Genomic DNA, 57,671 nt, shown 5'->3' on the forward strand with positions numbered 1-57,671 from the left:
GTTGGCGCAGCAGATTTTCTTTGCCAAGTGGAATTTCGGGACAAGCGCAAGCCCGATCTACAGCATGGATTCGTGGGACGGCTACCCGGCTCAGCGCGAACGGGTTATCAATTTCATTAAAAGCAAAAATCTGAATAATGTTGTCGTATTGACAGGTGATGTACACGCAAGCTGGGCATCGAATTTGCATGTCGATTTCGAGAAGACAAGTTCAAAAATATTTGGAGCCGAATTTGTCGGAACCTCGATCACATCCGGAGGAAACGGCGCAGATAAGCGGGCGGATACAGACCAAATTCTAAAAGAAAATCCGCACATCAAGTTCTTTAACGACTATCGCGGATATGTCCGCTGTACAGTGACGCCTCACCAGTGGAAAGCCGACTATCGGGTGATGCCGTTTGTGACCGAGCCGGGCGCAGCCATTTCCACGCGGGCTTCATTCGTTTACCAGAAAGATCAAACCGGGCTGAGAAAGGTATCATCTACAACAATCCAAGGCGGGGTGAAGCAATCCGATGAGGTCGAAGAGGATCGTTTCTTTGCGCACAACAAAGCCCACGAGAAACAAATGATTAAGAAGCGTGCAAAAATCACGAATTAAGGAGTGAAAATTATGTTTTCAAACATTGGAATACCGGGCTTGATTCTGATCTTCGTCATCGCCCTCATTATTTTTGGCCCTTCCAAGCTGCCGGAAATCGGACGAGCCGCCGGACGGACACTGCTGGAATTTAAAAGCGCCACAAAATCACTTGTGTCTGGTGATGAAAAAGAAGAGAAATCAGCTGAGCTGACAGCGGTAAAGCAGGACAAAAACGCGGGCTGAATGCTGAGTAGGCAGACACCGGGTCTGCCTCTTTTTTTATGAAAGGGAGGGCTTTTTTGAATGGATAAAAAAGAAACCCATCTGATCGGGCATTTAGAAGAGCTTCGCCGCCGGATGATCATAACCCTCGCGGCATTTCTTCTATTTCTCATCACGGCTTTTTTATTTGTACAGGATATTTATGACTGGCTGATCAGGGATTTGGACGGAAAGCTGGCTGTGCTTGGTCCGAGTGAAATTCTTTGGGTGTATATGATGCTTGCCGGCATTTGTGCCATTGCGGCCTCTATCCCTGTTGCCGCGTACCAGCTGTGGCGTTTCGTTGCCCCGGCGCTGACGAAAACGGAGCGCAAGGTGACGCTCATGTACATACCAGGTTTATTTGCGTTGTTTTTGGCGGGCATCTCCTTCGGATACTTTGTCTTGTTTCCAATCGTGCTCAGCTTTTTGACTCATTTATCCTCGGGCCATTTTGAAACGATGTTTACGGCTGACCGCTACTTCAGGTTTATGGTGAATTTGAGCCTGCCGTTCGGCTTCTTGTTTGAGATGCCCTTGGTGGTGATGTTTTTAACAAGGCTGGGCATCTTAAATCCCTACAGACTGGCCAAAGCGAGAAAGCTGTCCTATTTTCTGCTGATCGTTGTGTCTATATTGATTACACCGCCGGATTTCATTTCTGATTTTCTTGTGATGATTCCGCTTCTTGTCCTGTTTGAAGTAAGTGTCACCTTATCAGCGTTTGTCTACAAAAAGAGGCTGAGGGACGAAACGGCGGCGGCCGCTTAGTGCAGCGCACCGCCTGGTGACTTCACATCCTCATCATATTGTGCGGCCGTAACAGCGGCGATTCTCAATGCCCGGACAATCGTGTCGAGGCTGAGGCTCGGCGCTGTTTTGTCTGTTGTTTGCTCCGGAATGTAAGGAATATGAATAAACCCTCCGCGAATGTGCGGAGCTGTCCGGCTAATGTGATCCATTAATCCGTAGAACAAATAGTTGCATACAAAGGTTCCCGCTGTATAGAAGACCGCGGCCGGAATGCCGTTTTCCTTCATTTTTTCAGTCATTCGTTTCACGGGAAGCCCCGTCCAGTAAGCAGCGGGCCCTCCTGGAGAAATCTCTTCATCAATCGGCTGATGTCCTTCATTATCGGGGATTCGCGCATCTGCAAGGTTGATCGCCACTCGTTCCGGTGTGACCTGCATCCGCCCTCCGGCTTGGCCGACACAAATCACGATATCTGGCTGATGCTTTCGAATGGCTTGGCGCAGAATGTCGAGAGCGGATCTAAAGACGGTTGGAATTTGTTCCGCTGTAATGATGGCTTCATCCGTCTCGAAACCATTAAGACGTTTCGCCGCTTCCCATGATGGATTGACGGTTTCTTTGTCAAAAGGGTCAAAGCCTGTGATCAGCACTTTTTTTCTCATCTACTCATCTCCTTTTTCTTTTATTCTATTGTTTATTTATGGGTTTTTCATCAAAATAATGTAAAGGAGTGAATCATAATGGAACATTTGCCGGAGCAGTATCGCCAGTTATTCCCAATCCTGCAGACACATACAATGCTTGCCAGCTGTTCTCAGAGCGCGTTGGCAGAGCCTGTATCAAGGGCGATCCAGGATTATCATGACAGCCTGCTGCATAGGGGGACGAACTGGAAAGAAGCGATCGAAAAAACAGAGAGTGCGAGAAACGAGTTTGCTAAGCTGATCGGAGCTGAACCGGATGAAGTGGCGATTGTGCCGTCAGTTTCTGATGCGCTGGTTTCCGTAGCATCGGCCCTATCTGTTTTTAGAAAGAAACATGTTGTGTATACGGAGATGGATTTTCCGGCAGTGTCTCATGTCTGGCAGGCACAATGCGACTATCACGTATCCGTCATTCCATCAATAGACGGCGTGATACCGCTCGAACAGTATGAAACGCATATTTCAGAAGAAACAGTGCTGACGTGTGTTCCTCACGTTCATTATCGTGACGGCTATGTTCAGGATATAAAAGCGATCGCCGAGATTTCTCAGAGAAAAGGCTCTCTATTATTTGTGGATGCTTATCAATCAGCGGGACACATTCCCATTGATGTGAAGGAGTGGGGCGTAGATATACTGGCGGCAGGCTCCCGGAAGTATTTGCTCGGCATACCGGGTGTGGCGTTTCTTTATGTAAGAAAGGAGCTGGCAGACGCACTGAAGCCGAAAGCATCAGCCTGGTTTGGCCGTGAGAACGGATTTGATGCGGCTTATGCGAAAGGCGCGCGTCGTTTTCAAACAGGCACCCCAGCTTTTATTAGCGTATACGCAGCTGCAGCGGCTTTGTCGCTGTTGAATCATATCGGGGTTTCTCATATTCGGAATCATGTAAAAATGATCTGTGCCGATGCTTGTCAATATGCTGCTGCAAAAGGCCTGCAGCTGGCGGCAGCACAAGGCGGGGTTCAGCCAGGCATGGTTGCGATACGCGATGAGCGAGCATCGGAAACGGCGGAATTGCTGAAGAAGAAAAAAGTGATTTGCGCGCCGCGGGACGAAGTCATCCGTCTCGCTCCCCACTTTTATAATACGAAGGAGGAAATGCAGCACGCGATTGATGAAATCGCGGCGAAAATGATTGATAAGTAAACATAGCAAAGCCCCTGAACACTAGGTCAGGGGCTTTTCATATTAATGGTCTACTTTAACGTGCTTCATAAAGAATGCGCCAACTAAACCGATAATGGCAACAATCATCGCAAACACAAACGCGTGCTGCACACCCGCTGTCAAAGCTTGCGGGATGACTGCCGGATCGGCAGGGTTTTTAACGGTGCTCATATAATCATGTTGGCCCGCAGCCATAATGCTGACCGCAACCGCTGTTCCGATAGCGCCCGCCATTTGCTGCAGCGTGTTCATAATGGCGGTGCCGTCTGGATAAAATTCGCGCGGCAGTTGGTTTAAACCGTTTGTCTGCGCAGGCATCATGATCATAGAAATCCCGATCATCAAGCAGGTGTGCAGGATGATAATCAGCACAGCCGTTGAAGTGGTCGTGACATTTGAGAAGAACCATAATACAACGGTGACAATCACAAATCCCGGAATGACAAGCCATTTCGGCCCGTATTTATCGAACAAGCGGCCTGTAACAGGGGACATAAATCCATTTAAAATACCGCCTGGCAAGAGAACAAGACCAGATGCAAATGCCGTCAGGACTAAGCCGCCTTGCAGGTACATCGGCAAAAGCAGCATAGATGACAGAATGACCATCATGCAAATGAACACCATGATCACACCCAAAATAAACATCGGGTATTTGAACGCACGGAGGTTCATCATCGGCTGCTTCATTGTCAGCTGGCGGATTGAAAATAGGATAAGGCCGACAACGCCGACAATCAGCGACACGATAACAGTCGGGCTTGACCATCCCCCGGAGCCTTCACCCGCGTTGCTGAATCCAAACACAATGCCGCCGAAGCCAATCGTCGACAGGATGATAGACAATACATCGATTTTCGGCTTTGTCGTTTCAGATACATTCTGCATATATGCGATACCGAAAACAAGCGCCAGCACAAGGAACGGAAGAGAGATCCAGAAAATCCAGTGCCAGTTGAGATGCTCCAGAACCAATCCTGAAAAAGTTGGGCCGATGGCGGGCGCGAACATAATGACAAGCCCGATCGTTCCCATTGCGGCGCCCCGTTTATGAGGCGGGAAAATCACCAAGATTGTGTTAAACATCAGCGGCAGTAAAAGACCGGTTCCAAGTGCCTGAACGATCCTTGCCGCCAATAAAAACGGGAAGCTCGGCGCAAGCGCCGCAATGAATGTGCCTAAAATTGAAAAGATAAGTGATACGGTAAAAAGCTGTCTTGTTGTGAACCACTGCAACAGCAGTCCAGAAACAGGAACCAGGATACCGAGTACAAGCAGATAACCCGTCGTTAACCATTGAACGGTTGCCGCTGTAATGTTCAATTCCTTCATAAGGTCGGTTAACGCAATATTCAGCGCTGTTTCACTGAACATGCCGATAAAACCGGCCAACAGCAAGGAAATCATAATCGGCATCACTTTGTATTGCTGAGATGCTTTAGCTGTTGTTTCCAAAATCATTTCCCCTCTCTATCAACTGCATGTAGGATGTCGTTTTTTATCTCTTCAGCAGGTCAGGAATGCAGCTGGAGATATGAAGGAGCGGCGTACTGTTTTTTGCCGTCAAAGATAAAAGAATGCCGCCTTCAATCATCGCGTTAACTACAGTGCTGGCTTCTTTTGCATGGCTCTCGCTGCAGCCAGCCTGCCGCAGTTTTTCCTCATATACAGAGGCCCATTCTTTGTAGGCTTCATGGCAGGCTTCACGCAATGGTTCGCTTTTCAATGACGTCTCAGCCGCTAGCAAGCCCACAGGCAAGCCTTCAATGTCTTCCGTACATGAAAACTGGCAGGAGAGCTCCTTCAAAAAGGCTTGAATGCCTTCCGCCGGATCGGTGTAGGCTTCCATGCTACCCGCGATTTTCTGACGGATATACTCCTTCATCTCATTCACGGCTTCGATCGCAAGCTGTTCTTTACCGCCGGGAAAGTGGTAATAAAGAGAGCCTTTAGGCGCGCCGCTTTCCTTTATAATCTGGTTCAGCCCCGTGCCGTAATACCCCTGCAGCTGAAAAAGCCGGGTAGCTGCCGAAAGGATTTTCTCACGGGAATCTCCATAACTCATAACATTCCCACCTTACTGAATTCAATCAAAAATATAGTGACTGGTCTATTATCTTGATTCGTTCATCAATTGTCAAGAGAAATTCATTGTATGAAAAGACAAAAAAAGAAGTATATTACAACAAAAAAGTGAGAGAAAAGCTGACTGGACTTTTGACTGAATAGATAAAATATTCAATGATTAATCATCATAAGGATGTAAGGAGAGAAAGAGATGAAAAAACAACGACTGCTTGTACTTTTTACCGCACTACTGTTTGTTTTTGCCGGATGTTCACATTCTCCTGAAACAAAAGAATCCCCGAAAGAAAAAACGCAGACACAAAAAGTCTCTTCGGCGTCCGCCTCTGACAAAAAGGACCTGCCAAACGTTACAATTTTAGCGACAGGAGGCACGATTGCAGGAGCCGATCAATCGAAAACCTCAACAACTGAATATAAAGCAGGTGTTGTCGGCGTTGAATCATTGATCGAGGCAGTCCCGGAAATGAAGGACATCGCGAACGTCAGCGGCGAGCAGATTGTCAACGTCGGCAGCACAAACATTGATAATAAAATATTGCTGAAGCTGGCGAAACGCATCAACAACTTGCTTGCTTCAGATGATGTAGACGGAATCGTCGTGACTCATGGAACTGACACGCTGGAAGAAACAGCTTATTTTTTGAACCTCACTGTGAAAAGCGATAAACCGGTTGTTGTCGTCGGTTCGATGAGACCATCCACAGCGATTAGCGCCGACGGGCCGTCTAATCTGTACAATGCAGTGAAAGTGGCAGGCGCACCTGAGGCAAAAGGAAAAGGTGCGCTCGTCGTTCTTAACGACCGGATTGCATCAGCACGGTATGTCACCAAAACAAACACAACCACAACAGATACATTTAAATCAGATGAAATGGGCTTTGTCGGAACAATTGCCGATGATATTTATTTTAATAATGAAATAACCCGCAAGCATACGAAGGATACGGACTTTTCGGTTTCTAATCTTGATGAGCTGCCGCAAGTAGACATTATCTATGGATACCAAAATGATGGAAGCTACCTGTTTGACGCAGCTGTAAAAGCCGGAGCAAAAGGGATTGTGTTTGCTGGTTCTGGGAACGGGTCTTTATCTGACGCAGCCGAAAAAGGAGCGGGCAGTGCAGTCAAAAAAGGCGTAACTGTGGTGCGTTCAAGCCGTACGGGAAATGGTGTCGTAACGCCAAATAAAGACTATGAGGAAAAGAACCTCCTGGCATCGAACTCTTTAAACCCCCAAAAAGCGCGGATATTGCTGATGCTTGCGCTTACCAAAACCAACGATCCTAAAAAGATCCAAGCTTATTTCAATAAGTATTGAAGAAAAGAAGGCGAATAAGCCTTCTTTTTTTGTTTTTTAGGACCAATAATGACCTCTGAATCTTAAAATTTCTTTAAAAATAAGCCAAAATTACCCTTTACTTAATTAATTTGGTAACGTAATATATTTGGAGAATTTGTTACAAAAAAAGGAGGATATTATGAAATTTGTAAAAAGTAAGTTCATTGCAGTTGTAACAATTTTGATGTTGGCTGTTACATCGCTGTTTGCGTTGCAGCCGTCAGCAAAAGCCGCTGAACATAACCCAGTTGTTATGGTTCACGGTATTGGAGGAGCATCATTCAATTTTGCTGGAATTAAGAGCTATCTCGTATCTCAAGGCTGGTCACGGGACAAGCTGTATGCGGTTGATTTTTGGGACAAGACAGGCACGAATTATAACAATGGCCCGGTATTATCACGATTTGTGCAAAAGGTGTTAGATGAAACAGGTGCGAAAAAAGTGGATATTGTCGCTCACAGCATGGGGGGCGCGAACACACTTTACTACATAAAAAATCTGGACGGCGGAAATAAAGTTGCAAACGTCGTGACGCTTGGCGGCGCGAACCGTTTGACGACAGGCAAGGCGCTTCCGGGAACAGATCCAAATCAAAAGATTTTATACACATCTATTTACAGCAGTGCCGATATGATTGTCATGAATTACTTATCAAGATTAGATGGTGCCAAAAACGTTCAAATTCATGGCGTGGGACACATCGGTTTATTGATGAACAGCCAAGTCAACAGCCTGATCAAAGAAGGGCTGAACGGCGGAGGCCAGAATACGAACTAATGAAAAACAAAACCTTGAAGAATGCTATTCTTCAAGGTTATTCTGCTTTCAGCACAATGGTTTTTGCAGCCATATCATGAACGGTTTGTTTTTTCTTCGTAAATGCGGCAGTCAAATAGATCAGGCGGGAGAACACGTGCACCCACGCTATGATGTAGCGGACAATTGCCTGTAGGAGAGAAATTTTCTCGTGTGTTTCATCTCTTACGATTTGCAGTCCGATGATTTTTTTGCCCAGTGTCCCTTTCCACTTTGTCAGCGGCATCAGCAACGGGTACACAATCAGCATCAATATAGCGACTATAATGACACCGGCGGACCCGTCGCCAAACGTAAATCCGGCTGCCAAAATCACTGCTGCGGCAATGACCACATCAAGTACAAGAGCGCAGGCACGCAGCATAAAACCAGCTAGTTCCAATAGAAACACTCCTTAAAATGTTAAATAAATACCTAATGATTGTAAAAAAGAAGGGTCTAAAGTGGGAATAGGTGATAAGTCTTAAATCACAAAATTTGATGAAATTGTCATAGGTAAATTGGCATGATCAACCAGCTTATCCTATTACCAAATTCTTTTTTAGCCCGAAACCAAGCCCTCAGAAGTTATTTTTGTTAAAATAGAAAAGTTACAACAGAATTCGGAGGGTTTATTGTGGGAAAAGTGAAACGAAATGCCCCTTGCCCGTGCGGCAGCGGCAAGAAATATAAAAAATGCTGCGGAAGTAAAGTAGTCGACTTCCCGGCAGAGTTAGCGGCAAAAGAAGCAAAACAAATTCAGGAAGACTTAGTGGAGTATGCCTTCACAGTACATAGAGAAAGCATTTCAGGCTTTATCAACCAGCATGATTTTCTTTCTGCTATGGACAGACAGACGAAAGACATCAGCGTATTTAACTTGGGTATCTGGGGAATCTTCTTCCATCCGCTTGCCGGTGAGAAGACAATCTTCGAAGAGTACCTGCAGAAAAAAGGCGATTCGATCACTCGTCCGAAAACGCGTGAGATCGTTGAATCATGGAACAGCATGACGCCAGCTTTATTGTTGCTGAAGGATCTGAAAGAAGGCATCATTCACTTTGAAGATGTCATTACGGCAAAACAATTCGAAGTGGAAATGGACGCCAGCAATCAAGACCTTCCTCCAGTGGGAAGCCTGATTCTTGGATATCCAATCCATGAAGCCGAAAAAGCAGAATTCTTCATGCAGTTCACGATCTTCCCGGTGAAGAGAACAGAAGCGCTGATCAGCAAGGTGAAGAAATATGCGGATGCCGCTGTGAAGAACGGCAAAACGCCGGAGGACTTCATGAAGCAGGAATTCAACAGCGTTCTGTTCGCGCTGTTAGCTGAAAAGGATGAAGAGCCGCAAGCAGAAAAAGCGGAGGAAAGCTCTGTTGAGTGGGCAAACGACTTAGAGAAAGAAACCGCTGCGGCTATCGAAGAAGGCATGAGCGGGGATGAGTATCCGACTGAGTTGATTCCGGCTGTTATTGACATTTGGAAAACATTCTGTGAGAAAAAATCACCTGTCATCAGAAAGCCGGAAGCTTTTGCGGCGGCAGTTGAATATTATGTGAACGCGATTTCTCTTAACGGCGCGTCCGTTTCCCAGGCTAAACTGGCGAAAAAATACGGCGTCAGCGCATCAACCATTTCCAGCCGTTACAAAGAAATTGAAAGCACGCTGCAGGACGAAGCGGATCGCTTTGCCCAAGCGTTATCCTCATAATGAAAAAAACCTTGAAAAGCCAGGCTTTTCAAGGTTTTTTTATTTCTGAAACGGAATTTTGATTTCTAACCGGAAGACGGGGTGGCGGTAGGTAAAATCCAGCCTGCCAAAAGCGCTCTTCACCAGTTTTTGAATGATATATGTGCCCATGCCTTCATGAGCACCGCCTTTTGTTGAGCGGCCAAACGATTGATACAGAGTATCGAGCACCGTAGGGTCCATGCCGGGGGTGCTGTTTTCACAAATCAGCACATAAAGCCCGCTTCGCAGCGAAGTTTCCAGCTTAATCTCCGCTTTTTCTCGGGCCTCCGCCGCGCTGTCGAGCGCATTTTCCAATATGTTGCCGACCAAGCTGACCTGATCAGCAGCTGAAAATGGAAGTGAAGAAAGCGGTGTATGCATATGAAGTGAAACACTCACATTTGAGGCGGTGGCTTTTTCTAGAAAATCATAAAGCACCCCTGCAACGTACGCGTTCTCTCCTTTCAAAAAACGGTCATATTGACTGTATTGATCCGTCCAGTTTTGAATATATGCTTGTGTATCTGCCTTGGGCTGAGCTGATTTGATTGCTGTGATATGTTTCATTGTGTCATGATTCCGGCTTCTGACATCGATCAGCATTTGATTGGCGTGCTGTTCAGCTTGTGTCAGCTTATCAATTTGATCAGAAAGCCTTGCTTGCAGGGCAGACTGTCCGATACGGAGCCCTTCACACCCTGCAAATATCACGATCGCAAATAATGCCGGCATTATGTCAGAGCCGAACGGCACTACCGCCGCTGCCATCGCTTGAATCACCGCAATCCACGCACAAAGCTGGAAGGAACAGCGGTCCCACACCAGCTTCGTTTTCCATAGGTACAATCCTGCTGCCGCCGCACCTAAAGCAGTGGCGAGCCAAGAGCCGGCTGTACTGTGCCAAAGAGCAGCAGCCCCCTGATAACATATGAAACTAAATAAAATCAGATAAAGACCTTTAAAAAGGGTAACCACGTACTAAACTCCTCAAAAATAGTAGTTTTGAAAATAATCAAGCTGCTGCTTGGTGATCATCGCTTTTTTAGACGTTCCCTCAAAGGAAACCGTGAATGAATGCTTGGTATAAGCGGAAAAGTGCTTTATGTAATGAATGTTGATAATAAAGGAACGATGCGAACGGAGAAAATCCTTTTCGGGCAGGTCGCCTTTAATATCATTTAATGTTTGATACGTTTGCACCTCTTCAGCGGTTGTCACAATCGTCGTGGAACGTCCCGTCCGTTCTGCGAAAATAATATCCTTCTTTTGCAGGACGTGCATTTCAGATTTTTGCTTGATCAATATACGCCCATTCAAACTCGTTTCCGTTTTCTTTTTCAAATAACGGTCGAAGGAAGCGGCCAGACGGTCAGCATAGTAAGGCTTCATAATATAATCGTGGACGTTCAGGTCAAAGGCGTGAACCGCATAACCGCTGTGGCCGGTAACAAAAATCACATCCACATCAAGTGAATGGGATCTGATCAAATCCGCAAGCTCGTAGCCAGACATATGAGGCATCTCGATATCGGCAAGCAGCAGATCAATGTCTTCATTCTTTACCCGGCTGTAGGCTTCCTCCGCTGAATCGGTGGAAAAGACAATTTCGACATTTTGCATTCTGGATACGATCGCTTCCAGCTTCTCTAAATCTACTCGATAATCATCGACAAGTCCGACTTTTACCATTATCATTCTCCTAGTTACATAGAATCATCTTTATTCTATCCCATTTCGCGACATAAAAAGAACTCTTCGCGACAACTTTATCCAACAAATCCAGCATTTCGTATATAGTCATTATTAGAAAAAAGAAAAGGGAGATTATGACATGATTACACTGACCGATTGCAGCCGCAGGTTTCAGGATAAGAAAAAAGTAGTCAAAGCGGTGCGAGATGTAAGCTTAACAATTCAAAAAGGAGAAGTCGTCGGCATTCTCGGAGAAAATGGTGCGGGCAAAACGACGATGCTGAGAATGATTGCTGCCCTGCTTGAACCGTCACAAGGGGCAATCACGGTAGACGGCTTTGACACGGTCAAGCAGCCGGCTGAGGTCAAAAAAAGAATCGGTGTCTTATTCGGAGGAGAAACCGGGCTTTACGACAGGATGACCGCTAAAGAAAATCTCCAATACTTCGGCAGGCTGTATGGGCTGAACCGCCACGAGATCAAAGCAAGAATTGAAGATTTATCGAAACGATTTGGCATGCGCGATTATATGAACCGCAGAGTGGGCGGGTTTTCGAAAGGGATGAGGCAGAAGGTCGCCATTGCCAGAGCGCTGATTCACGATCCGGACATCATTTTATTTGATGAACCGACTACAGGGCTTGATATTACATCCAGCAATATCTTTCGCGAATTCATCCAGCAGCTGAAAAGAGAACAGAAAACCATTCTTTTTTCCAGCCACATTATGGAGGAAGTGCAGGCGCTCTGTGACAGTGTCATCATGATTCACAGCGGAGAGGTGATTTACCGGGGGGCGCTTGAATCACTATACGAGAGCGAGCGCAGTGAGGATTTGAATTACATCTTTATGTCTAAGCTTGTCAGGGGGATTTCTTAAATGCTGAGCCATATTTATAAAAAAGAAATGATCGACGCTTTGCGCGACAGAAAAACGATATTACTCACAATCTTAGTGCCGATGATTATGATGCTTGGGCTTGTATTCTTTTATGAAAGCATGCTGTCCGAAAAAGAGGAGCAATACACGCTGGCTGTCGGCCATTCTCTGCCGCCCGCACTGGAAAGTAAGCTTCATGCGATTGACGAGATCAGCGTAAAAACGTTTGCTGAGCCTAAAGAAGCGGTTGACGAAGGAAAAGCAGATGCCTATCTGAACGTCCCGAAAGAGTTCGACTCATATGTCAACAGCATGACGCCATTTAAGATTGATGTTTACGGCAATTCAGTCGATCAAGGGTCGTCAAATGCGATGCAGCTTGTGCAATCTGCCTTAGATCAGTATAAAAATGAAATTGTGCAGGAACGTTTAACAAATAAGCGCATTGATCAATCGGTCATACAGCCATTTACGATTCAGCAAAAGGAAGCGGATGAGGAGAAAGGGGTTTCCGCTATTATGCTTTCCGCCATCCTGCCCATGCTGATTCTGACTTCCATTGTTTCCGGCGCAATGCCGATCGCTCTTGATATCATGGCCGGGGAAAAGGACCGGAAATCAATTGAGGCGCTGTTATTGACGCCAGTCAGCAGAAACAAAATGCTGGTCGGCAAGTGGCTTGCGGTTTCTACTTTTGGCGTTGCTTCAGGTGTATTTGCTTTGGTGTTTTTGATTTTGTCCACCGTCTTATTTACTGAGAATTTAAAAACGGCCCTCCAGCTGGGAGATCATATGTGGAGTGTAATCGGCGCTTCAGCCTTAATCATCGTGCTTTCTGCATTGCTGATCTCTGCGATGGAGCTTTTCATCAGCATCATTTCCAGCTCGGTAAAGGAAGCGCAAAGCTATATGTCTCTCGTCGTCTTTCTGCCTGTGTTCCCGATGTTTTTCATCTTCAGCAAGGCACCGAATCAATTTGATTTATCGTACTTTCTTATCCCGTTTCTGAACCTGCATGCGTTATTCAAACAGCTTTTATTCGGGATGGTTGACCCGGCTGCCATTTGGTGCACGTCAGGAACCATCGCCGTGCTCATCGCCATTTTCTTTTTACTGGCCAGAGCCTGCTTCCTGAAAGACAAATGGGTTCTTCCGAAATAAACTTTGCAAAAGGAGAAATACACTTTCTCCTTTTTGTATATCCTGAAAAAAGAAGGAAAATAGAAAAAGGATATCTAATACAAAAAGTGAACCTGCACTATTTTTCATCAAAATTGGTTTCGAAGGAGAAGGAACAATGGATCATACACGTACACTCGGCAAAACGAAGCTGAAGGTGAAGCGGATCGGACTCGGCGCGAATGCGGTTGGCGGGCATAATCTATTTCCAAATCTACATGATGAAACAGGGAAGGATTTAGTGCGCACGGCATTGGATGGCGGCGTGAACTTTATCGACACCGCCTTTATATATGGATTGGGGCGATCTGAAGAATTAATCGGCGAAGTTGTGCAGGAGCGCGGCGCACGGAATGAGCTCATCATTGCCACCAAAGGGGCCCATAAAGAAGTGAATGGCAGCATTGAATTAGACAATAGCCGGGAGTTTCTTCGCAGTGAGGTGGAAAAGAGCCTGAAGCGGCTGAAAACAGATTACATTGATTTGTATTATGTTCATTTTCCGGATGGAAAAACGCCTCTCGCTGAAGTAGCGGGCACTTTGAAAGAGCTGAAGGATGAGGGGAAAATCAAAGCGATCGGCGCATCGAACCTTAATTATCAGCAATTGCAGGAATGTAATGCTGACGGCTATTTGGAGGTCTTCCAAGCCGAATACTCTCTCATTCAGCGTGATGCCGAGAAGGAGCTTCTTCCATACTGTGAACAATACGGCATTTCTTTTATTCCTTACTTTCCGCTTGCGTCCGGACTGCTGACAGGAAAATTCTCGCAAGACACAGTCTTTGAAGACTTCAGAAAGGATAAACCGCAATTTCAGGGTGAAACATTTATCCACAATCTCAAAAAAGTAGATAAATTGAAAGCGGTAGCGGAGGAAAAACAAGCCGAGACAGCACATGTTGCTTTGGCGTGGCTGTTAACAAGACCAGCGATTGATGCCATTATTCCGGGAGCTAAACGACTTGAGCAATTACAGGATAACCTGAAAACCTTAAACGTTGATCTGACTGAAGATGAAGTGAATTTCATCAGCGACATTTTCAAATAAAAAAGGAAATAGCCGTCAAGGCTATTTCCTTTTGGTGTTTTATTCTTTGATGAATGCTTCGACTAATTCTGCTGCTCTGTAATCGTCCATATCAAGCTGCCATTGATCGATGTCATTTTTCTTCATTTTCACTTCAACCGTTTTTTCAGATGAAGCCGGTCCAAGCTTTTTGAATTCCTCAGGATAGACTTGAAGCGCGTATTTCACAGCTTCTTCATAGCTGGCATTAGAGTTTTTGCTATAGTAGTCTTTCACTTTGTCTTCGATACGGTCTGAAAGAGAAGATGCATCTACAGGTTTCACTGTGGCTTCAACAATGGCTTCGTCCTTAGAGATTGAAGTCGTTTTTGCCTGAATGGAAGAGTTTTTGCTTAATCCCTCTTTAATGCCGTTTACGATATTATCAAGCGCTTTGCTGTCCGCATATGTGCTGGAAAGGCCGGAAGCTGATAGATAACCGTCTTTGGCTGATTCGTTGAAGTCATTGACAATTTCATTCTTGTTAGCGCCGGTGATTTTTTCGAAATCGGCGTTATCTTTGCCGAAAAGAAGGACATCAATATAAGCCGATAACGCTTTTGCAGAATCTTGGAGCTTATCTGCCGTCGCCAAGATTTTTTTGTCTTTTCCGTCAATTTTAAAAGTAACTGATTTTGGCTTTTTATCACCGTAAGACTCCGGCGTATAGTTAAGCTCGTATTGCTTGCCTTTATCTACAACGAAGAACAGATTTCCTTCAACGGATTTGTCAGCGTTAATCGTGCTGCCTTGAAGCTTTTCACTATAGTCTTCAGGATCTGTGTCAGACATTTTCGTATCACCTTGATACAAAGTGAAATCCATGCTGTCTACATTCAGCGGGTCTTTTCCTGTGTTTTTCACAGCGACATTCACTTTTAACACAAGCTGGTCATCTGAAGTGGACTTATCATATTTAGACGGAAGCGTGTAAGAAACATCCTTGATTTTGACTTGAGCTATATCTGAGCTTTTTTCTGTTTCTGATTCTTTCTTATCCGCGCTTGTTTTGCTGCCGGAACAAGCAGCTGTAAACATCATCAGCAGAAGAATTAGGAAAACAGCGTACGTTTTTTTCTGAAACATTCATTTTTCCTCCTCAAATGGTTTAGGGAAGGGGAGTCTTTTGTCTTTGAGAAATGGATCTTTTTGAATGGATTAGCATCATATAACCAAAAAAATCAGTTCTTTTCTCACGGTTTTCACCGGATTTTCTGGAAACTCCGCCCTCCTTTGTCATGAATGGACCTATAAAAAGTTACAACGGAATTAATTTTAAGATTATTAGCTTTTATATTGAATAGGTTCATCATCCTATTTTTGGCGAAAAATGTTCTGGTAAAACTGGTAAACTCAGAAAAATGTGTATTTTAGACTATTACTTTTTAACCTGTTGAAGGGGACATATGAAGGATGAAAGGGGCTGTCTTTGTGAAGAAAGAGGAATTGAAACAAAAAGCACTGGAAATCGGCCGGGTGCCGACACACTTAAAACTGGAAATTGAAGATTATGACGATGATGACAAAAGAGCTCATTTTTGTTGGACAGATCCTCAGGATGAGAATATCGGCATTATCGTGGAACTTGGACAGGGCGGGGAGCTGGAATCCCTTTCCCGTGATATGGAGCCTGAAAGCGGAGAAAGGCTGTCTGAGGAGAAACTAGAGGATATCATGCGCCAATTTGTCGAGACCCACCATCCGGGAGCACTCTCTGCCTTTGTTCGTGAAGAAAATGACCGTACATCCTGTGATAAAGTGAGATTTTCATATGTTCAAATGGAGGCCGGGCTTCCTCTCCCTATGAGCGGATTTATGGCTGATGTTTCTTTATCAGGTGAGATCGTTTCCTTCCGCTATTACGGCAAAGCGAGCAGCATCATCAAGCCAAAACGGATAGCGGATGTTGAAGAGGCACTTGCCTTCTTCAAGAAGGACGTGGAGTTTGACCTTTTGTTTGAAGTTCTCCATCGTTCTGTTTACGAAAACGGAGATGATCAGCCGCATTTGGTGTATGAGCCTGAATGCAGGGCCATTACCGTACCTGCGGATTTGGTTCAAGAAGAACAGGCAGTTGATGATGACGATGATTACAGGGAGCCGGAGAGCTTTCCTCTCCCTTTATTCGAGGAGATTTACGAAAAGGCCGATCCTGTCAGCATGATTGGAATCGAAAAAGGATTTGTCAAAGAACGGGAAGTGGATTTGGACGATGGGAGAATCGGGATCGTTTGGCGGAATCCGAATGAACCTATGTATCAGCCGGCGGATAAAAGTTTGTACAGTTGGTTCAAGGGACGGACGCATCAAGTGCTGAAAACCATCTATCACAAAGAAACCGGAAAACTCGAAGGCGTCATGTCATTTATGGAGAAAAAAGGGCCGTTGACAGTAACTGAGGCAGAGTGCGAAAAAATCGCGCTGCGCTTTCTGTTTGCTTTATTTCCAAATGCCGATCAATATTTTAGGATCAGATACGACGAAAAGGATGAAGAAGAGAACGCAGTCGCTGGTTTTACGTTTGAAGCGCATTGTCACGGAGTTCCGCTCCGATTTGGGCAGATCAGAATTTGCGTCAGCCGCCAGACAGGGGATATCACCGTTTATATGGGGCCGGATATTAATCCAAATGAGCTGGCAGCCATTGATCCCGTTCCGGCCATTTCAGTTGAACAAGCCAAGTCTATCTTTTGGCAGCATTTTAAAGTTGAGCTTGGCTGGGAAAGAGAGTACGGGGATGATGAAGAACACAGCTACCGGCTCGTCTATCAGCCGGTGTATCCCCGTTTTATCGAAGCCCATACAGGAGAGCCTGTCTTTAGCTCATGGTAAAACAGCTAAAAGTCACACAATTGCCTTAGATTTATAAAGGGATATGTGATGAAAGTAACAGGAGGAATGTCAAAAAACAATGATAATAATAGAAAAGGACCTTTCTTCACTTTAAAAGAAGAAAGGTCCTTTTATATAATAAACTGGATTCTCTTTGTCGTAGACTCTTTGAAAGGATGACTTCATTGGTAAATAAACAGCTGAAAAAGAAGGCGCAAGAGATCGGGAATGTACCGCCGCATTATGAGCTTGAGATAGAAGATTATGATCAAAAACAAAAGAAGAAGGGGCGGGCATACTTCATCTGGAGGGACCCTGAAGATCCGGAAAAGCACATTACAGTGGAACTCGGAAATGACGGTGCTTTGCTCACCTTTTCAACATCCGTCCGCTCCGAGACAGACAAACAACTTCCAGACGCCGAGCTGAAGCTGACGGCTCTTCAGTTCGCCGCTGCTAACCATCCCGGCACATTTATGAATTTTCATTTTCAAGGCAAGGAAGAACGGAGGCAGCACATTCGTTTTATGTATACCAAAATGGAATTAGGGCTTCCGCTTCCTAGTTCAGGCTTTTTAATTGATGTGACACGCAGCGGTCAGATCATCCATTTTTTATATTACGGAGAAGGGCATAAAGCCGAAGTTCCAAAAGAATTTGTAGCAAAAGAGAAGGTTGTGTCCCACTACTTAAATACAATGTCTTTTCAGCTGATGTACGATGTCATTGATGGCGATCAGGCACCCAGGCTTGTATATGAACCAATTCTGCCGGGATACAGCTATCCCGCGGATATAGACGAAATTGTGCCCGACCAGCATATCGGAGATGAAAGAATAGAAAACGCGGCGCCATTGCCGCCGCTTCGGAACAACGAAGAAGTCGATATATTTGCCTTGCTGGGTCTTACCCCTGATATGCAGAAAGTCAGTGAAAAAGACTTTGGGGAACAAATAGGAAGCACGTGGCGCAGCGGCACTGCACCGGAGCGTAAGGATCTGAGCATAGGAAGCTATTTTGAAACGAGAAATAAAAACACAATCAAAATGAAGACGGATAAAAGAACCGGAAAATTAAAAGCAGCGCTTTCTTTTATTGAGCGGCGCAACAACCGCCAATGCTCAATGGAAGAATGCCAGACAATAGCGCTTCAATTTTTGTATGCTCTCTATCCGAGAGCAGCCGAGTTTTTCAAATTGAATCCCGTCCGAATTGATGAAAGAGGGAGAATCCGCAATCATTTTTCTGTCTGGTATAAAGGAGTGCCGCTGCGGTTCGGCGCTGCCCGTATCATTGTCAATCCGGAAACGGGATTGATTGATGCTTTTATGGCGCCTGATATTGAACCTGAACAATTGGAAGCAATAAATCACAGGCCGGATATTTCCGCTGAAGAAGCGAGAGAAGCGTTTTTAGCCGCTTTTGATGTGAAGCTGGAATGGCAGCCTGATTTTACAGCAGGCAGTGACCAGCACTGCAAACTTGTCTATAAGCCGGTTTACCCTTCCTATATTGATGCGCACATAAGGAAAAAGAAAAGGCTGTGAGGGGTGTCTAGTTAGGAATCATCTCCAAGTGGGGATAGTCCTTGAATCGTTTCCAATCCCCGCCCCATTCAAAACCGAGTTGCTTGGCGATCTCGACAACCTCCAGCCAATCTGATTTTCCATTTTGATTGCCGTCATATTCCATATCCCATATGATGCTGCCATCCTTTTTTTGCAGGGCGAAATCAATCGCTAAACCATAGTTGTGATACGATTCCCCTCCTCTTGCATAGGTGACAATATTCCCTTTTTTTGTACGTCCCTGTTTATATAATTCGTCTTGTTCCTTAAAGGATCTGAATCCTTCAGTAATAACGACGGTAATGCCTTTATTCGCTGCAGCGGCTTTGAGTGCAGCGGCATTCTGCTTCACAATCGGATGAAGATCCGAAGGGACAGGCATGTGCTGCAAGGCGTTTTGAGAATGCCATTCATGCCGAATATAACTAACACAAAGATTTAGAAAAAATAGAATACATAAGATAACAGATGTTTTTGCGGCCAACTTCATATCGGTCTCACTTTCTCAAGATGTGCTGAATGTTAACGCTTTTAAGTGATTGACTCTCTCTAAAAGCGGACAGCTATGATAAAATATAACATAAATAGTAGCAGGAGGAAGGAGGCAGACTGATGAGAGCAAAGATTCCATCTGAAGAAGTAGCAGTAAAGCTAAATGAATGGTACAAGCTCATTCGCGCATTTGAAGCAGATCAAGCAGAAGCGTTAAAGCAGGAGATTGAATACGATTTAGAAGATATGGAAGAGAACCAGGACTTGCTTTTATATTTTTCTTTGATGGAATTCCGGCACCGAATCATGCTTGATAAGCTGATGCCGGTGAAAGACAGCGACACCAAGCCTCCGTTCTCTGATATGCTGAATGAAATTGAAAGCAATCAGCAAAAACTCACGGGCTTATTGGAATACTACTTTTATTATTTCAGAGGAATGTACGAATTTAAGCAGAAAAATTTCATATTAGCGATTGACCATTATAAACATGCTGAGGAGAAGCTCGAGTATGTTGAGGATGAGATCGAAAAAGCTGAGTTTCTTTTTAAGGTTGCAGAAGTGTATTATCACATCAAACAAACGTATTTTTCCATGAACTATGCGAGCCAGGCGCTTGATATCTATACGAAATATGAACTGTACGGCCGCCGCCGCGTGCAGTGTGAATTTATCATCGCCGGAAATTTGACGGATGTGTATCATCATGAAAAAGCACTGACCCACTTGTGCAGTGCCTTAGATCATGCCAGGCAGCTGGAAGAAGCGTATATGATCGCCGCTGCCTATTATAATGTCGGCCACTGTAAATACAGCCTGGGCGATTACAAAGAAGCGGAGGGCTATTTCAAAACAGCCGCCGCTATTTTTGAGGAGCACAACTTTCAGCAGGCTGTTCAAGCTGTATTTTCACTGACTCATATGTACTGTAAAGAAGAAAAATACGACAAAGCAGTAGAGACATATGAACGCGGGATAAAGAGCGCGGCTGAATGGAAAGATGACATGTACTTGACGAAATTCCGCCTCATTCATGAGCTGTATCTTGGAAGCGGCGACCGGACCGTGCTTACAGAATGCTTTGACCGGCTGGAATCCAGGCAGCTTCTTGCCGACGCCGAAGATCTGCTGCATGATACAGCGGAACGTTTCAATCAGGTGGAACATTACGAGTCCGCCGCTTTCTTTTACCGCAGGCTGATGAATATTAAAAATAAGCTTGCTGAGCAGCGCTTTCAATAGAAAAAAGCAGAGAACTACAGGTTCTCTGCTTTTTTTGTGCTGTTTTCAACTCGGAAAAACAGGGTATTTTCCACTGCATAGTGAGAAATCAGAGGAGGATATCATGTATGTATAAAGAGTTAACTGGAAAAACAGCGATTGTGACAGGGTCTTCAAAAGGAATCGGGAAAGCCATTGCGGAACGGTTCGGACAGGAGAAAATGAATGTTGTTGTAAACTACCACAGCGACCCGTCTGGAGCCGATGAAACTCTGGAAATCATTAAGCAGAACGGAGGGAAAGCCGTCGCAGTTGAGGCGGACGTGTCAAAAGAAGAGGGGATTCAGGCGCTCTTGGACACAGCTTTAGAGCATTTCGGCACGCTCGATGTGATGGTAAACAACTCCGGTTTTAACGGCGTTGAGGCGATGCCGCATGAGATGAGTCTTGAAGATTGGCAGAGAGTGATTGATGTCAATGTTACCGGAACCTTTCTGGGAGCGAAAGCGGCACTTAACCACATGATGAAAAACAATATCAAGGGCAATGTGCTGAATATCTCAAGTGTTCATCAGCAGATTCCGCGCCCAGTCAACGTTCAGTATTCCACATCCAAAGGCGGCATCAAGATGATGACGGAAACGCTGGCGCTCAATTATGCGGATAAGGGAATCCGCGTCAATGCGATAGCGCCAGGCACCATTGCCACAGAATCAAATGTTGATACGAAAAAGGAAGAGAGCAGGCAAAAGCAATTGAAAAAAATCCCGATGAAAGCCTTCGGAAAACCGGAAGAGGTGGCGGCAGCAGCTGCTTGGCTCGTATCTGAGGAAGCAAGCTATGTGACCGGGACTACACTTTTCGTCGATGGCGGAATGACACTTTATCCGTCTCAGCTTGGATAGAACATCAAATACAGGGGGATTGCAGGATGAACACAGACTGGTGGAAGGATGCGGTGGTGTACCAGATTTATCCGAGAAGCTTTCAGGACAGCAATGGAGACGGAATTGGGGACTTGCGGGGGATTATTTCCCGTCTTGACTACATAAAGGAGCTCGGGGCAGATGTGATTTGGGTTTGCCCAATCTATCCTTCTCCGAATGTTGATTACGGCTATGATGTGACAGACCATAGGGCAATCATGGATTCATACGGAACAATGGACGATTTTCACGAGCTGCTGGACCAGGTGCATCAGCGGGGATTAAAGCTGGTGATGGACTTTGTGTTAAATCACACCTCTGTCGAGCATCCGTGGTTTAAAGAAGCGGAGCTGGACAAAAACAGCAAATACCGCAGCTATTATTACTGGCGTCCCGGCACAAAGAACGGCCCGCCGACGGACTGGCTCTCAAACTATGGCTGTCCGGTCTGGCAATACGAGGAGCATACAGGAGAATATTATCTCCATATGAACGCCGTCAAACAAGCTGATTTAAACTGGGAAAACCCCGAAGTTCGCCAAGCGGTGTATGACATGATGAAGTTTTGGCTCGATAAAGGGGTCGACGGCTTGCGCATTGATCAGCTCCATCTCATTTCTAAGAAAGAATATCTTCCTTCGTATGAGGACTATATCAATCAGCAGGCAGAGCCGAAGCCCTTTCAGCCAAATGGCGATCGAATCCATGACTATTTGAAAGAAATGACAGATGAAGTGTTTTCTCAATATGATGTCATGTCTGTCGGAGAGGTCGGCAATGTCACGCCGGAAGAAGGCCTAAAATATACAGGAACAGATAAGCATGAGCTGAATATGATTTTTCACTTTCAGCATATGGAGCTTGACCAGCAGCCCGGAAAAGAACATTGGGATGTAAAGCCCCTTGAGCTTTCTGATTTAAAATCGGTTTTGACAAAATGGCAAAAAAAGCTTGAACATCAAGGCTGGAATACATTATATTGGTGCAACCACGACCAGCCCCGGATTGTATCCAGATTCGGGGACGATGGGAAATACCGCAAAGCATCTGCGAAAATGCTGGCTACCGTACTTTATTTCATGAAGGGCACGCCGTACATTTATCAGGGAGAAGAAATCGGGATGACAAACGCGCCGTTCACCCAGATTGAGGACTACAAAGATATCCAAACGATCAATATGTATCATAAACGGGTATTTGAAAAAGGCTATGATCCAGAGGATGTAATGAGATCAATCTTAGCCAAAAGCCGGGATCATGCTCGGACCCCGATGCAGTGGAACAGCGGCAAACATGCCGGATTTACTGATGGCATGCCATGGCTGAAGGTCAACCCGAACTTCACCTCCATCAATGTGGAGGAAGCGCTGAGAGACCCCGATTCGGTCTTACTCTATTACAAAAAGCTGATCAGACTGAGAAAGCGGTATGCTGACCTTATAAAAGGAAGCTATGATCTTTTGCTTCCGGACGATCCGCAGTTGTTTGTATATATGAGAGGAAACGGTAACCAGCAGCTTTTGTCAGTCAATAATTTTTCAAAAGAGCAGGCTGTTTTCCCATGGCCTAAGAACTGCTGCAAAGCTCAGGCATCTCTGCTTCTCAGCAACTATAACAACAACGGCGACCTTGCTGACGAAATGGTGTTCCAGCCTTATGAAAGCAGGGTGTACCTTCTGGACAAAACAACCTAATGATTTAGCAGCCCGGCATTCAGCCGGGTTTTTTTATTACATATATTCGCTCTGCAGGCGGGAAGAATAAAAAGAAAATGAAATTTATTCTTGCAAAACGTAATGACTTCGGTTTATTATGATATAGGATTACAAAATCGTTATCATTTTGATTTAAAGCTACTGAAAAAGAGGGGATATACGATATGTTTAAAAAATGGAGCGGTTTGTTTGTGATTGCAGCGTGCTTTTTATTGGTTGCAGCATGCGGCAACTCATCAACAAAAGGGTCGGCGGATTCAAAGGGTGATAAACTGCACGTTGTCACAACGTTTTATCCGATGTATGAATTCACAAAACAAATTGTAAAAGACAAAGGCGATGTGGATCTGTTAATCCCATCTTCCGTTGAACCGCATGATTGGGAACCGACGCCGAAAGACATTGCCAATATTCAGGATGCTGATCTGTTCGTTTATAATAGTGAATACATGGAGACATGGGTTCCGTCAGCTGAAAAAAGCATGGGCCAAGGCCACGCCGCTTTCGTTAACGCAAGCAAAGGCATTGATTTAATGGAAGGCTCTGAAGATGAACACGAAGACCACGATCATGGGGAGCATGAGCACAGTCATGCAATGGACCCTCACGTATGGCTAAGCCCTGTTCTGGCTCAAAAGGAAGTTAAAAATATTACGGCGCAAATCGTAAAGCAAGACCCGGATAACAAAGAATACTATGAGAAAAATAGTAAAGAATATATTGCAAAACTGCAGGATCTTGATAAACTATATCGTACAACCGCAAAAAAAGCGGAGAAAAAAGAATTTATCACGCAGCATACTGCTTTTGGCTATCTCGCAAAAGAATATGGCCTGACGCAGGTTCCGATTGCAGGGCTTTCTCCTGACCAAGAACCGAGCGCAGCCAGCTTGGCAAAGCTGAAAACATATGCCAAAGAACATAATGTAAAAGTCATTTACTTTGAAGAAATTGCATCCTCAAAGGTCGCAGATACGCTCGCCAGTGAAATCGGCGCGAAGACAGAAGTGCTGAATACACTGGAAGGCTTAAGCAAAGAAGAACAGGATAAAGGTTTAGGGTATATCGACATTATGAAACAAAACCTCGATGCCCTGAAAGATTCACTATTGGTTAAATCATAAGATAGTGTGCGCCGAAGGGGTGCACACTATTTCTTTGTGAGAAAGGAAGATTAACATGAATCTCGTCTCATTGAAAGATATCGTTTTCGGCTATTCCCATACGCCTGTTTTAGATAAAGTATCACTTGATATTGAAAGCGGTGAGTTCGTCGGCATCACTGGACCAAACGGCGCCTCTAAATCGACGCTCATAAAAGTAATGCTCGGCATGCTGAAACCGTGGGAAGGCACAGTGACGATCAGTAAAAGAAACACAGAAGGGAAACGCCTGACCATTGGGTACGTCCCGCAGCAAATTTCTTCATTTAACGCCGGCTTTCCGAGCACGGTGCTGGAGCTTGTTCAGTCAGGCCGATACACAAAAGGGAAATGGTTTAAACGTTTAAATGAAGAAGATCATCTTGAAGTAGAAAAAGCACTGAAAATGGTGGAAATGTGGGAGCTCCGCCATCGCAAAATCGGTGATTTATCAGGCGGACAGAAGCAGAAAATCTGTATCGCCAGAATGCTCGCCAGCAACCCGGATCTCCTGATGCTGGACGAACCGACAACTGCAGTTGACTACGACAGCAGAAAAGGATTTTACGAATTTATGCATCACCTCGTGAAAAATCACAACCGCACAGTTGTGATGGTTACTCACGAACAAAACGAAGTACAGCAATTTTTAGATAAAGTGATTCGGTTAGAGAGAGGAGAAAAAGGCGGATGGAAATGTTTGACTTGGAATTCATGCGACGAGCTTTTCTAGCAGGCGGCATGATTGCCATCATGGCTCCGATACTGGGAGTGTATCTCGTTCTCAGAAGACAGGCCTTAATGGCTGACACACTTTCACATATCTCGTTGTCAGGTGTGGCCATCGGCTTTTTTCTCAGCACCAATATTACCGCAGCGAGCATAGTCGTCGTGACCATCGGCGCGATCGGAATTGAATACATGCGGCGGGCGTATCGGACTTATTCAGAAGTGTCCATTGCCATCTTAATGGCAGCAGGTTTGTCCTTCGCGATGTTTTTAATCAGCCTTTCCAAAGGCACAGCCAATATGAGCATCGATCAATACCTATTTGGATCGCTTGTGACAGTCAACCAGCAGCAGGTCTATATTATCGGTATTATCACACTGCTGATCCTGCTTTACTTTATCGTATTGAGAAGGCCGCTCTACCTGCTGACGTTTGATGAAGCAACAGCCAAAACATCGGGAATCAATACAAACGTTCTCTCGTTGTCATTCAGTATTGTCACAGGTCTTGCGATTTCAGTCATTATACCGATCATCGGGGTCCTTCTTGTATCAGCCCTGCTCGTATTGCCGGCAGCATTCGCCATTAGAATTGCAAAAGGCTTTAACATGGTCTTCATTACAGCTATACTCATTTCGTTATTCAGCGTATTTGCGGGACTGACATCATCCTATCAGCTCGGGACGCCGCCAGGGCCGTCTATTACCCTGCTATTGATCGTTCTGCTTTTGCTCGGATTTGCAGTTCAGGGAGTTTGGATGTTTATCAAAAAAGAAGCACAGCGCAAAAAAGGGCGCCAATAACAAAAAAAGCAGTTTCCCCAGGGGAAACTGCTTTTTTTATAGAAATAATCCGGCAAGGCGCTCATACGATTCTTTTTTCGCCTCAAAATCAAACACATTGCACAGAGCCATGATTTCATTTGTTTCATAGCGGTCTGTGAGGTCTAACAGCTGCTGTTTGACAGTGCTTGGAGAACCGACTACCATCCGCTTTCTGTTTTCTGCAATGAGTTTTTTATCGGACTCAGTGTAGGGATGCGCTTTCGCTTCCTCGATGCTCGGCACGCGGCTGTCCAAGCCTTTTCCGACGTGAAGAAGCCATAAATCCTGGCTTAATGCGAGTTCCTCTGCCTCTTCATCTGATTTTGCGCAAATGACAAAAATCGTAAAAAGGGCGGCCGGATTTGAGAAATGGGCTGAGGGCCGAAAGCTTTCTCGGTAGATGCGGAACGCATTTTCTCCTCGTTCTGGATTAATGAAATGCCCAAATACATATCCAATTCCCTGGTGCGCTGCACGTCTTGCACTGTTTTCGCCAAGACCGAGCACCCATAGCTCTGGTGCAGTGTCAATCAGGGGCGCCGCTTTGATTCCGGCATACGGATGGTCGGGAGGAAGGGAATCTGTGAGAAAATAAGAGACATCCTGCAGCTGTCTGTTAAATTCGGTTAAGCTTCTTTTCACCCCGTCTGTTAGCGCAAGCCGGGTTTTTGTCGTGCCTCCGGGGGAACGGCCGACGCCAAGGTCAATCCGGTTTGGATACAGGGCCTCAAGCTGGCGAAAGGTTTCAGCCACTTTAAACGGACTGTATTGGGGCAGGAGCACGCCGCCTGATCCGACACGAATCGTGTTTGTCTGTGCTGCGATGCGGGCGATCATGATTTCAGGCGCTGTGCTTGCCAGTCCTTTCGTGCTGTGGTGCTCGGCAAACCAATAACGCTTATAGCCCCACTGTTCGCTTAATTGAGCAAGCTCAACCGAATGCTGAAGAGTTGTCACAGGGCTTTCTCCTTTAGAAACAGGTGCCTGATCAAGTATGCTTACATGAATCAAATGGCCGCTTCCTTTCTGTCTGTTTTTACAATGTGACACAAGAATAGGCAAAATGACTCGCTCACGTCAAATGGTTTGTTTAAGAAGTGCATTTTATAGCATTTGCAAATCATATATCAAATATGGAAGTTTTTTTTCGAGGTTTTTCGTCAATTATTCTTAACTTTTACGAAACTTTGATATAATAACAAACGTATATATTAGTAATTTACGGCTTATTTTCCTTGTGAGCGTAAAAATAAATGTGACTATCTTCACATTTTGATGAGTAGGAGTGAATCGTGTGGCAATTTCTTTAGAAAAAGGTCAACGAATTGATTTAACAAAAGGAAAAGCCGGTCTGTCAAAATTGATGGTCGGTCTCGGCTGGGACCCAGTGTCCTCAGGCGGAGGATTCTTCAGCAAACTGCTTGGCGGGGGCGGTCCGAATATCGACTGTGACGCTTCAGTGCTGATGTTGGAAAACGGAAAATTCACCGAAAAGAAAAATCTGATTTATTTCGGCAACCTGAAAAGCCGCTGCGGCGGTGTACAGCATACAGGCGACAACCTGACGGGTGACGGTGCGGGCGATGACGAGCAAATTATGATAGATTTAGATAAAGTGCCTGGAAACATCGATAAGCTTGTATTTGTAGTGAACATTTACGATTGTGTCAGAAGAAAACAAGATTTCGGCATGATTCAAAATGCGTTTATTCGCGTAGTTGATCAATCTAATCATGAAGAAATGCTCAAATACAATTTGAGAGACAATTATGCCGGCAGAACAAGCCTGATTACAGCAGAAATCTACCGCAGCGGCAGTGAGTGGAAGTTTGCGGCGATTGGTGAAGGCACGAACGATACGAGATTAGAAGATATTATCAGCCGATACGTATAAAAGAAAAGGAGTGGATGAAACATGACAATTTCATTGGCAAAAGGACAAAAAGTAGATTTAACAAAAACAAATCCGGGTCTTTCAAAGGTTGTTGTCGGTTTAGGCTGGGATACGAACAAGTATGACGGCGGACACGACTTTGATCTTGACTCAAGTGTGTTTCTGTTAGACGCTGCAGGCAAATGCGCGTCACCAAACGACTTTATTTTCTACAACCAGCTTGAAGGCGGCAACGGTTCAGTCGTTCATTCAGGCGACAACCTGACTGGTGCTGGCGAAGGCGACGATGAGAATGTAAAAGTAAATCTCAGCGCTGTACCGGCAAACATTGATAAAATCTCATTTGTTATTACCATTCACGAAGCAGAAGCGCGCAGCCAAAACTTTGGACAAGTTTCAAACGCGTTCGTCCGCATCGTAAATGAAGAAACAAATGAAGAGCTCATCCGTTACGATCTTGCAGAAGATTTCTCTATTGAAACGGCAATCATTGCAGGGGAGCTTTACAGACATAACGGCGAGTGGAAATTCTCCGCAATCGGCTCAGGCTACCAAGGCGGCCTTGCCCGCATCGCAACAGACTACGGTTTGCAAGTCGGTTAAGAAAAATACGAAGAGCAGAAAGGAGAGAGGCAGTATGGCCATTCAATTATCAAAAGGACAGCGCATTGATTTAACGAAAACAAATCCGGGACTGACAAAAGCGGTGATCGGTTTAGGCTGGGATACAAACAAGTACTCCGGCGGACACGATTTTGACCTGGATGCTTCGGCCTTTTTAGTTGATGCGCATGATAACTGCGTAAATGATCTCGATTTCGTCTTCTATAATAACCTTGAACACCCGAGCGGCGGTGTCATCCATACGGGTGACAACCGTACGGGTGAAGGCGACGGAGATGATGAGCAGATTATCGTGGATTTCTCAAAAATTCCTGCTCACATTGAGAAAATCGGCATCACAGTGACCATTCACGATGCTGAAGCACGCAGCCAAAACTTTGGACAAGTTTCCAATGCGTTTGTCCGCGTTGTGGATGAAGAGACGCAGAATGAACTTCTTCGCTTCGATTTGGGAGAAGACTTCTCCATAGAAACTGCTGTTGTCGTTTGTGAGCTGTACAGACACGGCGGCGAGTGGAAATTCAATGCGATCGGCAGCGGTTTTTCCGGCGGGCTGGCTGCATTGTGCCGGAATTACGGTTTGCAAGTGTAAACGAGTGACAAATAGAGAAGTCACCGTTTCAAATTAATAGGAGGAAAAAACTTGGACTTTTTACATCATATCATGTCTACGTATGCTTCATTTTTCGATTGGAAAATGTGGGGGGAAGTTCTGACTGATCCTGTTTCCTGGGGTCTGATCGGTTCTCTTGTTGTTCTGGAAGGCCTTTTATCGGCCGATAACGCGCTTGTTCTTGCGGTCATGGTCAAACACCTGCCGGAAAAACAGCGTAAAAAAGCGTTAACGTATGGTTTGTTTGGAGCTTATATTTTCCGGTTTATTTTCATCGGGCTCGGTATGCTCCTCATTAAATTCTGGTGGATCAAGGTGCTTGGCGCGCTTTACCTGGCTTGGCTCGTCATTAAGCACTTCTGGATAGGCGAAAAAGAAGAAGAAGCGGACGGCATGAAGAAAAACTCTTGGATGGTCCGCACGTTCGGGATCTTCTGGGCGACTGTCGTTTCAGTAGAATTAATGGATCTTGCCTTCTCTGTGGACAGCATCCTGGCCGCGTTTGCGGTATCTGAAAAAGTATGGGTGCTTCTGATCGGCGGTATGCTTGGTATTTTAATGATGCGTACAGTGGCAAAAGTGTTCCTTGTGCTGATTGATAAAATTCCTGAGCTGGAAAACACAGCATTCGTGTTAATCGGCATTATCGCGCTCAAAATGGCGGGGAGCGCTTTCCATTACGAAATGCCGCACTCTGTATTCTTCATCATCATTATCGCTGCATTTGCGGTAACATTGATCATTCACTACATCAACAAACAAAAGCAGGTGCGCGAACAAACAGCCGCTTCAAAAGAAGAATAAAACAAAACAAGGAGGGAGGTTCAATGTCCTTCCTTTTTTGTTACCGAAATATCGTTCAATGACAAACCGGAAAGGAGGATATGATGAGACAAGAAGAAGTAATCATTCATAAAGCACTTCCGACTGAGGGGGATTGGAAAAGCCTGCTGTTTCAGCCATTGCCGGAGCGTGATCACTATGAAACAGCACAGGGCCTTTCGTTTTCCCGCCTTGCCGGACAGATATTAGGCACGCCTATTGATGAGACAGACTACTATAACGAGCTGTACGAGCTGTCTGTAAATGACCGCATGACTATTTTGAGTGAAACGCTTGATAAAACAATCGAACCGGAAACATTTCAAAAGCTTCAGCATATTCATTCCATCAATCAGAAAGAAAAAGGGCTGTCAGTCAGCCGCTTTGTTGCCTTTCTGGACGGGGAAAAGCTGATTGCGAAGCACTCAAATCCCTTGATGCACCGCCATTTAAGAAAAGCGCTGATGACGCTTTTACATACCTTTGCGGACAGTCATGAGAAGGGGCTGAATCATCCTGATTTTCGCAGAGTGCTGCTTGATGTCTCGAAGTTTTCTTTAAATCACCTGAATCCGTGGCTGGAAAAAACCGATATAGAGCGTGAGATGCCAAAGGTTGTTTGGTATGGAGATGCGACGAAAAGCCAGCTCTATTTCTTATATTATCTGATGCTGGTTGGCTGTGATGTTCTGCTGTTCCATCCGGCGGGTACCGATCAGCTGGCGCTTGTTGACCCAAAGCAGGAGCTCAGTTTTACGGAAAAGCTCCCGGATGTCTCGGAGCTTCAGCCGTTTCCGAAAGAAAAACCAGACCGTAAATCAACAGTGGCTTACCGCTCAACAAAAGAAATTGAACATGTGCTGAATCACGAGGAGTCCATGCTGTACAAGCCATGGCAGTTCAGAGATCACACACCGGTGTCCGTTACGCTGAAAACGACCTATGATGAACTGTTTTTAATCACGAAAGAACGCGCCTTTATTCGGCCGAATTTCAAAGCAGATAAACACTCCATTGAAATTCCGAATGTATTCGCCAAAATTATGGGCGTGTCGAAAGACAATAAGGAATATTGGAACAGGCTTCATACTCTAGCGGATTATCAGGAAACAGAAATGGTCAGAAGCTTTCCATTTACAGAAGAAATAAAGTCGAACTATCAATTTCACTACAGCCACGCACTTGACCACGAAGGGAATATTGATCCGGACAAGCTGATGGCAAGCAATGTGTGGCAGTACAAACAGCTGCCGGCGGGCGTTCAGACCGCCATTGCCAAAACGATTTCGAGAATGTGCAGGCATCCTCGGATTAAGGCTTTGCACCAGGAACAAGTCAAGGATGTTCAAATCTATTTGTTTAAACAAACGACAAACCTGCCTGCTAATCTGCTGAAATTAATTCAAATGTTTGACTATGCGCAAACCGTTCCGAAACTCGTTTTATATCATACGGAAATGAGCGGCGGACTCACGCGTTCGGATGCTGCCGCCCTGCTGTTCCTGAATGAAATCGGAATCGATATCATCATTTATAATCCGCCCGGACACCAAGATATTGAGCAGTTTATTGAAGAGGATCAGTATGATATCCACTGGCTGGACGACATGGTGTTCCAGCAGGACTACAAAGAGCCTTCGCTTGTGAAAAGGCTCTTCAGAAACATTACCCAAAAATAAGGAGAGAAGAAAAGCATGACAACAGAAAATCAAAATCCGCTTGTTCTCGATAAAAATGAAGAGATTTCCCAGCAAAAAGCTGACGATATCCGTCTTCAGCTCCGTCAGGAACCAGAGGTAAAGCGGCTCGCTCAACAAATTGACGTTAAAAACCAAATGGAGCTGCTTGAGTATGGCAAGGAGCCGGCCGTTGAAATTTCCAAGTTCTCTGACCGCATCTTGGGGATGATGAAAACAACAAGTGTGACAGACTCCGGCACAATGCTGACCCAGCTTGGAAAAATCATGGACCGCTTCGACAAAAATGATTTTGATGAGCCTAAGGGATTAATGGCGAAAATTTTCAAACGCGGCGGCAGCATGATTGAAAAAATCTTTAAAAAGTATCAGACACTTGGCGGAGAGATTGAAAAAATTAACGTTGAGATTTCGAAATACAAAGATGAGATGACGAAGACGAACTACACGCTCGATGAAATGTATGAAAACAATATCAAATACTATATGGAGCTTGAAAAATACGTCGTTGCCGGGCAGATGAAACTGGAAGAGATGCAGTCGATCCTTCCTTCATATGAGGAAAAAGCGGCAAGCGGAAACCAGCTGGCGCAAATGCAGCTTGATACGTTGCGCAACGGCATTCAGGCGCTTGAGGAACGGGTGTATGATCTGGATATGGCACGGATGGTGGCTCTTCAAACCGCACCACAAATCCGTCTCCTGCAGCGCGGAAACGCAAAGCTGATCGGGAAAATCAACTCCGCGTTTATCATTACCATTCCGATTTTTAAAAACGGCATTATTCAGGCTGTTACGGTGAAACGGCAAAAGCTTGTGGCTGATTCTATGAGCGAGCTTGACCGCCGGACAAACGAGATGCTGAAACGAAATGCTGAAAACATCTCGAGCCAAAGTGTTGAAATTGCCAGAATGGCCGGCAGACCGAGCATAGATATTGAAACGATCGAATCGTCTTGGAACACGATCGTCAGCGGCATGCAGGAAACAAAACAAATCGAAGAAGAAAACAAACGCCTCCGCGAAGACGGCGCGAGACGTATTGCCCAGCTGCAGGATAATATTAAAAAAGCAGCATTACAGCAATAATCAGAACCCCGCTTGTGGAACATAAGCGGGGTTTTTCATTTACATCATTTAGTTAATGACAATGTGTAAAGACAGGTGTAAACTTAAACGGTAATCATTTTGCATATCAGAGGTGTTGGCAATGGGAAAACAACAGCCTATATCCCAGCGTAAATTGCTGGGCGTCGCCGGTTTGGGGTGGCTGTTTGATGCAATGGATGTCGGAATATTATCGTTTATTATCGCCGCGCTCCATGTAGAGTGGAATTTGTCGCCCGAGGAAATGAAATGGATCGGAAGCGTCAATTCCATCGGCATGGCTGCGGGAGCGTTTTTGTTTGGTCTGCTGGCTGATCGAATCGGCCGCAAAAAAGTATTTATTATCACCCTTCTATGCTTTTCCATCGGAAGCGGCATTTCAGCTTTTGTGACGAGCTTATCGGCATTTCTAATCCTTCGTTTCGTGATCGGCATGGGACTTGGCGGAGAGCTTCCAGTCGCTTCGACACTCGTTTCGGAAGCGGTTGTGCCTGAAAAGCGGGGCAGAGTGATTGTGCTTCTGGAGAGCTTTTGGGCTGTGGGCTGGCTCGCAGCGGCCTTGATTTCTTACTTTGTGATACCAAGCTTCGGCTGGCAGGCTGCCCTGCTGTTAACCGCACTGACTGCTTTTTATGCGCTATATCTGCGGACGAGTCTGCCTGATTCACCAAAATATGAATCGCTTTCTGCCAAAAAGAAATCTGTGTGGGAGAATGTAAAAAGCGTCTGGGCAAGACAGTATATACGGCCGACCGTAATGCTGTCGATCGTTTGGTTCTGTGTGGTGTTTTCTTATTACGGCATGTTCCTATGGCTCCCGAGTGTCATGCTGCTGAAAGGCTTCAGCATGATTCAAAGCTTTGAATATGTCCTGCTGATGACGCTTGCTCAGCTACCGGGCTATTTCTCTGCCGCATGGCTGATTGAAAAAGCGGGCCGGAAGTGGATACTCGTCATTTACCTGATTGGTACAGCAGGAAGCGCCTATTTCTTCGGAACGGCTGATTCCTTAGGCCTTCTGCTTACGGCTGGAATGCTGTTATCGTTTTTCAATCTCGGTGCGTGGGGCGTGCTGTATGCGTACACCCCGGAGCAATATCCGACTGCGATTCGCGCAACAGGTTCAGGAACGACGGCGGCGTTTGGAAGAATCGGCGGCATCTTCGGGCCTCTGCTCGTTGGAACGCTCGCAGCCCGTCATATTTCGTTTTCGGTCATCTTTTCAATCTTTTGCATTGCAATCTTACTCGCGGTTGCTTGTATTTTGATTATGGGGAAAGAGACGAAACAAACTGAGCTGGAATAGGAAAAGCACCTCTTGAAAGAGGTGCTTTTTTTACATTTGCGCCCGGGCTGCGGATTGGCGTTTCCCGGTTTTACTGATTGTCTGGTAGAGCGCCATTGACAGCATGAATAGTATGGCAGTAAATCCTGTGACAGCTCCAAAATGCTGTGTGCTTTGATATAAAAAACCTGCAATACCTGTACCGACAGTGGTTCCTGCATACATAGCGGCATTGGAAAGGGAAGCGATGGTTCCTCGCGCGTTTGGTGAAATGGATTGAGAGACACCCATCATTAACGGAAAGATAATGCCAGCTGTAAAGAACGTGAGAAAAAAGCTCGTTTCGACTAAAAATAAGTTAGGAAAGAAAGGAAGAGCGAAATAGAGAACGCCTATCAGCAGCATCCCGCCGATCAATGTCTTAAACATGCCCAGCTTTGCTGAAATCCGGCTGCCGATAAGGCTTCCGAGCATATTTCCCAGTCCGAGAACAAGCATAGCTGCCCCAATTTGTGACACGGTTAAATGATAATCCGCAGCAAGCCAAGTGCCTAGAAAGCTGAATGAAGCGAAGTTTCCGGTTTGAAAGAGAAAATAGGCAAGCAGAATGACCGATGTTTTCGGCAGTGAAAACAGCTCCCGGTATGGGTTGATTATTGATGGGCGCGCCAATGGTTCAGAAGGGCGGATATCAGGCATAACCACCGCCAGAATCAATAGAAGAATAATCGAGCACGCTGACAAAGCGAAAAATGGCGTATGCCATGTAAAGGAAGCGAAAAACCCTCCGATCGGCAGTCCGAGCATTTGTGAAGCGGCCAATCCTGCTGTCGCAATACCCATGCTTTTTATGATCTGAGAAGGCTTAACAATAATTGGGATGGACGCCCAAATTTGAGGCGTCACAAACGCAGCGCTAACGCCTGCGGCAAAACGGAACAGGCACATGGCGGCAAAAGAGGGAGCGATGCCGCATAAAAACGTGGATACGATAAAGCCCGCAAGCCCCCACAGCATGACTGTTTTCCTGTTCAAACGGTCTGAGATTGGGCCCGCAATGAAAGCGAAGAGCGCATAACCGAGTGCATAAGCACTGACCATCCAGCCTGACAAATCAGTAGAGACATGAAACTGCTCCTGTAAAAGCGGGAGAAGCGGGGAAAGCAAAAAGGTATCTGTGCCAATGACAAACATGACACTGAAGAAAAGCCAAATACGATTCAAATTTTATCACTCCTATAGTTTTATAACTTTGAAACTATGAAACAAATATGTATAGAGAAAACCCTTTGTTAGAGGGTTTCCAAAAAGCCAGGCAGGTATGTTTGAAATGTGTCTTCACGGAGACTGACATATTTTGTCCGCGAATCTTTTCGGGTTGCCGTCAATCCCGCTTCACGCAGCGTTTTAAAATGATAAGATGCCGTGGTTTTCACAATATTGCACTTTTCACCTACTTCACCGCAGCTGAGTTCTTTTCCGCTGACATAAAGCGTACGAATAATAGCAAGCCTTGATTCATCAGACAGTGCTTTAAAAATTTGCGCTCTGATTTGATCATCTGATTGTTTCATAGTCATGAAACTATAATACATAATTAATGCTGGGAAAGCAACTTAATTTTCCAGTAAAGGAGCAGGAAGTCATAATAGGCAGGAGGAATTCAATTCCAATAAAAGCGTTTTCATCTATAGATAGGAGAAAAATCACCCGTAAAATACAATTATATAGGAGGATTACAGAGTATTTAGAAGCATAAATAAGATCATGTGGTCACATGGATGTTTATAAAGAAATGGTACAGAATAAAAGAGAATATGCTGTTTGTGTGGGAAGTTACATAAATGTTACGGTTATTAGGATTGCTTAATATGGAGGGAAAATATGAGTGTAGATGAGAAACCAATTAAGATAAAAGTCGAGAAAGTCTCTAAAATTTTTGGGAAACAAACAAAAAAGGCAGTTCAAATGCTTGCCAATGGAAAGACAAAAAAAGAGATCCTGAAAGCAACCGGATCAACCGTTGGGGTTAATCAGGCAGATTTTGAAGTATATGATGGTGAGATATTTGTCATCATGGGTCTATCAGGGAGCGGTAAATCAACTTTAGTACGGATGTTAAACCGGCTTATTGAACCGACTGCCGGAAATATTTACATTGATGGTGACATGATAACAAATATGTCTAAAGACCAGCTCCGGGAAGTCCGCCGGAAAAAAATCAGCATGGTCTTCCAAAAATTCGCTCTGTTCCCGCACAGAACGATACTTGAAAATACAGAATACGGACTGGAGCTTCAAGGTGTAGACAAACAGGAGCGCCAGCAAAAAGCGCTTGAGTCCTTAAAGCTCGTCGGACTTGAAGGATTTGAACACCAATATCCTGACCAGCTTTCCGGCGGGATGCAGCAGCGTGTCGGCCTTGCCCGCGCGTTGACAAATGATCCGGACATTCTTCTGATGGATGAAGCGTTCAGTGCGCTCGATCCACTGATTCGTAAAGATATGCAGGATGAACTTCTTGATCTTCACGATAATGTCGGAAAAACGATTATCTTTATTACGCACGACTTGGACGAAGCATTGCGGATCGGCGACAGAATTGTTCTGATGAAGGACGGCAACATCGTTCAAATCGGCACGCCTGAAGAAATCCTGATGAATCCATCTAACGAATATGTTGAGAAATTCGTCGAGGATGTTGATTTATCTAAAGTCCTCACAGCAGGCCATATTATGAAACGCGCTGAAACAGTGCGGATTGATAAAGGGCCTCGCGTGGCATTGACCTTGATGAAAAACCTTGGAATTTCTTCAATTTACGCAGTGGATAAACAAAAGAAATTGTTAGGTGTTATCTATGCGTCTGATGCGAAAAAAGCGGCTGAATCTGATTTGTCACTTCAAAATATCTTGAATACAGAATTTACAACTGTACCAGAGGATACGTATTTGACAGAGATTTTTGACGTTGTTTCTGACGCGAATATTCCAATTGCGGTTGTAGATGAGAAGCAAAGAATGAAAGGGATTGTCGTAAAAGGCGCACTGATTGGCGCGCTTGCCGGCAATAACGAGTATATCAATGCTGAAGGCACTGGCGAACAAACACAAGATCCTTCTGCACAGGAGGTGAAGTAAGATGGATAGACTGCCTAGAATACCTTTAGCAGATATCATTGACCGTTTTGTTGACTGGATTACAATGACGTTTGGCGGATTCTTCGACGGAATCGCAAACGGACTTGCCGCTTTTGTAAATGGAATTGTCAGCGGACTTGGATTTATCCCATCTATTTTGTTAACGATTATTTTCGCCGCACTTGCGTGGTGGATCAGTACAAGAGGAATTGCGTTATTTACATTGATTGGATTCCTCCTGATCGATTATTTAGGATATTGGGACCCAATGCTGCAGACATTGGCGCTTGTTTTGACATCTGTGATTATTTCGATTGTGGTCGGGGTTCCGATCGGAATTTGGGCGTCCCAGAAAGAAATGGTACGCCGTATTGTAACGCCAATTCTTGATTTAATGCAGACAATGCCTGCTTTCGTATATCTATTGCCGGCGATTTTCTTCTTTAACATCGGTGTTGTGCCGGGTGTTGTTGCATCAGTTATTTTCGCGATGCCTCCGACAATCCGCATGACCGTTCTCGGTATTAAACAAGTGCCGGCGGATCTGATTGAGGCGACTGAGGCGTTCGGTTCTACAACAGCTCAGCGTTTGTTTAAAGTTCAGCTTCCGCTTGCGACAAAAACCATCCTGGCCGGAATCAACCAAAGCATCATGCTTGCGTTATCAATGGTTGTTATCGCCGCTATGGTCGGTGCGCCGGGACTTGGTTCTGAAGTATACAGCGCCGTTACACAGCTGAAAACCGGGGTCGGAGTAGAGGCCGGTATCGCCATCGTTATCGTTGCCATTACCCTGGACCGTATTACTCAAAATATTAAAGTGAAGAAGAAAAGCAGGGGGAATGCCTGATGCTTAAAAAAATCATCGGCATTGGCGTTTCCGCCATGCTGGCGCTCTCACTTGCGGCTTGCGGTTCACAACACGATGAAAATGCAACCGCAGCAGAACAGGTGAATAAGACCATCATCGGGATTGACCCCGGTTCAGGGATTATGTCCCTGACTGACAAAGCGATGAAGGATTATGACCTGAATGACTGGACATTGATTTCAGCGTCAAGTGCCGCGATGACCGCAACACTTAAAAAGTCATACGACCGTAAGAAACCGATTATCATTACAGGATGGACACCGCACTGGATGTTCTCCAGATATAAGCTGAAATATCTCGATGATCCGAAACAATCTTATGGCAGCGCGGAGGAAATCCATACGATCACACGCAAAGGCTTCAGCAAAGAGCAGCCGAATGCCGCAAAGCTTCTGAGCCAGTTTAAATGGACGCAAGACGATATGGGCGAAGTGATGATCAAAGTGGAAGAAGGCGAGAAACCTGCCAAAGTCGCAGCTGAGTATGTGAAGAATCACAAAGATCAGATTGCGGAGTGGACAAAAGGCGTTCAAAAGGTCAAGGGGGACAAAATCAACCTTGCCTATGTGGCGTGGGACAGTGAAATTGCAAGCACAAACGTGATCGGCAAAGTCTTCGAAGACTTAGGCTATGAGGTGACGCTTACTCAGGTAGAGGCCGGTCCGATGTGGACTGCAATCGCGACGGGAAGCGCGGATGCATCCCTTTCCGCATGGCTGCCGAATACCCATAAAGCATACGCCGCCAAATATAAAGGCAAATATGACGATATTGGCACCAGTATGACGGGCGTGAAAATGGGTCTTGTTGTTCCTCAATATATGAAAAACGTTAACTCAATTGAAGATTTGAAGAAGTAATGAAGAAAGCAGCCTGGGATCAGGCTGCTTTTTTTGCGTTAAGAAGCGTTAGCGGCAGCAAGCGATTCCGCTTTCTGAAATGTTTTGAGCACGGCGTTCGCCAAAATGTGAATGCCGTTGAACATTGCATTTCTGTCAAAGGTCATGTGCGGATGATGGAGTCCCGGCTGGAGTCCGCAGCCGAGACCAAGCATTGTTGTTTTGAGGTTCGGCACTTTCACGGCGTAAAAATGGAAATCCTCGCCGCCGGTGGTGACAAGCGGGTCATCAAGCTGCTCAGCCCCGATGATTTCCGTAATGGCTTCTGCCATGATCGCTTCAGCTTCTTTGTTTTGTGTCGCTGCAGGAAGGCTGTGTTCTTTTTGCAGGTCGATCTTTGCGCCGAATGCGGCGGCGGCCGCTTCACAGGCTCTTTCTGTTTCGGCAATTAACGCCTCCATGGCTTCATTGGTCTGTGCGCGCAAATCAAGGCTGAACGATGCTTTTCCCGGAATGATGTTAGAGCTTTCTCCGCCGGCTTGAAGCTTTGTCATTTTGACGGTATGCGGGATTTGCGGGTCAATATGGATGAGCCCGAGCTTATGTACAAGAAATGCCGCAATTTCAATGCTGTTTTTCCCGAGGTGCGGGCGGGCGCCGTGGGCTTCCTCTCCAATAATCGTTCCCTCAATGTGCTGGCTTGATCCGTGCAGAATAGACGGGGCGCAGCGCCCGTTTTGTGTTTCCTGAATTGGGCGGACGTGAACACCGTACAAATAGTCGGCATCATCAAGCACGCCTTCTTCTATCATTTTCAAGGCACCGCCGCCTTTTTCTTCTGCCGGCTGAAAGATAAAACGGATTGTGCCCTTCGGAAGCTCAGGTTGTTTTCTCAGCAGCATTAATGTGCCCAATGCCATTGTCATATGTGCATCGTGTCCGCAGGAATGGTTGGCGCGAAATGTGCCGTTAACCTCCTGCCAAAGCGCGTCAATATCAGTGCGTACCGCTACAACAGGTGAGCCTGAGCCGATTTCACCGACAACCCCGGTGCAGTCTGAAAACGTGCGCGTCCGGCATCCTAACTCCTCAAGCTTTTGTTTGAGAAATGCAGTTGTCTCATATTCCTTCCAGCTGACTTCAGGGTTCGCGTGCAGATGCTCGAAGATGTCCATAATGGTTTGTTTCATGTCTTCTGAAAGCTTTTGCATGGTAAGAAATACCTCCTTCTATCAGAATGAATTTTTACCTTCTTTACTTTATTTATATTGAAACAGGAAGATAGGCTGTATATAATATAGCACATATTGAGACTTTTCAGAATAATTAATATTTTCAAACAGAGGGGATGGATCGAAATATGAGTATGCCAGCAGCCGAAACACAGCCTAAGAAAAAACGAATGACATTTAAAATGCCTGACGCCTATGTCCTCTTATTTATCATTGCTTTCATTTGCGCAATCGCTTCATATATTGTGCCGGCAGGTGAATTTGACCGCGTGACAAAGGGGGATGTCACGACTGCTGTTCCGGGAAGCTATCATTCCATTGAACAGTCACCGGTCAGCCTGATCGGTTTTTTTACTTCCCTACAGGATGGAATGGTCGGATCAGCACCAATCATCTTTCTGATTTTATTCACAGGCGGCACCATTGCCATTTTAGAAAAAACGGGTGCCATCAATGGCCTGATTTACAATGTCATCAGCAAATTCCGCACCAAGCAATTATTATTTATTTGTATTGTCGGCGCGTTGTTCTCTATTCTCGGAACAACCGGGATTGTCGTGAATTCAGTTATCGGTTTTATCCCCATCGGCCTCATTGTGGCACGATCCTTAAAATGGGACGCCGTCGCGGGAGCCGCTGTCATTTACATCGGCTGCTACGCTGGATTTAACTCCACCATACTATCACCGTCCCCGCTCGGTTTATCACAATCAATTGCGGAGCTCCCTCTTTTTTCAGGAATCGGCCTGCGAGTTGTGATATACATTTGCTTTTTGCTGTCTTCTATTATTTATATCTATTTGTATACGAGAAAATTAAAAAAATCAAAAGATGCCAGTGTGTTAGGAACAGATTGCTTCCCTGGAGCAGGAATGGGCGAAGGCGGTAAAGAAGAAGATCAGTCAGTGTCATTTACTGTTCGCCATAAGCTGATTTTGGCCGTGGCGGGACTCTCGCTGGCCGGCTTTTTATACGGCGCTTTGAAGCTTGGCTGGTCGGATTCCCAAATGGCTGCGACATTTATTTTTATTTCTGTCCTTGCCGGTTTAATAGGCGGACTTGCGGCGAACGATATTGCCAAAACCTTCATTACGGGCTGTCAAAGCCTTGTATACGGGGCGCTGATTGTCGGGATGGCACGAAGCATTTCCGTCATCCTTGAAAATGGAAAGTTACTCGATACAGTCGTCAATGCTTTGGCTTCACTGTTGGACGGTTTCAGTCCGATTGCCGGGGCAATCGGCATGTATATCGCCAGTGCGCTGCTTCATTTTCTCATCTCCTCAGGATCTGGCGAAGCCGTTGTATTTATTCCAATCCTGGCGCCGCTCGCTGATTTGATGGGAATCACGAGACAGGTTGCGGTGGAGGCGGTTATGCTTGGAGAAGGGGTCGTCAACTGTGTCAATCCAACATCCGGTGTTCTCATGGCGGTACTTGCCGCCAGCGGCATTCCGTACGTCAAGTGGCTGCGGTTTATGGTGCCGCTTGCTCTGATTTGGTTCTTGATCGGGCTTGTTTTTATTGTGATCGGCGTCATGATCAATTGGGGGCCGTTTTAACAATTGCTGCCCGCCGGCTTGTACGGCGGGCTTTTGAGTTATTCATTGCAGAAGCGCAGGCTGTTATTGTAACATGTAAGCCATAGCCATTCGTAAAAGTGCGGGAGGAAGGTCATGAATAATCTGCGTAATAGACTTTCAGGCGTGAATGGGGAAAATAAGAGAGTAAAAGAAAAAGAACAAAAAATCTGGTCGGAGATTGGGATGATAGCGGGATCGTTTGCGCTCCTTGATGTGATCATCCGCGGCATTATGTTTGAATTTCCGTTTAAAGAATGGGCTGCAAGCCTTGTGTTTTTGTTCCTCATCATCTTATATTACTGCATCAGGGCAGGAGCGTCAGGAATGCTCATGCCGAGAATAGACACCGAAGAAGAACTGCGAAAACGGGTAAAGCAGCAGCGAATAGATTCAATTGCGGTCGCCTTTGCGGTAGTGGTGCTTACGATGTACGACAGGGGGATTCCCCATACATTCTTCGCTTGGCTGAAAATGATCCTTCTTTTTATCGTCTGTAGCGGCGTTCTGTTTTTGCTTCGATATGTGATTGTGAAGCTGGCTTACAGAAGAGCGGTAAAAGAAGAAGCAGAGAAGAAATCATCTTAATGGTGGTTTCTTTTTTGTTTATAAGAGAAAAGTCTTTTTATTTGATAGGAATATAGATTTGAATTCACTCTGCCGCGTTGCTTTGATAGAGAGTGTGTGATAAGTTCGAATGTAAGCGTTAACATAATTCTCCAGTCTTCACAACAGTTGAAAGGAGGAAGCTGAAGAAAGAGTAAGAGGAATTTTTGACTCCGCAGTCAGTCTTCAAAATTCAAATAAGGAGTGTCAAAAATGTTTAAAAAACGATTCAAAACCTCTTTACTGCCGTTATTCGCTGGATTTTTATTGCTGTTTCATTTGGTTTTGTCAGGCCCGGCGGCTGCAAATGCTGAAACTGCAAACAAATCGAATGAGGTGACCGATTCATCGGTCAAAAACGGGACCATTCTTCATGCTTGGAATTGGTCATTTAATACGTTAAAACACAATATGAAGGACATTCATGATGCAGGATATACAGCCATTCAGACGTCTCCGATTAACCAAGTAAAGGAAGGGAACCAAGGAAATAAAAGCATGTCGAACTGGTACTGGCTCTATCAGCCGACATCGTACCAAATTGGCAACCACTACTTAGGCACTGAACAAGAATTTAAAGAAATGTGTGCAGCTGCTGAAGAATATGGCGTAAAAGTCATAGTTGACGCGGTCATCAATCATACCACCAGTGACTATGGCGCGATTTCTAATGAGATTAAGAGTATTCCAAACTGGACACACGGAAACACACAAATTAAAAACTGGTCGGATCGATGGGATGTTACGCAGAATTCATTGCTCGGGCTGTATGATTGGAATACACAAAATACACAAGTACAGTCCTATCTGAAACGTTTCTTAGAAAGAGCATTGAATGACGGAGCAGACGGGTTCCGCTATGATGCCGCCAAGCATATAGAGCTTCCTGATGATGGGAATTATGGCAGCCAGTTTTGGCCGAATATCACAAACACATCTGCAGAGTTTCAATACGGAGAAATCCTGCAGGATAGTGCTTCTAGGGATACTGCTTATGCGAATTATATGAATGTGACAGCTTCTAACTATGGGCATTCCATCAGATCCGCTTTAAAGAACCGTAATCTGAGTGTGTCGAATATCTCCCATTATGCATCTGACGTGTCTGCGGACAAGTTAGTCACATGGGTGGAATCACATGATACGTATGCCAATGATGATGAAGAGTCCACATGGATGAGTGATGACGATATCCGTTTAGGCTGGGCAGTGATTGGTTCGCGCTCAGGAAGCACGCCTCTTTTCTTTTCCAGGCCTGAGGGCGGAGGAAATGGTGTAAGATTTCCAGGGAAAAGTCAAATAGGAGATCGCGGGAGCGCCTTATTTAAAGATCAGGCGATCACTGCGGTCAATCAATTTCACAATGAAATGGCCGGGCAGCCTGAGGAACTCTCAAATCCGAATGGGAACAATCAAATATTTATGAATCAGCGCGGCTCAAAAGGTGTTGTGCTGGCAAATGCAGGTTCCTCTTCTGTCAGCATAAATGCTTCAACGAAATTACCTGATGGCAGCTATGATAATAAAGCCGGGACCGGTTCATTTCAAGTCAGGGACGGTAAACTGACAGGCGCGATCAATGCCAGATCTGTGGCTGTGCTTTATCCTGACGATATTACAAATGCGCCTCAAGTTTTCCTTGAGAATTACAAAGCAGGCGTAACACATTCTTTCAATGATCAACTGACGATTACCCTGCGTGCAGATGCGAACACAACAAAAGCTGTTTATCAAATCAATAATGGACAAGAGACAGCGTTTAAAGATGGAGATCAATTCACAATCGGAAAAGAAGATCCATTTGGCAAAACATACACCATCATGTTAAAAGGAACGAACAGTGATGGTGTAACGAGGACCGAGGAGTACAGTTTTGTTAAAAGAGATCCAGCTTCGGCCAAAACCATCGGCTATCAAAATCCGAATCATTGGAGCCAGGTAAATGCTTATATCTATAAACAGGATGGGGGCGGGGCAATTGAATTGACCGGATCTTGGCCTGGAAAACCAATGACTAAAAATGCAGACGGAAATTACACCCTGACGCTGCCTGCGGATACGGATACAACCAACGCCAAAGTGATTTTTAATAATGGCAGCGCCCAAGTGCCTGGCCAGAATCAGCCTGGCTTTGATTACGTGCAAAATGGTTTATATAATGACGCGGGCTTAAGCGGTTCTCTTCCTTATTGAGTACAAGGCTGACGGGTTATAGTGAAAGAAACCATCATAGATGGTTTCTTTTTTGTTCATAAATCAGACAAAACTTTTCTCTTGCAAAAGTTTGTGAAGTATTGCACAATATAAATGTGAAATACTTCACAAACAAAAAGACATCAAAGAGAAACATACCCTGGAAGGATGATTAATGATGAACAAACATGTAAATAAAGTAGCTTTAATCGGAGCGGGTTTTGTTGGAAGCAGTTATGCATTTGCGTTAATTAACCAAGGGATCACAGATGAGCTTGTGGTCATTGATCTAAATAAAGAAAAAGCAATGGGCGATGTAATGGATTTAAACCACGGAAAGGCGTTTGCGCCGCAACCGGTCAAAACATCTTTCGGAACATATGAAGACTGCAAGGATGCTGATATTGTCTGCATTTGCGCCGGAGCAAACCAAAAACCTGGCGAGACACGCCTTGAATTAGTAGAAAAGAACTTAAAGATTTTCAAAGGCATTGTCGGTGAAGTCATGGCGAGCGGATTTGACGGCATTTTCTTAATCGCGACAAATCCGGTTGATATCCTGACTTACGCGACATGGAAATTCAGCGGCCTGCCAAAAGAGCGGGTGATCGGAAGCGGCACAACACTAGATTCTGCGAGATTCCGTTACATGCTGAGCGAATACTTTGGCGCAGCGCCTCAAAACGTGCACGCGCATATTATCGGAGAGCACGGCGACACAGAGCTTCCTGTCTGGAGCCATGCGAATATCGGCGGTGTGCCGGTTAGTGAACTCGTTGAGAAAAACGATGCGTACAAACAAGAGGAGCTGGACCAAATTGTAGATGACGTGAAAAACGCAGCTTACCATATCATTGAGAAAAAAGGCGCGACTTATTATGGCGTTGCGATGAGTCTTGCCCGCATTACAAAAGCGATTCTTCATAATGAAAACAGCATATTAACTGTCAGCACATATGTGGACGGGCAATACGGTGCAGATGACGTGTACATCGGTGTTCCAGCTGTCGTGAACCGCGGAGGGATCGCTGGTATCACTGAGCTGAACTTGAATGAGAAAGAAAAAGAACAGTTCCTTCACAGCGCCGGCGTCCTTAAAAACATTTTAAAGCCTCATTTTGCAGAACAAAAAGTCAACTAACCGCAACTTTAGAGTAAAGGGCTGATTGTCAATGTGGGAGCAGTTGTATGATCCGTTTGGAAACGAGTATGTGAGCGCACTTGTGGCGCTCACTCCGATTCTCTTTTTTCTCTTGGCTTTAACTGTTTTGAAAATGAAAGGCATACTTGCGGCGTTTCTTACTCTAGCCGTCAGTTTCTTCGTCTCCGTTTTGGCATTTCACATGCCAGTTGAAAAAGCGATTTCTTCTGTTTTGCTAGGAATCGGGAGCGGGCTGTGGCCCATTGGCTACATTGTCCTGATGGCGGTGTGGCTGTATAAAATCGCAGTGAAAACCGGGAAATTTACTATTATTCGGTCCAGCATTGCCGGCATTTCGCCTGACCAACGATTACAGCTATTATTAATTGGTTTTTGTTTTAACGCGTTTTTGGAAGGCGCGGCCGGTTTTGGTGTTCCGATTGCGATCAGCGCGGCGCTGCTCGTCGAACTTGGTTTTAAACCGTTAAAAGCGGCAGCGCTCTGCTTGATCGCAAACGCAGCTTCCGGAGCCTTTGGGGCAATCGGGATTCCTGTCATCACAGGGGCGCAGATTGGTGATTTGTCTGCTCTTGAGCTGTCACGGACATTGATGTGGACACTGCCGATGATCTCATTTTTCATACCGTTTCTGCTTGTATTCCTATTAGACCGAATGAAAGGAATCAAACAGACATGGCCTGCCCTTCTGGTTGTGAGCGGTGGGTATACAGCGGTTCAGACCCTGACAATGGCGGTGCTCGGGCCGGAATTAGCCAACATTTTGGCGGCCTTGTTCAGCATGGGCGGGCTTGCCCTCTTCCTCCGCAAATGGCAGCCGAAAGAGATTTACCGGGAGGAAGGAGCCGGCGATGCTGGTGAGCAAAAGACATACCGTGCCGCTGACATTGCGAAAGCGTGGTCTCCTTTCTACATTTTAACTGCGGCGATCACCATCTGGAGCCTTCCCGCCTTCAAAGCGCTTTTCCAAGAAGGCGGACTGTTATATCAAACAACGCTCCTGTTTAAAATGCCTTTTCTGCACCAGCAAATTATGAAAATGCCGCCGATTGCGCCATCTGCCATGCCGTTAGATGCAGTCTTGAAAGTTGATCTGCTGTCAGCGACTGGTACAGCGATTTTAGCCGCAGTCATCGTGACAGGACTGTTCAGCAAAAACTTCTCCTCTCGAGATGCCTTTGCTTCCTTGAAGGAGACAGGAAAAGAGCTGTGGGTGCCGATTATCACGATCTGCTTCGTGATGGGGTTTGCCAATCTGGCTAACTTCGCAGGGCTCAGCTCTTCAATTGGGTTAGCACTGGCGAAAACGGGGGACCTGTTCCCGTTTGTCAGTCCTGTTCTCGGCTGGATCGGCGTGTTCATTACCGGTTCTGTTGTCAGCAATAACGCTTTGTTCGGACATTTGCAGGTTGTGACCGGAGCGCAGATCGGTGCGGGTTCTGACTTGCTGTTGGCCGCAAATACTGCGGGCGGGGTCATGGCGAAACTTGTTTCTCCTCAATCTATCGCCATCGCTGCCGCAGCGGTCGGCCAAACAGGCAAGGAATCTAAACTGTTTAAACGGACAGTGGCGTACAGCCTGGTTCTGTTATTGGGCATATGTATATGGACGTTTATTCTTGCAAGATTAGGAGTGTAATAGAAAAAAGCAGTACATGCCCAGCATGTACTGCTTTTTTATGTTAATTTGCTTTCTTTGTTATTTCGGCTGTTGTCTTCACTCTGGCTTTTCCCATAAACAAAATGGTAATCGCCGCGAGGACAATTGGAATCAAAGCGAGCAAAAAGACATACGTGATACTTGATGACATCGCGTCAATAATGCGATTCAGGATCGCGTCAGGAATTTGGGAACGTGTTCCCGCTTGGAAAATCTCCTGCGGGTCGCCGATATTTTGCGCCGCGCCTGATCCCGCTGAACCTTTCATGCCGCTGAAGGCGTCACTCAGCTTGTTTGTGAATACGTTTGTTTGCACCGTTCCGAAAATGGTGACGCCCAGGGTCATGCCGAATGATCGCAAAAACGAATTTGTAGAGTTTGCCGTTCCCCGAAAGCGAGGTTCGAGGTCATTCATCGATGCCGCCGGCAGCAGTGAGAAGTTAAAGCCTACGCCAAAGCCTGAAATCATCATAAAGACTGTGAGCCATACCCGTGCTGTGTCAGGCGTCATATTGGAAAGAAGCAGCATGCCGATAAAGAAAGCTATAACAGATATCAGCATCAAATTGCGGAAGCTTGCCTTTGTTTGGAAGATTCCGCCGATCATGCTGCCGATGACTGATCCAATCATCATCGGCGTCAAAATGAAGCCCGCGCTTGTCGCTGAGCTGCCGTAGACCGCCTGAACGAAAATCGGAATAAATACCGCTAAAATAATGAATGTTCCGCCATATAGGAAAGCAAGAATCTGTGCTGTGGCAAACAATCTGTTTTTAAACATCCAGAACGAAATGATCGGCTCTTCCGCTTTTCTCTCCACAATAAAAAAGGCGATGAAGAAAACAGCGAATACAATAAACAACCCAATGATCTGAATGGAATTCCAATCGTATGTTTTGCCGCCAAGCTCAAGGGCGAACATCAGGCATACAATGGATACGACTAAGGTAATCGCGCCGCCCCAGTCAATTTTCTGCTTTCTGGGCTCCAGAGATTCTTTGTAATAGCGAATAATGAAAAACAATGACAATGCGCCGATCGGTACATTGATGTAAAACACCCAGTGCCAGCTGATCGAATCTGTAATGATTGCGCCTAAAAGCGGACCAAGAACACTGGATAATCCGAATACGGCGCCGAACATGCCGGACATTTTTCCGCGTTTTTCCGGCGGAAACAAATCAAAGATAATCGTAAAGGCAATCGGCAGGAGCGCGCCGCCCCCGATTCCTTGAATGGCCCGGTAGATGATCAGCTGATTCATCGTCTGGGCAATTCCGCATAAAGCCGAACCGATTAAGAAAAAAATGAGTCCAAACAGGAAAAAACGTTTTCGGCCGTACATATCGGAAAGCTTGCCGTAAATCGGCATGCCAGCCATAACCGCCACCATATAGGATGCCGTCACCCAGGCAAATTTATCGAAGCTTCCAAGATCGGCTACGATGTTGCCCATCGCGGTGGCAACAATCGTATTGTCCATCGCTGACATCAAGATGCCCAGCAGGAGACCGAGAACAACAAATTTGGTGGAAGCCTGTTTTGCTGTTGTTGTGTCCATTTGTTCTACCTCCTCTTACTTTTCTATGTAAGTTCTGATATCATGATAATAGTTTGATCATTGAATATCTCGATTATCAAGATAAACTCGATTTTATAGGGAGGACTGTCAGTTGTCAACAAGAAATTCCAGAAGTGAGTTGGAAAAGACTGCCGTTCAGCTTTTTCGGAAACTGGGCACAAGAACGGTTCTGTTTCATCAGGCAGCCGCTCAAGCCCTCGGTCTGTTTCCCACCGATTTGAAATCAGCTGACATCTTAAATGAAGCAGGACCGATGACGGCCGGAGAACTGGGCAAAAAAACCGGACTTAGCACGGGTTCCGTCACGGCGCTTGTTGACCGGCTGGAAAAAGCGGGGTATGTGGCTCGTGAAAAGGACCCGAACGATCGCAGGAGAGTCGTAATCGTCCCTTTGACTGCTTCGAAAAAACATATAAAGGATTTGTTCCGTCCTCTGTCTGAGTCGACGATGGATTTGTGCTGCGAATATACGGAAGAGGAACTGGAACTCATTTTCAGTTTTGTAGGCAAAGCCGCTGATATCATGGAGAAAGAGCTTCAACGTTTGAAACAGTAAGTGAAATTGTGCATAGCTTGGCCCGTTCCCGAATAAATTGTACAAGTTACGTAAGAGAAGGGAGTACGGGCCGGTGAACATTTTTTTGAGCTATATTGTGCTGGGACTGTCCTTGTCTGCGCCTGTGGGGCCAGTGAATGCGGCGCAAATAGACAAAGGAATTAAAAACGGTTTTTGGCATGCATGGATATTTGGTTTAGGCGCCATGACAGCGGATGGGCTGTACATGCTTTTTATCTATTTCGGGCTGTCACAGTTTTTGACCGCTCCATTTGTGAAAACGTTTTTGTGGCTCTTCGGCTTTTTTGTGCTGACCTATACTGGAATTGAAACGCTGAAAAACGTCAGAGAGCCGATGGATGTGCGAGGCTCGCGGGGAAAGCCGTCATTCCGGAAAACGTTCGCTTCAGGTTTTCTCATTTCACTCTCGAATCCATTGAGCATCCTTTTTTGGCTTGGAATTTACGGAAGCATTCTTGCGAAAACAGCAGAGGCCTACAATATGAATCAGCTTCTGATCTATAGCTCGGGCATCATGATCGGCATTTTAATCTGGGATTTCTGCATGGCGATTACAGCCAGTACATTCAGAAACCTGCTTCATGAAAAGCTATTGAGAGGATTGACCGGAATGGCCGGTGTATCACTCCTCGTGTTTGGTTTTTACTTTGGTTATCAGGGCATTAAACAGTTATTGGGCTGATTCATAAAGGACAGTCACCTGCCGCTTCCAGTTTTAATATAGTATCCAGATGATACTGGAGGTGGATCAATGGTGAGTGGGATTTACACCAAAAGTTTTCTGGAACGTATTCAAGAAGAGCTTCCTGAATGGCAAAGAATCGCTTTTGAGCTGCTGGCAGAAACTCTGGCGGACGATGCGGATACGTTTCCGTGCATTCCCGGACGCCAGGCGTTTCTGACTGATCAGCTTCGCATTGCTTTTGCCGGAGATCCGCGGGAAAACCGTACAGCGGAGGAACTGGCTCCGTTGCTTGCGGAGTACGGAAAGATATCGCGGGACACTGGAAAATACGCATCCCTCGTTGTGTTGTTTGATACACCGGAAGATTTGGCGGAGCATTATTCGGTTGAAGCGTATGAAGAGCTGTTTTGGCGCTTTTTAAATAGACTGAGTGAACAAGACGAAAAAGAATGGCCGGAAGACATGCCGGCCGATCCCGAGCATTATAAATGGGAGTTTTGTTTTGACGGCGAACCGTACTTTATTCTTTGCGCTACACCGGGGCACGAGGCGAGAAAAAGCCGAAGCTTTCCTTTTTTTATGATCACCTTTCAGCCGAGATGGGTGTTTGAAGAGTTAAATGGCTCAACGGCTTTTGGCCGCAACATGAGCAGACTGATCCGCTCCCGTTTAGAGGCCTATGATGAAGCTCCGATTCACCTGCAATTAGGCTGGTATGGAGAAAAGGATAATCGTGAATGGAAGCAGTATTTCCTCCGTGATGATGAAAAACAGGTATCGAAGTGCCCATTTTCTTATTTAAAGAACATGTTCAACAAACTGAAATAAATCACGGACTTGCAGGGCGGTCTTTATGACCCTGCTTTTTTTGATAGATCATGGTCACGATGGCGATGATCACAAGAAAACCGATGCTCACAAAAAAACCGGGCCGGCTTGATTTTTCAAACAATGTACCGGACACAGCCGCAGCAATCAGAATCATCGCTAAATAAATTTGCGTTTTTCCCATGCCCTCAGGATCAGTCAGCTTTTTGCTGGAGAACAGGATAAACAGCCAAGTGTATAAAAGCATAAGCCCCGCGGCTGTTGTCATATGCTCATAAATGTTTTTAGGCAGCACTAATGACAAAATAATGGAGAGGATAAGCCCCGCAAACGTCAGTCCCAGTGCCGGCCAGCATATTTTTTTGCCTTCCTTTAGAGTAAAGCATTTCGGCGCGTCGCCGTCATCAGCCATCGTACAAAGCAATGTCGTAACCGCAAAAAGCGAAGCGACAAGGGTCGAGAACCCGGCGATGATGAAAATCCCGTTAAATATATCAAGGATGACCTCAAGGTGATATCCTTTTAACGACGTAATGAACGGACTGTCCTGTTCAGTAAATGTGTGTAACGGAACCAAAAGCAGAGCAAGCCCGATTGAAATGATATAAACAATCGCCAGTGTCGCCAGCATCAGTTTCCCTGATTTAGACGCTTCCTCAGGTTTTTTTAAGTGAACCGCCATCAGTCCCATGACTTCAATTCCGCCGAAGGCGTAAAACGCGTAGATTAAACCTGTCCACAGCCCCATGGCGCCGTATGGGAAAAACTCACTCGTCTTATTTGGAACATGTATGTCATGATTTCCGCCTGACAGGATACCGCATAAAGCCAGGATGGCAATGACAATAAACATAAAAATAGCGGCTGTTTTAATCACTGCCAGCACGTTTTCTGTTTTTTCAAAGACAGACAGGCCGGTGAAAATAATAAGAAGCCCCAGTACCGCGTAGATTGAGGCAAACACCCATAGCGGCACTTGAGGAAACCAATGCTTCGTAAACAGCGAAATGGCTGTCAGCTGGCTGCCGGTAATCAGCATTTCTGACGACCAGTACACCCAGCCATTGCTGAAGCCTGCCCATTTGCCGAATGCTTTCCGGGCATACGCACAAAACGAGCCCTTTTCCGGCTGTTTCGCCGACAGCTTGGCGAGCTGTTCAAAGACAAAATACGTACCGATCCCTGCGATCAGAAATGAAAGGAGAACGGAAAAACCGCTTTTTACAATTGCGATGCTGGAACCGAGAAAAAAGCCAGTTCCGATCGTGCAGCCGACTCCGATCAGTGACAGCTGCCACCAAGCCAGATTCCCTTTTGGCTGGTCTTTTTTTGTTTGGCTCATTATTTATTCAACCCCTTTTATCTAAGGTTAGATTGCGACCCGCCCGAAGCTTATATACATCGGATTTTTGCCTCTTTTTACATGGAGAAGGAAGCGGACGCTCATACTAATGAAAAAAGGAGCAAACCAATGACACAGCAATATATTGTGGAGCCGAAAAAAGGGCTTGGGCTGAAGCTGAAAAAGGGGCAGATTTTAAAGGTGGTTGATGTAGAAGGCCAGCAGGTGGCTGATTTTGTCGCATACCATGCCAAGGATTTTTATGAACACCTTGATCAGGGAGCGACAATTGACGCCAATCATTCCATTCATGTGAAGGTCAACGACCATCTCTACTCCAACCTGTACAAGCCGATGCTAACACTGATTGAAGATACGGTCGGCAAGCATGACCTGCTTCTGCCCGCCTGCCGTCCTGATATGAACAGGCTCTTATACGGCAAGCAAAAGGATGAGTTTCAGGATACGTGCTATGACAATATGAACCGTGCGCTTGAACAGTTTGGCGTGCCGAAGCCTCACATGCATTATCCCTTTGCGATTTTTATGAATACCGTTCTTGATGAGAAAGGGAATTTGTCTGTGGAAACACCGCTTTCAAATGCCGGAGATTACGTAAGGCTTAGGGCGGAGATGGATTTAATTGTCGCGTTTTCTTCCTGCCCGATTGAAAAAGGGAAATGCAATGGCGACAGTGTGACATCCATACGGGTTGAAGTCAGCTGATCTCTCTTGTTCACTGTGAATGAAGACCTGTGCTATATTTAAGAGGGATACATAACAGTCATGATTCATTTTCATTGATTTGGGGAAATGAACAGTAACAAGGGAAAATGTACAGGAGGAATGATTGGGATGAGCATGCAGGAAAAGATTATACGTGAGTTACATGTGAAGCCCTCAATTGATCCAAAGCAAGAAATTGAGGACCGAGTCAATTTTTTAAAACAATATGTAAAGAAAACCGGTGCTAAAGGCTTTGTATTGGGTATCAGCGGCGGACAGGATTCAACGCTTGCGGGAAGACTTGCCCAGCTTGCGGTGGAGAGCATTCGCGAGGAGGGCGGGGACGCTCAATTTATCGCGGTCCGTCTTCCGCATGGCACACAGCAGGATGAAGACGATGCCCAGCTTGCTTTGAAGTTTATTAAGCCGGATAAATCATGGAAGTTTGATATTAAATCGACAGTCAGCGCGTTTTCGGAGCAGTATCAGCAGGAAACAGGCGACCAGTTGACTGACTTTAATAAAGGAAACGTAAAAGCGAGAACAAGAATGATTGCGCAATACGCGATCGGCGGCCAGGAAGGCCTTCTTGTGTTAGGAACAGATCATGCGGCTGAAGCAGTGACTGGTTTCTTTACGAAGTACGGTGACGGCGGAGCAGACCTCCTGCCGCTGACAGGCTTGACAAAGCGCCAGGGAAGAAGCTTGCTGAAAGAGCTGGGTGCACCGGAACGCTTATATTTAAAAGAACCAACTGCCGATCTGCTCGATGAAAAACCGCAGCAGTCGGATGAAACAGAGCTTGGCATTTCCTACGAGGAGATTGACGATTATCTCGAAGGAAAACAAGTATCAGCGAAAGTATCAGAAGCATTGGAAAAACGCTACAGCATAACTGAACATAAACGTCAGGTTCCAGCGTCAATGTTTGATGACTGGTGGAAATAAGTAGATGAAAGCCCGCTCTCGGAGCGGGCTTTTGTCGTGAACAGGCGCTTTATTTGATGCGGATATGATTCAGCTTAACCCTTAATCTGTCGGTGAACCTTCTGAGACTGCCTCTTGTATCAGGGTCTAATGGAAGACTGGCTCTCGCGGCAATGGTTTCTGCCACATCCTGAATCGACAGGTTGTCTGTTTGAATGCGGCCCTCAAAAATGGGTGATGATAATCCTTCAACGCAGCGGTCGATTTGTTTGGAGGCCCATGAGTTTTTTCCTTCTGCTCTGGTGCGCAGCCGTTTTAACAAGGTTTCCTTTGAAGCCATTAGTGTAAAGTGGTGAACGATCCTGCCTTCATGTCTGAGCCTGTCGATGATCTCATTGAAGTATTCAGGATGCACAATCGTCATAGGCACAATAATGATGCCGCGGTATGTATCTGTCAGAGAAGCTAGCAAACGGTAATTGAACGTCCGCCATAAGGGATAGCTTTGAAAATCGTCCTCTGCAATCTCCTGCGGCACCATGGAGCGCAGCGCAAAGCCCATTTTCTCAGGATCATACACATAAGAGGATTTTAGCCTTCTGTGCAGTTCGAAGGCTGTTTGTGTTTTTCCGGAACCGAATGCCCCGTTTATCCAAATGATCATTGCCATTTCTCCCTTCTTATTTATCATACAAAAAAAGACCCTTCGATCGAAGAATCAGCTGGAAAAACACGGAAGGTTTTAATGCTTTTTTGCGTCGAAGTATTAAAATATCTTCAGAAATGTTGTACAATGAATGTCATTCAGGCAAAAACGTTTGAACGGAAAAGGACGGGCAAGCCGGCATCTATATAAATATTCGCTAAATAAGCATATAATGAAAATAAAATTTCATTCCTTAGGAGGATTTCGCCGAAGATGAACGCAAAACGAGCCATCCCAGTAAGAGAAAGAAATATCGTCCTGATCGGATTCATGGGTGTTGGAAAAACAACAATCGGCCAATTGGTCGCTAAAAAATTATATAGAGATTTTATCGATATTGACCAAGAGATCGAAAAGGATTTCAACATGTCAATCCCTGAGATGTTTGAGGAAAAGGGAGAAGACTTTTTCCGAAAAACGGAGAAGGAATATATTTTAGACATCTGCCATCATAAAAGATTCAAAATCGTATCTCTGGGTGGGGGATCTTTTAAACAAGAGGAAATCAGAAATTGCTGTCTGGAAAACTGTCTCGTGCTTCATCTGGACCTCTCATGGGAGAACTGGAAGCAGCGCGCGGATTTATTGATTGAAAGCCGCCCGGTGCTGCATAACCGTTCAATGGATGAAATGGAACAGCTGTTTAACGAGAGAAAAGTCATTTATGACAAGCACAATTCAAAAGTGGCAACAGACAACCTTTCCCCGGAAGAGGTTGCCGATTATATTGTAGAGACATTAAAAATTGGCTGGGACCTTTACCAGCCGATGTAAAAAGCCGTGCGCAGCGCACGGCTTTTTTTATCGTTTTATCCCTTGTATCAAAATCGCTTTTAAACAAAAGGAGTCGGGCTGTCCGTTTTGGTTCAATGTAATACAGAATGTGTCTTGTGCTTCGTCTGATGCGTGATTCAAGTGGGTAATGATTTGTTTTTCCCGGTCAGCGGAGGTTCCGCCTCGTTTGATCCAGCTGTCATATTGAATCGGCAAATTCCACTTTTGGATGTCTTGATAGGCCAGTTGGTTGGCGCTGAACATCGCCTGCCATTCTGATAATGAGCTTTCTCGAACATGGGAAGGGTCTCGAAGCCGGTTCAACTGATTGACAAACTCATCAAGAACGGGATCTTCAGGCGCATAATGATCCACTAAAAGAAAACGTCCGTCCTGTTTCAATACGCGTGCAACCTCGCTGACGGCTTTGCGTACATCTGAAAAATGGTGGGCTGCGTATCGGCAGGTGATGATATCAAATGAATCGTCAGGGAAGGGAAGTGACTCTGCCGTTCCTTGCTGAAAGCGTACGTTTTCAGCTCCTTTTTCTTGCGCGAAGGAGGACGCAACCTCTACCATCTCTTTCGTCGCATCAATACCGATGCACTCCTGCACATAAGGAGAAAATGCCAGCGCCGTATGGCCGGCACCCGCTCCGATATCCAGCAGCCGATGCTCTGCCCGGCATTCCGCCGTTTTGATCATCAGCCCCAAATCTTCCCCCTCGGCAAATACCTTCTCATCCCGATACATCTCGGCATTTGTAGAAAATGGTGTTTCGTTTGTCATTTGAACCAGCTCCTTCTTTTGTTTAATGATGATATGGATTATGTTAGCAATTTCTGTTATGATTCGTCCAAGATATAAAAATGATAAAAACGATAGGTTCAACCTATGGAGGCTGAAATGGATATTAGAGTAATGGAATACGCAGCGGAAATCGCCCGGCGCCAAAGCTTTACAAAAGCGGCGGAGCATCTTCATATCGCTCAGCCGTCTCTCAGCCAGCAAATCAAAAAGCTTGAGGCAGAGCTGGGCCTTACTCTTTTTCACAGATCCCACGGCTCTGTTACACTGACACCCCACGGCAGGCGTTTCATTGAAAAAGCCGAGGACATCATTCGTTCCAGAGATGACTTGCTCCGGGAGATGCAGGAGCGCTCGCAAGGACTGGGGCAAAAGCTTTCGATTGGGATTCCTGCTGTAACAGGGAGATATCTCTTTCCGCCGCTGCTGAAGCAGTTTTTGGCGCGCTATCCCCATGTGGAGGTTCAGCTTGTTGAAAAAGATCCGGTTTCATTAGAGGAAATGACGGCAAAGGGAGAGGTTGACCTTTCTGTTTTATCCTTGCCGATCGAAGATGAACGGCTCTCCATTACACCCTTGCTCACGGAACCGATTGTTCTCGCAGTGCCGAAGGAAAAGCAAAGATGGATGCCGCCGGAAATGATCGCGCTGATTGAGAAAGCGCTGGAAGGTAAAGAGGGCCGCCAGCCGTGCGTGCCGCTTGACATGGTCAGGCAGGTGCCATTTATTCTGTTAAAAGAAGGCTTCGGCTTTCGCAGAACAGTTCTCGATCTCTGTGCGGAAAGCGGCTTTAAGCCGAATGCTGCCTTCAAGACGAGCCATATTGAAACGGCCCAATCCCTTGTGGCTAACGGATTAGGCGTGACAATGGCGCCGAATATGGTTAGAAGGGATAAAGATCCGGGTGTGATCTATTTATCGATTCAATCCGCGCCATCACGAACCCTCGTCTTTGTCTTTCTAAAGAGCCGCTATGTCAGTCTGACAGCCCGGGCCTTTATGGAACTGAGCCGGGAAGGTCTTAAACAAACGTTTGATGAAAGCTGTCTGGGAAACAAAGATGAAAATATTTAGAAAACAAATCCCAAACATGATAGTATAGGAATACAAACTAAATCTTATAAAACAAAGGGGAATAATCGGAAATGCAACTATTCGATCTGCCGCTCGACCAATTGCGAACATATAAGCCTGAAAAAACAGCATCGAAAGATTTTTCTGAGTTTTGGAAATTGTCTTTGGATGAACTTGCAAAAGTCCAAGCAGAACCTGATTTACAGCTGGTTGACTATCCTGCTGACGGAGTAAAAGTGTACCGTCTCACATATAAAAGTTTCGGAAACGCCCGCATTTCTGGATGGTACGCGGTGCCTGACAAGGAAGGCCTGCATCCGGCGATCGTGAAATATCATGGCTACAATGCAAGCTATGACGGTGAAATTCATGAAATGGTAAACTGGGCACTTCATGGCTACGCCGCATTCGGCATGCTTGTCCGCGGCCAGCAGAGCAGTGAGGATACGAGTATTTCTCCGCACGGTCACGCTTTGGGCTGGATGACCAAAGGCATTCTTGATAAAGATACATACTATTACCGCGGTGTTTATTTGGACGCCGTCCGCGCGCTTGAAGTGATCAGCAGCTTTGACGAGGTTGACAAAACAAGGATCGGTGTGACAGGCGGAAGCCAAG

Annotated in this window: 58 protein-coding genes (2 of these 58 running past the window's edge); 41 read left to right on the top strand and 17 right to left on the bottom strand. The window is 45.6% G+C overall.

Annotation, left to right across the window (positions count from 1 at the left end; translation table 11 throughout):
* The 3 genes in view from phoD to tatC are tightly spaced (at most 60 nt apart) and all read left to right on the top strand, a layout consistent with a single transcriptional unit that may run on beyond the window.
* A protein-coding gene (gene phoD / locus CDO84_RS00565) for an alkaline phosphatase PhoD (RefSeq protein ID WP_040084278.1) crosses the window boundary here: on the top strand, positions 1-604 show its 3' end. The gene continues 1,148 nt to the left of window position 1, outside the view; only the last 604 of its 1,752 coding nucleotides appear in the window; the start codon falls outside the window, past its left edge; it ends in the stop codon at positions 602-604.
* A gap of 12 nt (positions 605-616) precedes the next feature.
* Complete coding sequence (gene tatAD / locus CDO84_RS00570; protein WP_003223835.1) at positions 617-829, top strand: sec-independent protein translocase protein TatAD; 213 nt, start codon at positions 617-619, stop codon at positions 827-829.
* A gap of 60 nt (positions 830-889) precedes the next feature.
* Positions 890-1,618, top strand: a complete 729-nt coding sequence (gene tatC / locus CDO84_RS00575; protein ID WP_040084277.1) for a twin-arginine translocase subunit TatC — start codon at positions 890-892, stop codon at positions 1,616-1,618.
* On the opposite strand, the gene pcp is transcribed toward tatC, so the two are convergent.
* Positions 1,615-2,262: a pyroglutamyl-peptidase I gene (gene pcp, locus CDO84_RS00580; protein ID WP_040084276.1), complete on the bottom strand. Its 648-nt coding sequence runs from the start codon at positions 2,260-2,262 to the stop codon at positions 1,615-1,617. The two genes, tatC and pcp, sit on opposite strands and share 4 nt — an antisense overlap.
* A gap of 78 nt (positions 2,263-2,340) precedes the next feature.
* Between pcp and CDO84_RS00585 the strand changes: the two genes are divergently transcribed.
* Positions 2,341-3,453, top strand: a complete 1,113-nt coding sequence (locus CDO84_RS00585) for an aminotransferase class V-fold PLP-dependent enzyme (protein WP_040084275.1) — start codon at positions 2,341-2,343, stop codon at positions 3,451-3,453.
* A gap of 42 nt (positions 3,454-3,495) precedes the next feature.
* Here the strand turns inward: CDO84_RS00585 and lmr(B) are convergent, their stop codons facing one another.
* Positions 3,496-4,935, bottom strand: coding sequence for a lincomycin efflux MFS transporter Lmr(B) (gene lmr(B), locus CDO84_RS00590; RefSeq protein WP_040084274.1), 1,440 nt, complete (start codon positions 4,933-4,935; stop codon positions 3,496-3,498).
* 37 nt (positions 4,936-4,972) lie between these two features.
* Positions 4,973-5,539, bottom strand: a complete 567-nt coding sequence (gene lmrA / locus CDO84_RS00595; RefSeq protein ID WP_040084272.1) for a transcriptional regulator LmrA — start codon at positions 5,537-5,539, stop codon at positions 4,973-4,975.
* Between the two features lie 213 nt (positions 5,540-5,752).
* Here lmrA and ansZ point away from each other — a divergent pair, with 213 nt between their 5' ends.
* Positions 5,753-6,880 (top strand): asparaginase AnsZ, encoded by a 1,128-nt coding sequence (gene ansZ / locus CDO84_RS00600; RefSeq protein WP_040084270.1) that lies wholly within the window; start codon positions 5,753-5,755, stop codon positions 6,878-6,880.
* 160 nt (positions 6,881-7,040) lie between these two features.
* Positions 7,041-7,679 (top strand): lipase EstA, encoded by a 639-nt coding sequence (lipA, locus tag CDO84_RS00605; protein WP_014662657.1) that lies wholly within the window; start codon positions 7,041-7,043, stop codon positions 7,677-7,679.
* Positions 7,680-7,716: 37 nt separating this feature from the next.
* Here the strand turns inward: lipA and CDO84_RS00610 are convergent, their stop codons facing one another.
* Entirely contained in the window at positions 7,717-8,100 is a 384-nt protein-coding gene (locus CDO84_RS00610; RefSeq protein ID WP_014662658.1) for an RDD family protein, read from the bottom strand.
* A 234-nt stretch (positions 8,101-8,334) separates the two neighbouring features.
* Here CDO84_RS00610 and CDO84_RS00615 point away from each other — a divergent pair, with 234 nt between their 5' ends.
* Positions 8,335-9,411: a helix-turn-helix domain-containing protein gene (locus CDO84_RS00615; protein WP_040084268.1), complete on the top strand. Its 1,077-nt coding sequence runs from the start codon at positions 8,335-8,337 to the stop codon at positions 9,409-9,411.
* Between the two features lie 39 nt (positions 9,412-9,450).
* On the opposite strand, the gene CDO84_RS00620 is transcribed toward CDO84_RS00615, so the two are convergent.
* Together CDO84_RS00620 and natR are read right to left on the bottom strand one after the other, a co-directional pair.
* The gene (locus tag CDO84_RS00620; protein WP_040084266.1) at positions 9,451-10,407 is read right to left on the bottom strand and encodes a two-component system sensor histidine kinase NatK; all 957 of its coding nucleotides are present in this window, start codon (positions 10,405-10,407) and stop codon (positions 9,451-9,453) included.
* A 12-nt stretch (positions 10,408-10,419) separates the two neighbouring features.
* Positions 10,420-11,121 carry a two-component system response regulator NatR gene (gene natR / locus CDO84_RS00625; protein WP_014662661.1) on the bottom strand — a complete coding sequence of 234 codons (702 nt, stop codon included), beginning with the start codon at positions 11,119-11,121 and terminating at the stop codon, positions 10,420-10,422.
* Positions 11,122-11,263: 142 nt separating this feature from the next.
* Between natR and natA the strand changes: the two genes are divergently transcribed.
* The 3 genes from natA to CDO84_RS00640 all read left to right on the top strand — a co-directional run bounded on the left by natA (position 11,264) and on the right by CDO84_RS00640 (position 14,234).
* On the top strand, positions 11,264-12,004 hold the full coding sequence (gene natA, locus CDO84_RS00630) for a sodium ABC transporter ATP-binding protein NatA (protein ID WP_014662662.1): 741 nt from the start codon (positions 11,264-11,266) through the stop codon (positions 12,002-12,004).
* Positions 12,005-13,165, top strand: a complete 1,161-nt coding sequence (gene natB / locus CDO84_RS00635) for a sodium ABC transporter permease NatB (protein ID WP_040084265.1) — start codon at positions 12,005-12,007, stop codon at positions 13,163-13,165.
* Between the two features lie 136 nt (positions 13,166-13,301).
* Positions 13,302-14,234: an aldo/keto reductase gene (locus tag CDO84_RS00640; protein WP_040084263.1), complete on the top strand. Its 933-nt coding sequence runs from the start codon at positions 13,302-13,304 to the stop codon at positions 14,232-14,234.
* 39 nt (positions 14,235-14,273) lie between these two features.
* Here CDO84_RS00640 and CDO84_RS00645 read toward each other — a convergent pair whose 3' ends face one another.
* Positions 14,274-15,338, bottom strand: coding sequence for a DUF4352 domain-containing protein (locus CDO84_RS00645; protein WP_014662665.1), 1,065 nt, complete (start codon positions 15,336-15,338; stop codon positions 14,274-14,276).
* Between the two features lie 22 nt (positions 15,339-15,360).
* Positions 15,361-15,492, bottom strand: a complete 132-nt coding sequence (locus tag CDO84_RS21305; protein ID WP_134976045.1) for a hypothetical protein — start codon at positions 15,490-15,492, stop codon at positions 15,361-15,363.
* A gap of 173 nt (positions 15,493-15,665) precedes the next feature.
* Between CDO84_RS21305 and CDO84_RS00650 the strand changes: the two genes are divergently transcribed.
* Both CDO84_RS00650 and CDO84_RS00660 read left to right on the top strand, forming a co-directional pair.
* Positions 15,666-17,084 (top strand): YcdB/YcdC domain-containing protein, encoded by a 1,419-nt coding sequence (locus CDO84_RS00650; RefSeq protein WP_040084261.1) that lies wholly within the window; start codon positions 15,666-15,668, stop codon positions 17,082-17,084.
* A gap of 185 nt (positions 17,085-17,269) precedes the next feature.
* On the top strand, positions 17,270-18,631 hold the full coding sequence (locus CDO84_RS00660; protein ID WP_040084259.1) for a YcdB/YcdC domain-containing protein: 1,362 nt from the start codon (positions 17,270-17,272) through the stop codon (positions 18,629-18,631).
* 7 nt (positions 18,632-18,638) lie between these two features.
* On the opposite strand, the gene cwlK is transcribed toward CDO84_RS00660, so the two are convergent.
* A complete protein-coding gene (gene cwlK / locus CDO84_RS00665; protein WP_040084258.1) occupies positions 18,639-19,142 on the bottom strand; it encodes a peptidoglycan L-alanyl-D-glutamate endopeptidase CwlK in 504 nt (167 codons plus the stop codon).
* 122 nt (positions 19,143-19,264) lie between these two features.
* On the opposite strand from cwlK, the gene rapJ reads away from it, so the two are divergent.
* The 6 genes from rapJ (at position 19,265) to znuB (ending at position 25,681) form a co-directional block, all read left to right on the top strand.
* On the top strand, positions 19,265-20,386 hold the full coding sequence (rapJ, locus tag CDO84_RS00670) for a response regulator aspartate phosphatase RapJ (RefSeq protein ID WP_040084256.1): 1,122 nt from the start codon (positions 19,265-19,267) through the stop codon (positions 20,384-20,386).
* A 107-nt stretch (positions 20,387-20,493) separates the two neighbouring features.
* Complete coding sequence (locus CDO84_RS00675; protein ID WP_040084255.1) at positions 20,494-21,270, top strand: SDR family oxidoreductase; 777 nt, start codon at positions 20,494-20,496, stop codon at positions 21,268-21,270.
* A gap of 26 nt (positions 21,271-21,296) precedes the next feature.
* Positions 21,297-22,985, top strand: a complete 1,689-nt coding sequence (locus tag CDO84_RS00680) for a glycoside hydrolase family 13 protein (protein ID WP_014662672.1) — start codon at positions 21,297-21,299, stop codon at positions 22,983-22,985.
* A 185-nt stretch (positions 22,986-23,170) separates the two neighbouring features.
* Positions 23,171-24,130 carry a metal ABC transporter substrate-binding protein gene (locus CDO84_RS00685; RefSeq protein ID WP_014662673.1) on the top strand — a complete coding sequence of 320 codons (960 nt, stop codon included), beginning with the start codon at positions 23,171-23,173 and terminating at the stop codon, positions 24,128-24,130.
* A gap of 55 nt (positions 24,131-24,185) precedes the next feature.
* Positions 24,186-24,881 carry a zinc ABC transporter ATP-binding protein ZnuC gene (gene znuC, locus CDO84_RS00690; RefSeq protein ID WP_014475714.1) on the top strand — a complete coding sequence of 232 codons (696 nt, stop codon included), beginning with the start codon at positions 24,186-24,188 and terminating at the stop codon, positions 24,879-24,881.
* Positions 24,839-25,681, top strand: coding sequence for a zinc ABC transporter permease ZnuB (znuB, locus tag CDO84_RS00695; RefSeq protein ID WP_014662674.1), 843 nt, complete (start codon positions 24,839-24,841; stop codon positions 25,679-25,681). The genes znuC and znuB overlap by 43 nt, the downstream gene beginning before the upstream one ends.
* 36 nt (positions 25,682-25,717) lie before the next feature.
* Here the strand turns inward: znuB and CDO84_RS00700 are convergent, their stop codons facing one another.
* Positions 25,718-26,713 (bottom strand): LLM class flavin-dependent oxidoreductase, encoded by a 996-nt coding sequence (locus CDO84_RS00700; protein ID WP_014662675.1) that lies wholly within the window; start codon positions 26,711-26,713, stop codon positions 25,718-25,720.
* Positions 26,714-26,996: 283 nt separating this feature from the next.
* Here CDO84_RS00700 and CDO84_RS00705 point away from each other — a divergent pair, with 283 nt between their 5' ends.
* The 7 genes from CDO84_RS00705 (at position 26,997) to niaP (ending at position 33,765) form a co-directional block, all read left to right on the top strand.
* Positions 26,997-27,596 (top strand): TerD family protein, encoded by a 600-nt coding sequence (locus tag CDO84_RS00705; RefSeq protein WP_014662676.1) that lies wholly within the window; start codon positions 26,997-26,999, stop codon positions 27,594-27,596.
* 21 nt (positions 27,597-27,617) lie between these two features.
* On the top strand, positions 27,618-28,199 hold the full coding sequence (locus CDO84_RS00710) for a TerD family protein (RefSeq protein WP_014475718.1): 582 nt from the start codon (positions 27,618-27,620) through the stop codon (positions 28,197-28,199).
* A 34-nt stretch (positions 28,200-28,233) separates the two neighbouring features.
* Positions 28,234-28,812 (top strand): TerD family protein, encoded by a 579-nt coding sequence (locus CDO84_RS00715; protein WP_003241242.1) that lies wholly within the window; start codon positions 28,234-28,236, stop codon positions 28,810-28,812.
* Between the two features lie 51 nt (positions 28,813-28,863).
* Positions 28,864-29,637, top strand: a complete 774-nt coding sequence (locus tag CDO84_RS00720) for a TerC family protein (protein WP_014662678.1) — start codon at positions 28,864-28,866, stop codon at positions 29,635-29,637.
* Positions 29,638-29,720: 83 nt separating this feature from the next.
* The gene (locus CDO84_RS00725; RefSeq protein ID WP_040084253.1) at positions 29,721-31,334 is read left to right on the top strand and encodes a YceG family protein; all 1,614 of its coding nucleotides are present in this window, start codon (positions 29,721-29,723) and stop codon (positions 31,332-31,334) included.
* A gap of 15 nt (positions 31,335-31,349) precedes the next feature.
* The gene (locus CDO84_RS00730) at positions 31,350-32,441 is read left to right on the top strand and encodes a toxic anion resistance protein (protein WP_014662680.1); all 1,092 of its coding nucleotides are present in this window, start codon (positions 31,350-31,352) and stop codon (positions 32,439-32,441) included.
* A 121-nt stretch (positions 32,442-32,562) separates the two neighbouring features.
* A complete protein-coding gene (gene niaP, locus CDO84_RS00735) occupies positions 32,563-33,765 on the top strand; it encodes a niacin permease NiaP (protein WP_014662681.1) in 1,203 nt (400 codons plus the stop codon).
* Positions 33,766-33,795: 30 nt separating this feature from the next.
* Here the strand turns inward: niaP and CDO84_RS00740 are convergent, their stop codons facing one another.
* A complete protein-coding gene (locus CDO84_RS00740) occupies positions 33,796-34,968 on the bottom strand; it encodes an MFS transporter (protein WP_040084251.1) in 1,173 nt (390 codons plus the stop codon).
* 68 nt (positions 34,969-35,036) lie between these two features.
* The gene (locus tag CDO84_RS00745) at positions 35,037-35,339 is read right to left on the bottom strand and encodes an ArsR/SmtB family transcription factor (RefSeq protein WP_010886398.1); all 303 of its coding nucleotides are present in this window, start codon (positions 35,337-35,339) and stop codon (positions 35,037-35,039) included.
* A 289-nt stretch (positions 35,340-35,628) separates the two neighbouring features.
* Here CDO84_RS00745 and opuAA point away from each other — a divergent pair, with 289 nt between their 5' ends.
* The 3 genes from opuAA to opuAC are packed head-to-tail and all read left to right on the top strand — an operon-like array spanning position 35,629 to position 38,616.
* A complete protein-coding gene (gene opuAA / locus CDO84_RS00750; RefSeq protein WP_014662684.1) occupies positions 35,629-36,885 on the top strand; it encodes a glycine/proline betaine ABC transporter ATP-binding protein OpuAA in 1,257 nt (418 codons plus the stop codon).
* 1 nt (position 36,886) lies between these two features.
* Positions 36,887-37,735: a glycine/proline betaine ABC transporter permease subunit OpuAB gene (opuAB, locus tag CDO84_RS00755; protein WP_014662685.1), complete on the top strand. Its 849-nt coding sequence runs from the start codon at positions 36,887-36,889 to the stop codon at positions 37,733-37,735.
* Positions 37,735-38,616, top strand: coding sequence for a glycine/proline betaine ABC transporter substrate-binding protein OpuAC (gene opuAC / locus CDO84_RS00760; protein ID WP_040084249.1), 882 nt, complete (start codon positions 37,735-37,737; stop codon positions 38,614-38,616). Before opuAB ends, opuAC begins: the two co-directional genes overlap by 1 nt.
* A gap of 38 nt (positions 38,617-38,654) precedes the next feature.
* Here the strand turns inward: opuAC and CDO84_RS00765 are convergent, their stop codons facing one another.
* Positions 38,655-39,806, bottom strand: a complete 1,152-nt coding sequence (locus tag CDO84_RS00765) for a M20 peptidase aminoacylase family protein (protein WP_040084248.1) — start codon at positions 39,804-39,806, stop codon at positions 38,655-38,657.
* Between the two features lie 149 nt (positions 39,807-39,955).
* On the opposite strand from CDO84_RS00765, the gene CDO84_RS00770 reads away from it, so the two are divergent.
* From CDO84_RS00770 to CDO84_RS00790, 5 genes are all read left to right on the top strand, one after another.
* Positions 39,956-41,389: a YfcC family protein gene (locus CDO84_RS00770; RefSeq protein WP_040084246.1), complete on the top strand. Its 1,434-nt coding sequence runs from the start codon at positions 39,956-39,958 to the stop codon at positions 41,387-41,389.
* 114 nt (positions 41,390-41,503) lie between these two features.
* Complete coding sequence (locus CDO84_RS00775; RefSeq protein ID WP_014662689.1) at positions 41,504-41,995, top strand: DUF6773 family protein; 492 nt, start codon at positions 41,504-41,506, stop codon at positions 41,993-41,995.
* A gap of 231 nt (positions 41,996-42,226) precedes the next feature.
* Positions 42,227-44,206, top strand: coding sequence for an alpha-amylase (amyE, locus tag CDO84_RS00780; protein ID WP_040084244.1), 1,980 nt, complete (start codon positions 42,227-42,229; stop codon positions 44,204-44,206).
* 175 nt (positions 44,207-44,381) lie between these two features.
* Positions 44,382-45,347, top strand: a complete 966-nt coding sequence (locus CDO84_RS00785) for an L-lactate dehydrogenase (RefSeq protein WP_014662692.1) — start codon at positions 44,382-44,384, stop codon at positions 45,345-45,347.
* Positions 45,348-45,378: 31 nt separating this feature from the next.
* Positions 45,379-47,004: an L-lactate permease gene (locus CDO84_RS00790; protein ID WP_014662693.1), complete on the top strand. Its 1,626-nt coding sequence runs from the start codon at positions 45,379-45,381 to the stop codon at positions 47,002-47,004.
* 43 nt (positions 47,005-47,047) lie between these two features.
* On the opposite strand, the gene bmr3 is transcribed toward CDO84_RS00790, so the two are convergent.
* Positions 47,048-48,586, bottom strand: a complete 1,539-nt coding sequence (gene bmr3 / locus CDO84_RS00795; RefSeq protein ID WP_040084243.1) for a multidrug efflux MFS transporter Bmr3 — start codon at positions 48,584-48,586, stop codon at positions 47,048-47,050.
* Between the two features lie 112 nt (positions 48,587-48,698).
* On the opposite strand from bmr3, the gene CDO84_RS00800 reads away from it, so the two are divergent.
* The 3 genes from CDO84_RS00800 (at position 48,699) to CDO84_RS00810 (ending at position 50,697) form a co-directional block, all read left to right on the top strand.
* Entirely contained in the window at positions 48,699-49,163 is a 465-nt protein-coding gene (locus tag CDO84_RS00800) for a MarR family transcriptional regulator (protein ID WP_014662695.1), read from the top strand.
* Between the two features lie 73 nt (positions 49,164-49,236).
* Positions 49,237-49,866 (top strand): LysE family translocator, encoded by a 630-nt coding sequence (locus tag CDO84_RS00805; protein WP_040084241.1) that lies wholly within the window; start codon positions 49,237-49,239, stop codon positions 49,864-49,866.
* A gap of 69 nt (positions 49,867-49,935) precedes the next feature.
* Positions 49,936-50,697: a YqcI/YcgG family protein gene (locus CDO84_RS00810; protein ID WP_040084239.1), complete on the top strand. Its 762-nt coding sequence runs from the start codon at positions 49,936-49,938 to the stop codon at positions 50,695-50,697.
* A gap of 1 nt (position 50,698) precedes the next feature.
* Here the strand turns inward: CDO84_RS00810 and CDO84_RS00815 are convergent, their stop codons facing one another.
* Positions 50,699-52,039 (bottom strand): amino acid permease, encoded by a 1,341-nt coding sequence (locus tag CDO84_RS00815; RefSeq protein WP_088299176.1) that lies wholly within the window; start codon positions 52,037-52,039, stop codon positions 50,699-50,701.
* A 129-nt stretch (positions 52,040-52,168) separates the two neighbouring features.
* Here CDO84_RS00815 and CDO84_RS00820 point away from each other — a divergent pair, with 129 nt between their 5' ends.
* Positions 52,169-52,765, top strand: a complete 597-nt coding sequence (locus CDO84_RS00820; protein WP_003246345.1) for a DUF1989 domain-containing protein — start codon at positions 52,169-52,171, stop codon at positions 52,763-52,765.
* A 129-nt stretch (positions 52,766-52,894) separates the two neighbouring features.
* Positions 52,895-53,713 carry an NAD(+) synthase gene (nadE, locus tag CDO84_RS00825; RefSeq protein ID WP_040084236.1) on the top strand — a complete coding sequence of 273 codons (819 nt, stop codon included), beginning with the start codon at positions 52,895-52,897 and terminating at the stop codon, positions 53,711-53,713.
* Positions 53,714-53,762: 49 nt separating this feature from the next.
* Here nadE and tmrB read toward each other — a convergent pair whose 3' ends face one another.
* Positions 53,763-54,356, bottom strand: coding sequence for a tunicamycin resistance ATP-binding TmrB (gene tmrB / locus CDO84_RS00830; RefSeq protein WP_040084235.1), 594 nt, complete (start codon positions 54,354-54,356; stop codon positions 53,763-53,765).
* Positions 54,357-54,611: 255 nt separating this feature from the next.
* Here tmrB and CDO84_RS00835 point away from each other — a divergent pair, with 255 nt between their 5' ends.
* A complete protein-coding gene (locus CDO84_RS00835; RefSeq protein ID WP_014662702.1) occupies positions 54,612-55,172 on the top strand; it encodes a shikimate kinase in 561 nt (186 codons plus the stop codon).
* 27 nt (positions 55,173-55,199) lie between these two features.
* On the opposite strand, the gene CDO84_RS00840 is transcribed toward CDO84_RS00835, so the two are convergent.
* Positions 55,200-55,961, bottom strand: a complete 762-nt coding sequence (locus CDO84_RS00840; protein WP_040084233.1) for a class I SAM-dependent methyltransferase — start codon at positions 55,959-55,961, stop codon at positions 55,200-55,202.
* A gap of 117 nt (positions 55,962-56,078) precedes the next feature.
* On the opposite strand from CDO84_RS00840, the gene CDO84_RS00845 reads away from it, so the two are divergent.
* On the top strand, positions 56,079-57,053 hold the full coding sequence (locus tag CDO84_RS00845) for a LysR family transcriptional regulator (protein ID WP_040084232.1): 975 nt from the start codon (positions 56,079-56,081) through the stop codon (positions 57,051-57,053).
* Positions 57,054-57,124: 71 nt separating this feature from the next.
* Positions 57,125-57,671, top strand: partial view of a cephalosporin C deacetylase gene (gene cah / locus CDO84_RS00850; protein WP_040084230.1) — the 5' portion only. The gene runs 410 nt beyond the window's last position; only the first 547 of its 957 coding nucleotides appear in the window; it begins with the start codon at positions 57,125-57,127; the stop codon falls past the right edge of the window.

Source organism: Bacillus sp. MD-5 (genome assembly GCF_002201875.1).
Taxonomy (GTDB): Bacteria; Bacillota; Bacilli; order Bacillales; family Bacillaceae; genus Bacillus; species Bacillus stercoris.

What these genes read in the sequence shown, in the direction of transcription:
- tmrB (WP_040084235.1), bottom strand. Translation starts at nt 54,356, where the DNA reads ATGATCATTTGGATAAACGGGGCATTCGGTTCCGGAAAAACACAAACA.
- CDO84_RS00810 (WP_040084239.1), top strand. Translation starts at nt 49,936, where the DNA reads ATGGTGAGTGGGATTTACACCAAAAGTTTTCTGGAACGTATTCAAGAA.
- opuAC (WP_040084249.1), top strand. Translation starts at nt 37,735, where the DNA reads ATGCTTAAAAAAATCATCGGCATTGGCGTTTCCGCCATGCTGGCGCTC.
- CDO84_RS00835 (WP_014662702.1), top strand. Translation starts at nt 54,612, where the DNA reads ATGAACGCAAAACGAGCCATCCCAGTAAGAGAAAGAAATATCGTCCTG.
- natR (WP_014662661.1), bottom strand. Translation starts at nt 11,121, where the DNA reads ATGGTAAAAGTCGGACTTGTCGATGATTATCGAGTAGATTTAGAGAAG.
- CDO84_RS00845 (WP_040084232.1), top strand. Translation starts at nt 56,079, where the DNA reads ATGGATATTAGAGTAATGGAATACGCAGCGGAAATCGCCCGGCGCCAA.
- lipA (WP_014662657.1), top strand. Translation starts at nt 7,041, where the DNA reads ATGAAATTTGTAAAAAGTAAGTTCATTGCAGTTGTAACAATTTTGATG.
- znuC (WP_014475714.1), top strand. Translation starts at nt 24,186, where the DNA reads ATGAATCTCGTCTCATTGAAAGATATCGTTTTCGGCTATTCCCATACG.
- CDO84_RS00815 (WP_088299176.1), bottom strand. Translation starts at nt 52,039, where the DNA reads ATGAGCCAAACAAAAAAAGACCAGCCAAAAGGGAATCTGGCTTGGTGG.
- CDO84_RS00745 (WP_010886398.1), bottom strand. Translation starts at nt 35,339, where the DNA reads ATGTATTATAGTTTCATGACTATGAAACAATCAGATGATCAAATCAGA.
- CDO84_RS00645 (WP_014662665.1), bottom strand. Translation starts at nt 15,338, where the DNA reads ATGTTTCAGAAAAAAACGTACGCTGTTTTCCTAATTCTTCTGCTGATG.
- opuAB (WP_014662685.1), top strand. Translation starts at nt 36,887, where the DNA reads ATGGATAGACTGCCTAGAATACCTTTAGCAGATATCATTGACCGTTTT.
- CDO84_RS00820 (WP_003246345.1), top strand. Translation starts at nt 52,169, where the DNA reads ATGACACAGCAATATATTGTGGAGCCGAAAAAAGGGCTTGGGCTGAAG.
- rapJ (WP_040084256.1), top strand. Translation starts at nt 19,265, where the DNA reads ATGAGAGCAAAGATTCCATCTGAAGAAGTAGCAGTAAAGCTAAATGAA.
- natB (WP_040084265.1), top strand. Translation starts at nt 12,005, where the DNA reads ATGCTGAGCCATATTTATAAAAAAGAAATGATCGACGCTTTGCGCGAC.
- lmrA (WP_040084272.1), bottom strand. Translation starts at nt 5,539, where the DNA reads ATGAGTTATGGAGATTCCCGTGAGAAAATCCTTTCGGCAGCTACCCGG.
- CDO84_RS21305 (WP_134976045.1), bottom strand. Translation starts at nt 15,492, where the DNA reads ATGACAAAGGAGGGCGGAGTTTCCAGAAAATCCGGTGAAAACCGTGAG.
- CDO84_RS00675 (WP_040084255.1), top strand. Translation starts at nt 20,494, where the DNA reads ATGTATAAAGAGTTAACTGGAAAAACAGCGATTGTGACAGGGTCTTCA.
- amyE (WP_040084244.1), top strand. Translation starts at nt 42,227, where the DNA reads ATGTTTAAAAAACGATTCAAAACCTCTTTACTGCCGTTATTCGCTGGA.
- CDO84_RS00680 (WP_014662672.1), top strand. Translation starts at nt 21,297, where the DNA reads ATGAACACAGACTGGTGGAAGGATGCGGTGGTGTACCAGATTTATCCG.
- opuAA (WP_014662684.1), top strand. Translation starts at nt 35,629, where the DNA reads ATGAGTGTAGATGAGAAACCAATTAAGATAAAAGTCGAGAAAGTCTCT.
- CDO84_RS00715 (WP_003241242.1), top strand. Translation starts at nt 28,234, where the DNA reads ATGGCCATTCAATTATCAAAAGGACAGCGCATTGATTTAACGAAAACA.
- CDO84_RS00790 (WP_014662693.1), top strand. Translation starts at nt 45,379, where the DNA reads ATGTGGGAGCAGTTGTATGATCCGTTTGGAAACGAGTATGTGAGCGCA.
- niaP (WP_014662681.1), top strand. Translation starts at nt 32,563, where the DNA reads ATGGGAAAACAACAGCCTATATCCCAGCGTAAATTGCTGGGCGTCGCC.
- CDO84_RS00650 (WP_040084261.1), top strand. Translation starts at nt 15,666, where the DNA reads ATGAAAGGGGCTGTCTTTGTGAAGAAAGAGGAATTGAAACAAAAAGCA.
- CDO84_RS00640 (WP_040084263.1), top strand. Translation starts at nt 13,302, where the DNA reads ATGGATCATACACGTACACTCGGCAAAACGAAGCTGAAGGTGAAGCGG.
- CDO84_RS00770 (WP_040084246.1), top strand. Translation starts at nt 39,956, where the DNA reads ATGAGTATGCCAGCAGCCGAAACACAGCCTAAGAAAAAACGAATGACA.
- natA (WP_014662662.1), top strand. Translation starts at nt 11,264, where the DNA reads ATGATTACACTGACCGATTGCAGCCGCAGGTTTCAGGATAAGAAAAAA.
- tatC (WP_040084277.1), top strand. Translation starts at nt 890, where the DNA reads ATGGATAAAAAAGAAACCCATCTGATCGGGCATTTAGAAGAGCTTCGC.
- pcp (WP_040084276.1), bottom strand. Translation starts at nt 2,262, where the DNA reads ATGAGAAAAAAAGTGCTGATCACAGGCTTTGACCCTTTTGACAAAGAA.
- znuB (WP_014662674.1), top strand. Translation starts at nt 24,839, where the DNA reads ATGGAAATGTTTGACTTGGAATTCATGCGACGAGCTTTTCTAGCAGGC.
- cwlK (WP_040084258.1), bottom strand. Translation starts at nt 19,142, where the DNA reads ATGAAGTTGGCCGCAAAAACATCTGTTATCTTATGTATTCTATTTTTT.
- bmr3 (WP_040084243.1), bottom strand. Translation starts at nt 48,586, where the DNA reads ATGGACACAACAACAGCAAAACAGGCTTCCACCAAATTTGTTGTTCTC.
- CDO84_RS00775 (WP_014662689.1), top strand. Translation starts at nt 41,504, where the DNA reads ATGAATAATCTGCGTAATAGACTTTCAGGCGTGAATGGGGAAAATAAG.
- CDO84_RS00840 (WP_040084233.1), bottom strand. Translation starts at nt 55,961, where the DNA reads ATGACAAACGAAACACCATTTTCTACAAATGCCGAGATGTATCGGGAT.
- nadE (WP_040084236.1), top strand. Translation starts at nt 52,895, where the DNA reads ATGAGCATGCAGGAAAAGATTATACGTGAGTTACATGTGAAGCCCTCA.
- tatAD (WP_003223835.1), top strand. Translation starts at nt 617, where the DNA reads ATGTTTTCAAACATTGGAATACCGGGCTTGATTCTGATCTTCGTCATC.
- CDO84_RS00730 (WP_014662680.1), top strand. Translation starts at nt 31,350, where the DNA reads ATGACAACAGAAAATCAAAATCCGCTTGTTCTCGATAAAAATGAAGAG.
- ansZ (WP_040084270.1), top strand. Translation starts at nt 5,753, where the DNA reads ATGAAAAAACAACGACTGCTTGTACTTTTTACCGCACTACTGTTTGTT.
- CDO84_RS00710 (WP_014475718.1), top strand. Translation starts at nt 27,618, where the DNA reads ATGACAATTTCATTGGCAAAAGGACAAAAAGTAGATTTAACAAAAACA.
- CDO84_RS00585 (WP_040084275.1), top strand. Translation starts at nt 2,341, where the DNA reads ATGGAACATTTGCCGGAGCAGTATCGCCAGTTATTCCCAATCCTGCAG.
- CDO84_RS00785 (WP_014662692.1), top strand. Translation starts at nt 44,382, where the DNA reads ATGATGAACAAACATGTAAATAAAGTAGCTTTAATCGGAGCGGGTTTT.
- CDO84_RS00765 (WP_040084248.1), bottom strand. Translation starts at nt 39,806, where the DNA reads ATGCAAAAGCTTTCAGAAGACATGAAACAAACCATTATGGACATCTTC.
- CDO84_RS00725 (WP_040084253.1), top strand. Translation starts at nt 29,721, where the DNA reads ATGAGACAAGAAGAAGTAATCATTCATAAAGCACTTCCGACTGAGGGG.
- CDO84_RS00685 (WP_014662673.1), top strand. Translation starts at nt 23,171, where the DNA reads ATGTTTAAAAAATGGAGCGGTTTGTTTGTGATTGCAGCGTGCTTTTTA.